The organism is Priestia aryabhattai B8W22, from assembly GCF_000956595.1.
Classification (GTDB): domain Bacteria; phylum Bacillota; class Bacilli; order Bacillales; family Bacillaceae_H; genus Priestia; species Priestia aryabhattai.
Genome location: NZ_JYOO01000009.1, coordinates 1 through 57,671 on the forward strand (window position 1 = coordinate 1; position 57,671 = coordinate 57,671).

The window sequence follows — 57,671 nt, forward strand, 5'->3', positions numbered from 1 at the left end:
CTTTTTTTAGATAATATTCTCTTTTCCAGAAGGGGAGGAAGTCGATTCTCTCTCCCAACATTCAATATTTTGATTGTTTTCTAACGCATCTTTATAAAAGACTGGATTTTTTCCTGCCTTTTTCTGCTGAGTATAGTCATGCAAGGCAGAAAACGCCACTTTCGATAATAGAAAAATAGCAATTAAGTTCACCACTACCATCATCCCCATAAATAAGTCTGCCAAATTCCATACAAGCTGAAGCTGAGCGACCGATCCAAAAATAACCATCGCTAAAACACCTATACGATAAGACCAAAGCCACATCTTATTTGAATTTAAAAATTCAATATTCGTTTCTCCATAATAGTAATTGCCAATTAACGTACTAAAAGCAAATAGAAATACCATAATAGCTAAAAACCCTGACGCCCAAGAACCGATATGTGTACTAAGAGAAGCTTGCGTTAATTCAATGCCGCTTAGTCCCTGCTTATAGGCGGGGGATAAGAGAACGATAAATGCTGTGCTTGTACAAATCACGAGTGTGTCCGTCAAGACACCAAATGCTTGGATAAGACCTTGTTTCACTGGGTGACTCGTCACGGCAGTTGCCGCCGCGTTGGGAGCACTTCCCATCCCTGCTTCATTGGAAAACAGTCCGCGCTTTACTCCGTTGATTAACGTTGCACCAATTGATCCCCCAAGCGCCTGTTCAAATCCAAATGCATTTTTCACAATTAGAGATAGAACCGCAGGCATTTGATCAATATTTTTAAAGATAATGAACAGAGCCATTCCAATGTATAAAACGGCTAATACAACAACGATGTATTCCGATATCTTGGCGATGCGTTTGATCCCGCCAAAAATAATTACCGCAAATATAACTGTCATAACAATCCCAATCAATAAGCGGCTCGTTCCGAAAGAGTTCTCAAATGCCAGCGTAATCGTATTAGACTGCACAGCGTTAAACACCAGGCCAAATGATAGTGTAATGAGTACAGCAAATAGTCGCCCATCCATCTTTTATTAACCCTTTTTCCATATAATAAGCGGGTCCTCCTCGAAATCCGTTTGACCCTTTTACTTTATAGATTTGAGCGAGTGTACTTTCTACAAAACTTGATACTGAGCCGATAATGGCAATAATCCACATCCAAAATACAGCACCCGGACCACCAAGAGCAATAGCAATCGCTATGCCGGTAATATTTCCTGTTCCTACTCGAGCTGCCATGCTTATGCAGAAAGCTTGAAACGGGGAGACTCCCCCATCTTTAGCCGCTCGTCCTTCTTTCAAAACAAGTACCATTTCTTTCAACATGCGAAACTGCAAAAAACGGGAGCGAACCGTAAAATAAATACCGATTGATACAAGTAAAATAATTAATAAATTCGACCAAAAAAAATCATTGATGACACTAATTACACTTTCGATTGCTTGTTGCACGCCTATCACCTCATTAAAAAATTTGGTAGAACAAATGCAAAACATGAAAGTTTTTTCTCTTGGTGTTTATATTATTGAAGCGAGTGAAGAGTACGTAAATAGACTAAAAAATACTCAAATCCCATTCTTTTGCGATTTTTTTTAGCAGCGTAACGCCTTTTACGCTATTTCCATACTCATCAATAGCTGGACTGTAAATTCCGATACCGCATCCGTCAGGAAATGGAGACTGCTTTTTCGTATTAGGTGGCACCAATGACATGATTCCTCCTGATACACCGCTTTTAGCTGGCATACCAACAAATGCCGCAAACTTTCCTGAGGCATTATACATACCGCACGTAAGCATGAGCGCTTTTGTTAATTTAGCTACTTCTTTTGGAATTACTTGTTTGTGAAACACTGGATGATATCCGTCTAATGACAGAATTAATCCGATCAGCGCAATATCTTCAGTCGTTACTTCAATTGAGCACTGCTTTAAGTAAACCTCTAGAACTTCTTCTACTTCTCCTTGTAAGTAGTTTGTTTCTTTTAAATAGTAGGCAAGCGCACGATTTCGATGAGACGTTTGCCATTCTGATTCAAAGACGGTTTCATTAATGAGCGGTGTTTTCCCGGTAAGCATTGTTATCACATCAAACAAATAGCTTAATTTTTCTTTTGCCGTCTCCCCAGATAAAAGAGATGAAACCGTTAAAGCACCGGCGTTAATCATAGGATTGAACGGCTTTCCTGGTTTATGCATTTCCAGTCTTATAATAGAATTAAATGCATCTCCAGTCGGCTCTACATCCACTCTCTCTAGTACATAAGGAATGCCGCAGCATAAGCAAGCTGCTATAAAGCTAATGACTTTAGAAATACTTTGAAGAGTAAATACCGCTTCATAATCCCCAGACTGGATAACTGTTCCGTCAGCACCAATCAAACAAATACCTAATTGAGACGAGTCCATATCTTTCAGAGCGGGGATATAATCAGCCGTTTTTCCTTCTGACGAAAATTCTTTTATTTGTTGCACCCACTCATGTAACCGATCTTTTGCAGTGAGCTGTAAGTGAGACATTTCCTGTTCTATTTCTCTTTTCATTAAAATCACCTCATCACTTCATTAACTTTTTATTTTAAAGCGCTTTCATAAAGCGCGATTTCATTTTCATTTTTAATGTACAATGCAACCTACGAGAGCATACAAAAACCTACAAAATTTTTTGGAATTATATTTTTATCTTTGGCACTCTTCTCCATTGTGCTGGACGCTGTCACAATGTATACTAATTCACGAATCACTTCAGGAGGTGTAATTATCTGAATTTTAAATCTTTCATTCGAAAAGATCCGTACATTTTATTGCTCATGCTCATTACTGTTCCGCTGGCAGGAGAGCTAAAATTTTATCCGTTAAATGAAACATTTCGAATTACATTTGGAGCTCCTACATTTTTCTTTTTCCTATTGCTTTTAAAACGAAAAACCGTTTTATCCGGCGGCTTGTTAACTGCTTTAAGCGTCGTTCTCTTTCGCATCATGCTCGATTATATCACTCTCGATCATTTTCAATTTGCGGCTTCTGCACATACGCATTACCCTACGTTTTTCTTTTACTTTACGTATGCACTTTTATTTTTTATTTTTAAAGTAAGCCGCATGAACTATAGTGCTATTGTGATTGGATTGATTGGACTCATCATTGAAATAGCTGCTGATATAGTCGAACTAACTGCGCAGTATATCGTTTTGCACACAACCATTCATGTTGATTCATTATCCGATATGGCCGTTATTGCTTTTGCTCACAGCTTCATTGTGCTTAGCTTTTTTAATATGATGACAATTTATGAATCACAGTCACGAGAACGTCAAATTCGCAAACAAAATGAGCACATGCTAATGCTTATTACAAGCCTTTATGAAGAAACTGTTCATTTAAAAAAGACCCTTCATAATACAGAAGTGATTACAAAAGCTTCGTACGATTTATACCGTGTATTAAATCAGCAGGAAAAAGATCATTCTGTGCTAAATCAATCGCTCAGCAAAAAAGCGCTTCGGATTGCAGGAGATATTCACGAAGTAAAAAAAGACAATCAGCGTATTTTTGCGGGCTTATCTAAAACAATTTCAAATGAAAGCTTTCAAAATTATATGAAAACAGAGGAATTAATCGAGCTGATCGTACGCATCAACAAAAAATATGCCGATTCTCTTCACAAACAAATTAGCTTTTTTTCTTCTGTCACCGGGGAACATTTCAGCTACCACGTTTACACTATTTTATCGATCATTAATAATTTGGTAGCAAACGCAGTGGAGGCGATTAAAAATGAGGGAATGATTGTTTTATCCGTACATAGACAAGCTGAACATGTAGAATTTCATGTACAAGATGATGGTCCTGGCGTGCCTTTGAAGTACGAAAAAGCTATTTTCGAACCTGGCTTCACCTCAAAATATGATCAATTTGGAAACCCCTCTACTGGAATTGGCCTTTCTTACGTAAGAGATATTGTGCAAGAACTTGGAGGTACGATTGAAGCTAAATATGGAGATAACGGGATGATTTTTATCATTCAAATACCTCTTTGTAGTCTAATTCAGAAAGGATGAGTTTATGCGATTTTGTATTACAGATGATGATTCAGCCATTCGTTCAACGCTCAGTCAGCTGATTGAAGATGAGGATTTAGGAGAAGTTGTAGAAGAAGTCGTAGACGGAAGCTTTTTAGATGCCTCTACGTTAAATTTAAAGCAAATTGATATTTTATTTATTGATTTACTTATGCCAGGACGAGACGGAATCGAAACGATCCGTCATTTAAAAGATTCATTTAAAGGAAAAATGATTATGATTTCACAGGTAGAGTCCAAAGAATTGATAGGAGAAGCCTATTCATTAGGAATTGAATACTATATTACAAAACCAATTAATCGAATTGAAATTTTAACGGTTATTCGAAAAGTAATTGAACGAATCTCTCTTGAGAAATCAATCGATGATATTAAAACCTCCTTGAATAGTTTAGCGACAGCTCATCACGCTTCCCCTTCAAGTCAGCCGATAACGAAACAAGCTCATCTATACGATGTAGGGAAATTCTTATTAGCCGAATTAGGTATTGTAGGAGAAAATGGTGCAAAAGATTTACTGGATATTTTACAGTTTCTGTACACTTATGACCAAAGAGAAAGTGTGGAAAAACATTTCCCTTCTCTAAAAAATATTTTTGTGAATGTCGCTGAGAAAAAATTGGGCGCTCACGCGTCTTCCATTGAAATTAATCGTGAAACCAAGGCTTGTGAACAGCGAATAAGACGAGCAGTTACTCACTCACTGAATCACTTTGCTTCTATTGGATTAACAGATTTTTCAAATCCAAAGTTTGAAAATTACGCTTCTAAGTTTTTTGACTTTACAGCCGTTCGCAAAAAAATGAAAGAATTGCAGGGAGATTCTAAAATTTTGCCGATTCGCATTAACACCAAAAAGTTTATTCAAATATTCTTTTTGGAAGCCAAGCGTTTGTTAAATCAGGAAAAAAGCTGGTATTGACAGAAAAGACGGAAAAGGTGCAGATCCCTCTTTCCGTCTTTTATATTAATTGATTCAGTTTCACTAAGGCAGGCCCATATATAGTACGCAGAAGCAGCGTCTCTTCGCCTTTTGCATATTCCGTTAGAGAAAAGGCTCCTTTTTCTGTTTCTACCTGTACATCTACAGAAACTGAGCACCTCTTTAGCTCACTGACTATCATTTCCGCTTGTTTCACCGACAAATATGAAGAAAGGCGAATAAGTACATCTAAATCACTGGTTGTCGTGACAACTTCTTCACCGCTTGCAAGCTCAAACCCCACACTGCCGGTTGGTCCCCACGCAAATTCCCCAAAAATAATAGCCACCTCTTCTAAAGCGCGTATAGCTGGCATGTTTCTGGACTGGCCGTTTTGAAAAAGTGAAACGAGATTTTCCGGCCTAATTGTTTGTTTAATGGCCTCCTCAGATAAAAAAGCACCAAAACGCTGATTTCTTCGTTCTCCTCTTACTCCAACAGGTATCAGTTTATCTCGGTAAACAGCACGCCTTACAACTACAAACGGAGCTTTCGCTAAAGAATGCTCCACCCACTCGGGGATAGGTGTATAACTGATAAGCTTTGCTTCCTCTTTTAACTGAAGCAAATCATGAGCTATATATTCCATTGTTTTTCCAACTCACCTCTTACTAATAAAGAAGCTTTTCGCCCTGCTTTTCTTGCTTGCTCACTGTGCAGCCGGCTGCTTAAATCGTATACACCTTCACGGCGTACATCTTCTACTGCTCCAGTCAAAATATCTTGAATCGTTTGAACGTCGCGCTCTGTGGGCTGCTCTGCTTGAATACCGCTAATCAGCTCATATAAAGCACCAAGTGAAGCAAATGACTCAATATCATAGGCCATGGAAGGGACTTTCTTTGAAGCTTCTTCAAGTTCTTTGATGCTTCTTTTGGTAATGCGTGCAGCCGACTGTTTGGACATGGCGTGAACATTCACTCCTTCATCTTTCAAAGCCAATATCCGATTTGATTGGTATCCATGAGCCAAAAACGCTCCTGAAATTGCTTTTCCGACAATTAACGTAATAACCGGATGACCTGCTAAGCGCGCTGCTGCATAAGCATCAGCCGCAGCACCGCAAGCATAGTGAATACCTAGAAGTTCTTCATGATATCCATAGGCTTGACTCGGCACATCCACAATGGCAATTATAGGACGCGGAGATTGATTTCGATCTTCTTTTATGACTTCACGAACGTGCTTGGCAATTGCCCATCCTTCATCTAGTCCTACTTCGCCTTTTCGTGCACGTAAGAAACGATTATAAGGATTAGGCACAACCGATATATATCGGACCTTTTCTCTTCCTAGTAGTGCGTCTTTATAAAGAACGGAAGGAATTTCAAAATCTGCTTCTTCATCATTTATTAAAGCGTTAATCCACACGCGACCGCGGCTGTTGGGCATGCTACCTGGAACTTCGTTCAACGAGTAAGAGACTGTTAAAGGGATATGTTCATTTTTTGTTACTTTATACAATTCTTGAAATTGATCAGGAGCCATTTTTTCTGAAGGATCAACCTTACTAAGCAAATGTCTGTAAAAATCTACTTGTTCTGTTTTACTAGCTACTTTTTCTTTTTTGTGAAACGTCTCTTGAACCGCCCGTTGAATAGCAGTAACATCATCCTGTGCTAAGGCATCTGCAAACCCCGTTTCATAGCGTTGAATACCGCCAATCGTTTTCCAGATTAAGCTTCGGTCTCTTGCATCAAACTCTTCAACTCCCGCTTCTTGTTCAATCACTTCGGGGCCGTTAAGACCAAACCTTGCTTCTTTTGTCATAATGAGATAACTAAAGAGTGAAGCAGTGATAGACATCCCTCCAAAGCAGCCTACATTTCCTGAAATAACGCCGACAACAGGCGTATGCTCACGCAGAGCAACTACAGCTGAGCCAATTTCAGATATCGACAAAAGTCCATAATTCGCTTCTTGCAGCCTTACCCCTCCTGTATCGAATAGAAAAACAGGTCTAACAGGAACACCTTTTTTGTGATTATTAAGAGCTAATTCTAAAGCTCCTGCAATTTTAGCTCCCGATACTTCACCGATGCCTCCTCCTTGAAACCCTCCTTCTATTGAAATGACAACTGCTGGCTCCCCTGCTATCAGCCCACTTGCTATAATGACGCCATCATCGCTTTGAGGAACAATATCTTGCTTAGGTAAATGAGGCGATTCGATCCCGTCAAAAGGGCCGAGCAGCTCACGGAATGTGCCTTGATCTAAAATTGCCTGCGCTCGTTCTCTTCCATTTAACTCAATAAAGCTTTGATTATTTACTCCCATTTTCACTCACCTCCAAAGCTTGTGCAAGACGCAAAGCGACTACACCAGGCGTAGCACCAAAATCATTAATTACAATTTTCGCTTGAATTGTATGAACACTAAAGAACCGGTCTAATACAGCTTTCCAGGTTTCACTAAACCCTTCACTTCCTGTTCGTACTGATACGTGAGCCTGTTCTTCATCAGAAGGAACCATTAAAATTTCTAAATCCCCTGAACCAACAACGCCTACATGTGCGCGCTGAGTTAACTTTCGATCGGCTTTGTATTTAAACACTAACGTTTCCATTGGCCACTCCTCCCTGCAGACGTTTACGATTTTTTAAAAAGAGATATTCGATCTAAAAATAATACAGCAGCCAGCAAATCTGCACTTCCACCTGGAGAAGCGTTAGATGATAGAAGAATAGTATCTAACGCTTCTAGCCGCTGTTTTCCTATTGGTGTAGATACCCCTCCAGCTTCTAATACATTGGATGCCGCCATTTTAACCTCCTCTAACACAACCGGACCCGCACGATGCAAAATACACGTATCATCAAGATTGGCTATTAGTGTTACTAAAGTATCAATCCTCGCTGATGTTTCATGTATGCCTAGCTTGCGAGCCTTATGTAAAGCAGGCAAGCCTATATGAATCACGCGTGGAAATCCTTGCTTCGCCTCTCCAGCCGCTCCTTTTGCGCCATACTGTTTTTTCACACGGAGTCCATTAGATGAATGCAGAGGACAAAAACGATCTGCATAACGAGCAATTTGTCCTGCAGTTTCTGTAATGGATGCAGGTGATGCTTGAATGCCGCAAACCGCTGTTGCAGAAGCAAGTAGACCTAATGCCCAAATAGCTCCTTTGTGTGTATTAACACCATCCGTAGCCGTGTACATAATTTGTTCGCCTTCGCGTCCAATTCGAGCAATTTCTTCCCTTAGTAACTGACTTGGCTGCTTTCCTTGACTATATAATGCAATCTGTGAAAAGGTCGGTTGTAAAGCATAAGCAGAAGTTAACAGCGTTTCAATATTCATATCTTGATGAGATCCAGTTGTTGCTGCATCTACAAGTCCAGGCTTAGGTGTAAGCACCGCCTCATCAACCAGAGCAGTAACTGCCATTTTAGCTATTAGACATGAGTAAAACACAGCTGGTCTTGGCTCTTCTTGAATACTCTGAATACGCATATTCCTTACCAGCTCCTAAATTTAGCAGGGGGATTGTACAAGCCACCTGACCATTCTACTAAATCTTCTACACTTCTCGCCGCCAATAATGAACGCTTTGCTTCCGTACGGCGAATCTGTAAATCTTCCGGAAAAGCCACTAGGCCATCTCTGCGCATTCTTTCTACTTTATTTTGGTTATGCCGTAACCCTATAGGCGTTACCCCTGCTACGGCTTCAAGCGCTGCTTTTCTTTCTTCCAAGCTTTGTGCTTTATATAAATAAGCAATTCCTTCTTCGGTCACGACATGTGTCACATCATCCCCGTAAATCATAACAGGAGCGGTAGCTAAATTTGCCTGTTTAGCTACATTTATTGCATCCAAAGATTCAACAAAAACAGGCTCATTTCCCGATTGAAAGGTTTCAACCATTTGAACAACTAGCTTTCTGCCTCTTGCTAGTTCGTGCTGCTCGTTTATCATATCCAACCAAGCAGGCGTAGAATGTCGGCGGCCTCTAGGATCATGCCCTATGTTAGGCGCTCCGCCAAATCCTGACAAACGTCCGGATGTGACGGTAGAAGAATTTCCTTCTCCATCTATTTGCAAAGTTGATCCTACAAAAGCATCTACCGCATATTGACCAGCCACTTGACACATCGCACGGTTTGAACGCAGACTGCCGTCGCGTCCTGTAAAAAACACATCTGGACGCGCTGCTGTGTATTGTTCCATTCCTACTTCTCCGCCAAAGCAGTGTACGCTCTCAATCCATCCGCTTTCAATCGCCGGAATTAACGTAGGGTGAGGGTTCAGAGCCCAGTTCTTGCATATTTTTCCTTTCAGTCCTAACTTTTCTCCATAAGTAGGCAGCAAAAGCTCAATTGCAGCTGTATTAAAGCCAATTCCATGATTTAATGATTGTACGCTGTGGCGCTCATAGATACCTCGAATCGTCATCATAGCCATTAAAATTTGGAGCTCTGTAATATGACGAGGATCTCGCGTAAATAAAGCTTCCAATTGATAAGGCTGATCCGCCACGACGACACAATCAATCCAAGAAGCCGGAATATCAACTCGCGGAAGTTCTTCAACAAGTTCATTTACCTGCACAATGACAATTCCGTCTTTAAACGCTGTTGCTTCAATAATCGTCGGCGTTTCTTCCGTATTTGCTCCTGTATATAAGTTACCTTGTGCATCCGCTTTATCGGCAGCCACTAATGCAATATTGGGAATTAAATCAATGAAAAGACGTCCGTAAAGCTCTAGATATGTATGAATTTCCCCCATTTTCAACGTGCCATCTTCAATCATTTGAGATACGCGAAGACTTTGAGCACCTGCGTACGAAAAATCAATTTTTTCAGCAATTCCTTTCTCGAATATGTCGAGATGTTCCGGCCGTGAAATACTAGACATAATCATATGAAGGCCGTTTATTTTATCAGCGCTTACTTCATTCAGCGCCTTTGATAAAAAAGATGCTTGCTTTTGATTGTCTCCTTCAAGCACTACTTTATCTCCGGGTGATATAAGCAATTCTAACGCTTCAATAATGTGTGCATTAACCAATAACTTTCCTTTAAGAAGATGGTCTATTTTCGCAAGGCGGGCTGCTTTTTGATTTCGGCGAGTTGTCCATGATTTTGAAGTTTTTTTTATGCCACTCATGTTCTAGCTCCTTTCTTCTATTCCTAAATTAAGGCGCTTACATTTTTTCTTTTTCCATTAGAATTAACACAGATTTCATGGTAGATTCGGCTGCAGAAATAGCCCTTGCTTCCGGAAAGCTCTTAGCAGTCAAATCCGTTAGTACTCTTCCGGGAGCCATTTCAATGTATAATCTTGTACCCATTTCATACATAACTTCCGTAGCATCATGCCAACGAACGGGCAGGGCAACACTCGCTGCCAGATCTTCCTTAATATCAGCAGCTTTCCATAATTTCCGAGCTTTACAATTACCTATAAAAGGAACGACCGGGGCTTTTCCTTTCACTTCCGTTATTATTTTTCGTAATTCGCTCGAAACTCCTTCCATAAGAGGACAGTGAGAAGGCACCGTTACATGAAGCATTTTAGTTTTTCTAGCCCCTTTTTTAGATGCTTTTTCAAGAACTTTCTCAATTGCTTTTAAGGTGCCAGAAATCGTTATTTGATCAGGAGCATTTAGATTCGCTACGTAAACAGGAGCTGCATCAGTTGATATTTCATGTACAATAGAGAGAAGCTGATGTTCGCGCAGTCCCATTACAACCCCCATACCATAACCATCAGGATAAGCATTTTCCATCAGTTCCCCTCTTTTTTTCACAAGAAGAAGAGCTTCTTTAAAAGATAACACTTCAGATGTAACTGCTGCTCCAAACGCCCCTATTGAATGCCCTCCTACCACGTCTGGCGAGTATCCTTTGTTTTTAAAAGACCTAGCCGTAGCCACCCCTGCAATAAAAAGACATATTTGAACGTTTTTATTATATTTTAATCTTTCTGACGAATCTAACGATAACACGTCTTGATTTAAAGCCTCACTTGCTTCTTCAAACGTAGTGGCTAATCCCCATTTATTTTTTATATCATGAAGCATACCAGCATATTGTGCGCCTTGTCCTGGAAATAAAAATGCAACACTCATCGTATTTCTCCTTTCGACTTTATATCATCCAAGGAGATAATGGATAATTTTATTATAAAGAACATAGGATCAATAACTCTAATACATATTTCTTATATATCCTATAACTTAAAATCTATATAAAAAGAGATTGAGACATAATGAATCAATGGAATCTAAAGATGAACTAATTGGATAAAGGAGCTTATATGGCCCGCTTGTTCCATCGCGGTTGATTTCCATGCAAGACTTTGCTTTCCGCGGGCGGCCGGTGAGCCTGTCGCTAAGCTCCTGCGGGGTCTCACCTATTCCGCTTTTCCCGCAGAAGTCTTCGTCTTGTCCTCCAATCAACCGCTAGAAGCAACTACATACATAAAATCTACGTTCATCCTACCCATAAAAAAATCCGAACGAGTTAGATTCTCCATTAAGAATCTCGATTCATCGTTCGGATTTCCCTTTAACTAAACTACTTTTGTCCCAGCCTCTTTTTGTTTGCTACATATGAGACGGCAAACGCGGAAGCACTTCTTCTCCTTTTATAGCTAAGAGATCATCGCAAAAGGCGATGATCTCTTGTTTTATTTTGCTTTTGCTTCTATTGAGCGGCTCCATGCGGTTAATAAGACCGCTCCTAAAACCATCACTCCCCCAATCCAAGGAGTATGAACAAGACCAATGGAATCAACAATCAGGCCGCCTACAAAAGAACCAATAGCAATTCCAACATTAAATGCAGCAATATTAAGCGCAGAGGCTACGTTCACTGCTGAAGGGACATACTTTTCAGCTAAGTTCACGACCAGCACTTGCAGTCCAGGTACGTTCATAAATGCCAATAAGCCCATGGCAAAAATCGTAATTGTTCCCGCTACTTTAAACGATGCAGTAAACGATAAAATAACTAAGATAACTGCTTGAATTAAAAACATCCAAAATAATGCTTTTAACGGGTTTTTATTCGCAGCTTTTCCTCCGACCGTATTTCCGATGGCTACTGCTACACCATATACCAGTAGCAAGATACTAACCGCGCTTGGTGCGTACCCTGTTAGCTTTTCAAGAATAGGTGCTAAATACGTATAAGCTACAAACGTCCCGCCATATCCTAAGGCGGTAATAGCAAACGATAGTAAAAGCGGCCCGTTTTTCAAAATTTCCAATTGATCACTAAATTTTGCCGGCGGCGCTTCTTTTAAGTCTTTAGGCACTAAAAGAGCACTTGCAATAATGGCAATAACTCCAAGTAACGCTACTCCCCAAAATGTTGCTCTCCAGCCGAAAGCTTGTCCGATAAATGTACCAAGCGGAACACCAGTAACAGTTGCTACTGTCAAACCTGTAAACATTAAAGCAATGGCACTTGCCCGCTTATCTTCCGGCACCAAATCAGCAGCAATAGTCGCACCGATAGAAAAGAAAATACCGTGTGAAAATGCAGTGATAATTCGTGCTATAAGCAGCAGTCCAAAGCTTGTTGACAAAGCTGCTACTGAGTTTCCTACGATAAAAATAACCATTAATAGCATCAGCAATGATTTTCTGCTCATTTTACTTGTTAAAGCTGTTAATACGGGAGCTCCAAATGCAACTCCCATTGCGTATCCTGAAATTAATAACCCTGCTAGTGTAATGGAAATATTTAAATCATCTGCAAGCGATGATAATAAACCTACTGGAACAAACTCAGTTGTCCCGATTCCAAAGGCGCTAATAGCTAGCGCTAATAGCGGCAAAGCACCGCTTTTTTTACTTTGTTGTGTTTGTGAAAGTGTATTCACTTCTTAACGCCTCCTGTTCGTTATAATAATTTTTCTATAATAGCTTCTCTTACAGCTGATTAGCGCAGGTACCCTTCATATATTCGCTAACCGGCCATCAACAATTGTTATTATGAGCGATGTAAAACCAAAGAAAAAGTACGCACTTTCAAGTGATATAGGTACCTGGAGGTTACAATAAGCGTAAATACTAAAGTCATGAACTATTGGGTATTCTAAAAAAATGCTTACACCTAGAAAATTTTGCTCTATAGTGGTATGATAAACATCAGAAAAAATGCGAAACCATGCATTTAACCGTTATCTCTAGAACAAGGAGAGTTGTTAACGTGAAAAAATATAATATTCCAGTGGAAGCGGCACTAGAAGTCATTGGAGGCAAGTGGAAAGTCGTTATTCTTTGCCACTTAATTAAAGGGACAAAGCGCCCTGGGGAATTAAAAAGGATTATGCCGCGCGTTACACAAAAAGTATTAACGCAGCAGCTTCGCGAACTTGAAGCAGACGGCATCATTGTTAGAAAAATGTACAATGAAATGCCGCCTCGAGTAGAATATTCTTTAACAGATTACGGATGGTCTTTAAAAAGCATTCTTGATTCATTATGCTCTTGGGGAGAACATCATATTGAAAAAACGTATCCTGATAAAGAAGCTGTACTTATGCAGCCTGTAGAAGAAGTCACTGTTTCTAATTAAAAAAAGCTGACTAGATAGTCAGCTTTTTCATTGCCTTACTTTCTTTGTTTTTTCAGACGATGTACGTATTCAGGAGGAGCTCATATGACAGAACAACTTAAAAAGAAAATTAGTCTTCAAGATGCTATCAAACAGCAGCTTGCTAATAAGAAAAATCAATCTTCAAGTAAAGCTCAAAATAGCAGCACGAATCAAGCAACCAAAAAACTGACGAGTCAACAAACAAAAAAAACGAATAATCAGCGAAAGAGAACAGGTGTATAATGAACGGACAAAATAGAAAAGACGTAGCCCCTGGAATTGAAGTCGACATTGTTTTAAAAGCAGATCAGCGTTCTGGGAAACTTACACATGGAACGGTCAAAGACATTCTGACCAATTCAAGCTTTCACCCACACGGCATCAAAGTCCGTTTAACAGATGGACAAGTCGGACGCATAAAAGAAATTTATCCAAATTAAAAAAGCATGTATTCTACATGCTTTTTTAATTTACACTTCAAATAAATCTACTTATCATTTCCTACTTTTGTTAAAATAAAGAAGCACTGTCGTCCCCTTTCTTTCCCTTGAGAATTCACGCAAGGAAGAAAAAGGTGGTGGATAGTCTGAGACAAATCCTCAAGTCATTTTTCCTAGATGCTGAGAATGTTCAGCTCCTAACGGCTTACGTAGAGCTTTTAGGAGCCATAGTCGCTCTTATTTTGCTATTTTTCCAGTAGTAAAATAAGTAATCACCGATAAGTATCGTCTAAAAGGTTCTTCATCCATAAGGCCCGTGTGCTGATTGTCTTTAGGGAATGGTGTTTGGCGGCACTTCCCTATAGTAAAAAGACCGCTTCCTTGCAGAAATGGACAAGGTGTAATCAACTACGGTCGATTATGGGTGCGGGACCTTTTTCTTTATTAGTCTATGTCTTTTTTTCACTTCCCATACACAAAAATAAAAAAACCTCCGAGTTGGCGGTCTCGAAGGTTTTTTCTAGTGAATCGTTTTCGACAAATCCTCATCCGGGCTAACAAGGTTCAGATCTAATAAGGTTATGTGATGAATTTCTTCACCTTACAAGTTAAACTTGTCAAAGCTAAAAATTCATTCGCTTGTTAAGAATAACTGAACGTGCGCTCCGAATTATCATTTTTCCTAGCCTTAGTATATCATATTTGTTGAAAATAGGTAAAAAAAGTGTTCGACAAAGCTTGTCAGCAGCTCTTCACCTATTTCATATTTTTCAAAACAAAAACATTTTACAAATATGAAGGAATTTCATACTATTAGATAAAAGATAGAAGATAGAAGTATTCTGACTTGGAGAGGATTTCAAATGAAGCAACCTCAGTTAGAAAAAGAAATTCGAGCCTTACAATCAGATATTTACCAATTAGCTAAGAAAACAAGTAGCTATTCTCACGGTGAGATTTTAAAATTAAGTCAAAAGCTAGATCAAAAAATTATTAGTTACCAAAAGCTTTTTAACCATACCAAATAAGAGCCGCGTAGGACTTTCACTTGCTATCCCTCAAGTACCATAAACCTACAAATAAAACAGATATGTTTTATTCGAAATAGGTACATCTCTGCTTCCCTAATTAATAGGGAAGTTTTTTATTTAGAAAATTAAAACCTTCTCTTTCCTTTGGTTAGTTGTCATACAAATTGGGTATTCAATCAGTAGGCCTTAAAACCTATCTAAGAAATATAAAGGAGAGAATGCATGATGAGTAATGGTGATACTACCGACACAAAAAAAGGCGCCGATTTACTAGTAGAAAGTTTGGCAAGTCAGAATGTGCCTTATATATTTGGCATTCCAGGAGCCAAAATTGATGGCGTATTTGATGTTTTGAAAGAAAAAGGACCAGAAGTAATTGTGTGCCGCCATGAACAAAATGCTGCGTTTATGGCAGCTGCTATGGGAAGATTGACAGGTACGCCGGGCGTTTGCCTTGTCACATCAGGTCCAGGTGCTGCTAATTTAGCCACTGGCCTTGTCACTGCTACTTCTGAAGGTGATCCAGTGGTAGCCCTAGCAGGAGCCGTTCCAAGAGCAGATCGATTAAAAAAGACGCATCAATCAATGGATAATGAAGGACTATTTAAATCTATAGCCAAATTCAGCGTTGAGGTAGAAGACGCTGCAAACGTTCCGGAAGTGATAACAGACGCCTTTCGCGAAGCTGTTTCTTCTCCTTCAGGAGCATCTTTTGTCAGCTTGCCGCAGGATGTAATGGATAGCGAAACATCAGCTTCCACTCTACCGGTTTTAAAAGCTCCTAGGATTGGCGCTGCTAATTTAGACGCTGTTGCCCAAGCTATACACACTATTCGCACAGCAAAGCTACCTGTTTTGCTTTTAGGTATGAGAGCAAGTAAATCTAAAGCAGTGGAATCAATCCGTCAGCTTGTAGCAGAACATGCCCTTCCTGTTGTAGAAACGTTCCAAGGTGCGGGAGCTGTTTCACGAGAGCTTGAAACTCATTTTTTTGGACGAGTAGGTCTTTTTCGCAATCAGCCTGGAGACGTCTTATTAAAGCATGCTGACGTCGTCTTAACAATTGGATATGACCCAGTTGAATACCCTCCTTCTCTCTGGAACTCAGAAAGTCAAAGAAGTATTATTCATTTAGATGATTTACAAGCACAAGCTGACCATCATTACCAGCCAGAAATTGAGTTAGTAGGAGATATTCCAAGCACAATTGACATACTAGCGGATAAACTTCCACATTTAATACGTTCAAAAGAAAGTGCTTCTTTTTTAAAAACGCTAAAAAGCAAACTAGAACAACCTGACGATCAGTACGAGTTTTCTAATGACACTCACCTTCATCCCCTACAGTTAATTGAAACTCTGCAGGACTTTGTTGAAGATGATACTACCATCACATGTGACGTTGGTTCGCATTACATATGGATGGCTCGTTATTTTCGTTCCTATGAACCTCAGCATTTACTATTCAGCAATGGCATGCAGACGCTAGGTGTTGCTTTACCTTGGGCTATTTCAGCTGCGCTCGTTCGCCCCCATAAAAAAGTTCTGTCCATGTCTGGAGACGGCGGTTTTTTATTTTCAGCTATGGAACTCGAGACAGCCGTTCGGTTAAACTTACCGATTGTTCACATTATCTGGAACGACCAATCCTACGATATGGTTGGCTTTCAACAGCAGATTAAATATGGCCGAAAATCTGCAGTAGAGTTTGGCAGTGTAGACTTTGTTACACTTGCTGAAAGTTTTGGTGCCAAAGGATTTAGAGTTAACTCTCCAGAAGAATTTTCGGACACTCTAGCAAACGCTTTTCACGAACAAGGCCCCGTTATCATTGATGTTCCTGTAGATTATAAAGATAATGAAAAATTAAATACACACCTACTGCCAGATCAAATTAACTGAAAGGACTGAGTAAAGAATGAGCAATAAAGAAAAATTAACGATTCACCAAACTTCCACTATGATTGCTTTATTAGACGGCGTGTTTGACGGTGTTGTCACATACAAGGAATTAGCTAAAAAAGGTGATTTCGGCATCGGTACGTTTAATCAATTGGACGGTGAAATGATTGCCTTTGACGGAGAATTTTATCATATTGCTGATGGGAAAGCCGCACCTATTAGTGAAGATGTAAAAACACCATTTGCCATTATGACAACCTTTTATGAAGATATCTCTTACCGTGTAGAAAAGGAAATGAATCGTGAACAACTAGAAACCTTAATGAACGAGCTTATTCCAAGCCCGAATCTATTCTATGCAGTTCGCATTGACGGGAAGTTTAAAGAAGTAAAAACCCGCACGGTTGCAAAGCAAGAGAAACCCTACCCCTCTATGGTAGATGCGGCGGCTGATCAGCCTACATTTACATCTTCAGATGTAAATGGAACACTAGCAGGTTTTTACACGCCAGAATATTCTTCAGGCATCGGTGTTCCCGGCTACCACCTGCACTTTATTGATGAATATAAAAACGAAGGGGGCCATGTTTTAGACGTCTCAGTTCAGGATGTTACCATTCAAATTTGCAAAAAAACGAAATTAAATCTCAATTTATCGGAAACAAGTGAATTTTTAGATGCTAATTTAGAAGACCATGATGTAGAAGAAGAAATTGCGACGGCTGAATAAACAACGATACTTTTACTGATAAAAACTCTCAGCGCTGCGCATGACGATGAGAGTTTTTTATTTAATCGAGTTCAGGCTGCTTTTCTAGCACAACACAGAAACCTTCCGCCTATAAGTAAAAGGAGCCCGTGTCTTTTAAAATATAGAAAAATGGTATTTCAGTCTCTTTTAGACATCTAGCCATTCGATCCTTAAAGTTATCTAATTTAATTATGTTTTTTGCTTCTTCTAATGTAAAATATCCCACATCCTGCGTTTCATTAGAGACAGAAATTTCCCCGCTAATCGCTTTTCCTTTTAATAAAATAACAGTAGTAGACCTTTTAACATCTTGTTCTACTCCAAGAAAGTTGGTCACTTCAATAACAATTCCAGATTCCTCTTTAACTTCTCGTATACCCGCCTCTTTTATCGATTCACCTGCTTCTACAAAGCCTCCAGGAAATTCCCATCCCCGTCTATAGTTTTTGACTAGAAGTACGTGATGATCTTGATTGATTACCATAACTGCTACAGCTAATTTTTGATTCAACTCTTTCTCACTCTCCTTTTAAAGCTTTAAGATATTGTTCAAGAAGGTGAAGAAATCTTTCTATATCTCTATATGTGATATCACCAATATTTGCTATTCGAAACGTTTCTAATTTATTAACTTTACCAGGATAAATGGTAAATCCTTGTTTATAAAAAAAATCATGCATAATATCAAAATTATATTTTTTATCGGAAGGCTCGATGATAGAAGTAATAATTTTAGAATGATGTGTTTCCGGAACCAAATAAGTTAACCCAAGCCGAGTAATTCCATCAGTTAAAGTAGTCCATGATTTTGAGTAGCGTTCATATCGTTTCTCAATTCCTTCCCACTGAGTTTCTATAATTGCCTGCTTTAAGGCATACATAGTCTGAACAGGAGGAGTAAAACGCATTTGTTTATTCATTTGGAAATAGCGGTACTGATCATATAAATGAAGATAAAGGTTACGAGGCTTCATTTGCTCCGTTTTTTCTAACCGGTCTTTATTTGCTATAACAAACGACACCCCTGCCATTCCTTGAAGGTTCTTATTTGCACTTGCGGCCAGATAGCTTATATTCATTTTTTTCATGTCAATCGGAACAGCTGCATACGAACTCATTGCATCCACAATCATCTCGATATTTTTCACTGCACAAAATTCTCCAATTTGTTCAATATCATTAAGAAGCCCTGTTGACGTTTCACAGTGAACAAGTGCCAGATAAGAAACGTTCGTTGAAATCTTTTTTATGAAAATTTCTAAGTCGTTCATATCAATAGCCTGCTCGGCGGAGCTTTTATATTCTGCATAATTCAGCCCATAAATCTCAGCGATTTTACACATTCTCTCACCGTATGGACCGTTATTGATAATAACCACAGTACCGTTATCAATTACTGAACTTAAAATCGATTCCACTGCCGCTGTTCCAGATCCGCCGAATAATACCGTAGTATACTTCTCTGGATTCCCAACAAATTTTGTTAGTTCAGCAGAGATAAATTCCATCGTCTCCCCAAATTCTTTTTCTCTCGGGCAAATGTCCTCCACTATTTGAGCATATTTGACGGTGTCTGTGGTAGTTGCCGGTCCCGGGTTTAGAAGTATATTTCTCTTAACAGCGTGTGGAATACCTTCTCGAGCTTTAATAACCGGATAAACAATAGTAGTTGCTCTTGCCCAGTGATCTTCATCATCCACTTCACACCATGCCAAATTGTCCAGTTTATGAATATACACATTTGTTTTTTCAGAAATTTTAACGAGGCCATATTCATAATCAATCGTTTGATTAAACTGAAATAGCGTATTTGCTTCATCACAAAGTTTCTGAAATGTAGCATAAGAGAGTTTGGTTAAACCAACTAGTTCTGCATAGATACTATTCAACTCTTCTTTTTGTTTTGACATATTCTTAAGGCTATTATTTTCATCGGCTTCGATATACACTTCATCACCAGCACCGTTCAATTTACTCGCTAGTATGACATCTGATCTCGAATGGTTTACTAATGTTTTCAATGCACTCTTTTCATAAATTACATCTGATTCCAATAGTAAAAAATCTTCTTTAATATAATTTTTAAATTGATACAGCGTAAACAGACTTCCTGTTGTTTCGTATCTAGAATTATAAACACATTTTATTTGAGGGTATCTAACCATTAACTTTTCATATTCTTCTTTCATATAACCTGTTCCAATAAAAATCGTCTCAACTCCCGCTTCTATTAACTTCGAAATGGAATGTTCAATAATCGATTTTTCATCAATCATCAAAAAACCTTTAGGGCGATTTCCAGCTCTTTTACGAATCCTGCTCCCCATCCCTGCAGCTAGAATAACAGCTGTTTTAATCATCTAAAAACACCTGCAGTCTTTCTCTGACTTCATAAGGCTTCATTTCAGGACGCCCCAGGTTCTTTTTAGATCCTTTCGCTATTTTAAGATATAAAAACGTTAATTTTTTATCGTTTTTCCACTGTTTTATATGCGTCTCTAACTCATTTAAGTTATGAACATGAATGGAATTTTGATACCCACAGGAAGAAGCAATATCTACAAAATTAATGTTATGAGAGACCGTATGTTGTCCCCCTGTAGAATCATGGGTTTGATTGTCTAAAAGAATGTGTAATAAATTTGCCGGACAATAGTAGCCGTTGGTTGCTAGATTTCCCATGCGCATAAGCAAAGCTCCGTCTCCATCAATCGTAATGATGTTCTTTTCATTTCTGCTTAAAGCTAAGCCCAAACCAATGGAACTAACGCACCCCATAGATCCAACCATATAAAAATTATTTCTTGCGTCTTCTATTTCGTAAAGCTCTCTTCCAGTTTTCCCTGTAGCGGCCACCTGAATGGTATCATTGTCCTTTAGTGAATTAACTACTTGTAATGCCTCATACCTTGAAGGTAACTCGTCGGTTGTTATCTGTTCACTTTTCATTTTAGGAGTAACGTTATTCATTGATTTTTCTAAAAGCTTAACTGGCTCAAACGTTCCTTTTTTCACAATAAAGAAGTAGCTTTCATTATTTTCAACAGCTTGATTAGCCCGCTGCAATTGTTTTTTGACTTCCACAAAATCAGAAGATAAATATTCCCATTTTATTTTCATCGTATTTAGCAGGGCAGGAGTAATTTCTCCCATTAATTCATGCTGCGGTTCATCCGGAAATCCAGGTTCTCCGCGAAAACTGACAAATCCAAGAATAGGAATTTTAAACGGATGAATAAGAGAGGTTAAAGGGGAAACAGCATTTGCTAATCCGGAGTTCTGCATTAAAACAACCGCTTTGTTACCAGCGATTGATGCACCAGCAGCAATCGCTACCGCTTCTCCTTCGTTTGCTGCTGCTACATATTCACATTCGTTGATAGCGTAGTTAATAAGATGTTTAAGATAGGAACAAGGAACCCCGCTATAAAATTGAAAACCTAGTTTTTTTAATTGAGTTCCAAATACGGACGTACTAATCATTTTTCCCACCATCTTTTTGAATCTTTGTATACGTTTCCGTATCTATCCATGACCCCATCGTATATTTAACAGCAACCGGATGAATTAGATTAATATAATTAAAGAAATCAGAGAACGTGAGCTGAGCGAAATCTTTTCTTTGTGCCAGTTCTTCTAAAGCTCTTTTTACAATCTCAGTGCCTTTTCCGGAAACTTTCCAAAGACCAATGAATTCACCATGAATGTTTTTAGAGTTTGGATTGCACGACATTTGAATCAAGTCTACTGTTTTGGAATACAGCTGTTTGGAATAGGGAAGTTTAGCGGTTACATAAGATGTTTGATTTCCTTTTAACTCGTAATCAGCTCCTGCTACGATAGTGATATCGCCACTTTCATGAATTAACTCCTCAAAAATATGTGTTTTATACACGATGTTACTATCGCTTATTAAAGTAGCCGTTCCTAGCTTATCCCTCGCAGCATAAAGATGATATAATTCTCCTTTATGAGGAAACTCCTTGTCTTCCATAGCTTTGTTACGATCTACTTTTATACTATTTGTCACGCCGACTTTTTTTAACTGATTTATCTGCTCAGTTATTAAAGCGTCATTTGCTGATTCTTTTACCAAAATCATAGCGTTCGTGCTATGATTGGCAGAGCTTAAATAAAGTTTCTCTGCCATATCGAGCTCTTCAGCTTTTTGAAGGCGAAAAACTTCCTCAAGCGGAGAGACATTTTTTTCTACGTTAATCAAACTTTTATCGGAATAAATCTGAGCAGACGTTTTCTGCATAGCTGTAATGGAAGATCTTAAGTTATGGTTAGCCCAAATGCTCAAGCTAATTCCTAAATCACTAAATTTATCAGTTGGAACCGAATAGTATTTGGTTGGAACAATAATAACTGGAAGCCTGTTTCCCCACTCTTTCATAAAAGCTTCGATCTCTGTCATATCTGACCTTTTACTATGAATCAAAACGGCGTCGGTTCCCGCTTGGCGATAAGCTTCTGCACGCTTTAAAGCTTCTTTCAGCCCCCACCCTGCAATAAAAGCTTCTACGCGCGATACCACCACAAAATCTTCATCTTTTTGACTATCTTTCATTGCTTTAATTTTGCCGCAAAATTCATTAATATCTGCAAGCGGCTGTGCTTCACCTTTAATAAATGAGTTTGTTTTTGGAAACAATTTATCTTCAATACACACGCCTGGAATGTCTCGCTGCTCCAATTTCTTAACCAATCTTCTTGCATTATTAAAATTCCCATAGCCTGTATCGCCATCAAGAAGAATTGGAACGGATGTTGCGTCACTCATAAACTCTAAGACGTCTAATACCTGTGTCCATGAAGCCTCGTTATTATCTCTTACACCCAGTGCTGCAGATAAGGACAGGCCACTGGCCCATATCCCTTTGAATCCGGCTTCTTCTACAATCCTTGCAGATAGCGCACTGTGAGCTTCCATAATAAACTCTAGCTGTTTACTTTCTATCAACTCTCTTAGCTGTTTAGTCTTCTTCATTTCTATCCTCCTTTTACTCTTCGTTATCTGGAATGAGTTTATTTCTTAATTGTTTAAAAGTAGGTTTTTTCATAACACGATGCGTTACTTTTAATAGAAGTATTGTATTTTCATTTAAATAAGGAGCTAAAACATCGTATACTTCGTCGCCGGTATTACAGAAATAGACTTTATTAGGATCCATTCCATATTTTAAAGCTCCTGTTCCGATAGCTTTTGCCTCATCTCCTACTACAACCAGAATGTCAATTTTTGATTCCGCTGCTTTTTTTCCCATCTCTTCGTATTGTTTAATTGCATGAGGCCCTTCTCCCAGCTGAGGCATGTAGCCTAATAAAGCGATAGACCGTTTCTCTTTTGACATATCACCAAGAACTTTAAGAGCTGTAGCCATCGATAAAGGTGAAGAGTTCCATGTATCATTAATTACCGTACATTCATTCATTCCTCTTTTAAATTCCAAATGTTCTTCTACTTGTTCAAATAAGCTAAGTCTTTGTATGGCAACGGAAATATCAACGCCTACATAAAATACAGCAGCAATGGCAGCAAGTGCATTATAAACATTATGTTCACCATATCCAGGGATAAAGGCATTGTACTCTTTGTTTTTGTGCTTTAAAGTAAAGGCCATTCCTCCATTAGCATATTTAATATTCTTTGCTTGAAATTGGGAACCATCATTTTTACCTACATATACAACGCCTTTAAAAGGACTCACATCAACCACTTTCTTAATATTTTCGTCATCTGCGTTTAAAATCAAAATGCCGCTATTTGGATCTAAGCCTTCGACAATTTCAGCTTTTGCTTTCATATATTCTTCAGGTGTTTCACAATCAGCGAGATGGTGCACGCCTATATTTAATAGAATTCGTATTTGCGGCTGAAAGTAGCGGCACGCAACTTTTAGATAACCTGGATAAGCGACCGGCATCTCAAAAACAGCTACCTCCGTCGTATCATCAATACCTGTTAAATAACGTAGATTTACAGACATAGAATTCATACTCATCCACGTAGCTTTCACTTTATAATCTTCAATTAATATTTGTCGGATCATCTCTTTCGTGGTCGTTTTCCCACAAGTTCCTGTAACACCAATAACAGGAAGATCAAAGAGCCCTCGGTAGTATTCAATAAATTTCCAATAAGCATCTTCTAATTGAGCTGTTTTAACAAGAATAATATTTTTCTCTAAGTTCGTGCACAGCTCGGGTTGGTCTGTTATAACGACAATTGAATGATTTTCTTTCCAATACTTCCCTCTAATCGGTTCTCTATCTAAATGAAAGATGAGTGTATGATCCTCTATATCTCTTTTAGCGTAGTTTATAGCATGTTTAATAACGGGATTTCCTGATCCATAACAAAGGTCTCCCCCCGTTTGTTTAAGGATTTCATTTAATGTGAAATTCTTCATGTTAAATCCTCCTTTTCTTCTTCGTAACCCGCCAGTGAAGATGCATAATTGAGTAGACGAATCCCCGCCAAAGTACGAAGCTTATAGGCTCTAATTTGTGAGAATAGACTATCTGGTTTTGCATTTATTTCGAGTAACTTTATGGAACCGTACTGATCTATACATAAATCTACTGCCAGCTCTCCAAAAGGACCCACTTTCTCCTCTACTGTTGCAACAATATTTTTAGATATTTTAGCTAATTGGTTTATAACGAACCTTCTGTCTGTTGGATCAGGGTATAAACTATTCAATATTTTACTGAGGCGCATATTCGTTTCAGAATCTTCCGTTAGCACATCTTCACCGGTGAGGCGCGCAACCATACCCGTTCGAAGCCAAATTTGTTTTTCATTTTTTTGCATATAAACCCGTATTTCTAAATTTTTATCTTTATGCTGCTTTCTGCGAATTCCTTCTTGAACAAGATAAGGATTGTTTTTCATCAAAGGGGAGAGCAAAGTAAATAGTTCTTCCATATTACTGAATTGATGAAGCTCTTTTTTATTAAGATCAAACCAAAAGATACCTGTTGGTCGGCGAACGATGCGCATGACTCCTTTACTTAAGGCTCCGCCAAGCGGTTTTAAATAAACTTCTCCGTAGCTATCAAGCATTTCTGCAATGTCAGCAGGTTTTTTTACTAGACGTGACTCCGGAAGAAACTCTTCGTATTCTTTCATAAGAAGTTGATATGTTGCCCACTTATCTCCCGTAAGCTGAAACAAATTTGAAGAATTAATAAAAGGAATTTTATAAATCGCCTGAAGTTTTGCTCTTACTTCATCTATTAAAATATTTTTTCTACCATCTATGAAATAACGATCATAAATAACAGCAGGAAAAGGAAAAAGCCCTTCACCATTAATGGTTGTTCCTTTAACCAGTTTTTTCTCCCAATCAATATCTTCGGGTTCAAACACATATACAAGCATTCGCTTTTCATTTGCTAAGCGACATAAATGGTGGAAATAAGTTGTTTGTCTTTCAAAAGGACGATTAGCAAGAATGCCAATGATAGGACCTAAAGTTATGATGCCTTCTGAAGCTGATAGCTTGGGGCACCAATCTTTTGGGAGAGATAGTTTATGACGGAGAGATTTAGAGAGTTGAACCATATTTGAATGGCGAAATGAAAAAGGATAAGAATGAACAGTTGCGGTTGATATTGCCTTTCCTGCACTAACAATCGTAGACTGCCCCTCTGTGAGGCCGTATTTTAAACGGAGCTTTTTGGGGATTTGGATAATATATCCGCGATCATAGATTTCTTCAGAAATCTTTACATTCCAATTTCCTCGAATATCGTTTGATTCATCACAAGGAATTTCTTTTTCGATCATTTCAAATAGAAAAGATAGTTCATTTTGATAGTGTGGATAGCTAGATGTTTTCATAAGATTCGCCTTGATATCTTTCCACATCCGCTTAAGAAAGATTTTATTCCCTTGATAGTAGGCACGCTGCGTAAGTGGATGAAATAAAAATTCGCTTTTTAATTCATGATGATGGGTAGCAACTAGCTGAGCAAGAGCTAAAGTAGAGAGAGTAATTCTAGGGTCGATAATCCAAGAACTTAACGTTAAATACTCAAATCCATACGGTTTTTCACGATAGCGTCCAATACCTCCATGGTTCGTTTTCCTTCTAAGTTTAGCAGTCTTAGATTCTTCTATCAGCGCTACTGGAATAGCAAGGTAGTGGTCAAGAGCTCTTAATAAAGATAAAGAAAGCGGGATGCCAAAATGGATATGCCCTCCACATTGATACCCTGAAAACGGCATGCTTCCTGCCCGAAAATGAACGTTTTTATATGGTACCTGTGCAGATGCTTTTTCTATTAATTTTTGGATATTCTCAAATAGCTCTGTTGATGAATTCGCTTTTTCAGGCCTAACTTCTACTAATGCATACTCGCCGCTATCTTGCTCTATTTGTCTTTCATCACAACCTACCGGACCTTCAACAGAAAAGAAAGTAGAAGCTGGTAGAAGCTCTCCATCGCAACTTAACATAAACTCAACATCAGCACCCATGCTAAAAGGAACAGCAGGCTTTAGCGGTTTTTCTATCCAATCGCTTTCTGATGAGTTAATATCTGTGACGATACACTCTCCATTTTCTAATACACCCATTTTAACAAAGCCGCTTTTAGCTCCTGTTACGTAGAGCGCTCGAATGGCTACGTTCATCAGCATTTCCGGTACATCCATGCTGTTTATCTGTTCTAATTTCCAACCGAAGGCTTGCGTTCGAATGGGTATTTCATTAAATACAACATGTTCACTGGTCACTACTTGTACTGTTTTTACGCTTAGTCCTTCTACTTCTAGACAATATTCTTTGTCTATTGCATATATTTTCGTAAAATAATCATATCCTTCATATATTGCTTGGTCCTTTGTATTGACGATAACAATATCTCTTCCGCTATGGTGACCATATTTCCTCCCTATCACTGGATATGAACAGGTTTTTGGGTCAACTAATTCAACAGACGGTATATTATTCAGATTAAGAGTTTGCAACGTCATTTCTTTATCAGATAATATCCCTAACTCTTCTCTCATTGGATCCATTTTAAAGCCTCCTAATTAGAACTTTCTATCGTATTTTGCTACTTTAATGCCCTATAACAATAATCAGCTACTCATATAGTATGTAACTATACAAAATACTCCTGTACATTTATCTATTTATTTCCACCGTCTCTAAAAACTTTTTATGTATTTATTTAACACGCGTAATAATTCACCGATTTTATTTTCACTGCATTTATTATAGAAAGAATAGATTTCAAACGATATAAAAGGGGAAATAGTCAATGACATTAAAATTCATTCATGGAAACTACTTAAAATACAACAAAGGAACTGGTTTTATAAGCTGTCATGTGGATGCACTTCATGCCGAACCACCCGCTGCTGATTTATTTACGGACAAAGTCGTAGAGAATTTAGTCAAGAAAACAGGATGTGCAGGAATCGTTAGTACGGTTTCCAGAACCGTAGCAGATTTAAATAGAAACCTAAATAAAGCGAACTATGAGGGGATACAAGAGTATAGAAGTACAATCCAAGAAATTGTTAAATTTTTAAAGATAATAGATAGTAATAATTGCCTTTTAACACCCTATTTGCATTTATCTTTTCATGGAATGAAGGATACACATTACGGACCTTATGCAATTGAAGTCGGGACTTTATATGGACAATCTTGCTCAAAGGAAGTTAAAGATTGGTTTCAACAGAAGCTAACTAAAAAATCTGAAGATTCGTTCCCGAAAATCCATGTAATATTTGATAATAAATTTGTGGGAAACGAATCAATTGCCTTTCACAGACAAGGTGACAATAGCGGTTATCTAGGTTACAGTCATAATTTTAATACGTTTCAAATTGAATTATCCCGGACTCTGCGTAGCAAACACAGAACTGCTATAACAAATATATTTTCCGAGATTATTGATGACTTTCAACAAACATTCGTCGCTACTTAGTTTTTAGGAATCCTTTCCGTCTACTATTTCTTTTATATATTTAGGTAAAACAAATGATGCACGGAAAATTTCAGGATCAACATATTGAGTATGTGTATGCTGTAACTTCGCCAAATCGGCCTGAAGAGGATCCATTTTTTTAGAAGCAATCGTAAAACTCCAAATGCCGCAAGGGAAAAGGGGTATAGTCACTAGATATGTGCGGACAATGGGAAATAGCTCCTTTAAATTTTTAACGGTGCCTTGTAACGTAGAAGTATTGTAGTAAGGAGACCCTGATTGAAAAACAACCACGCCATCATCTTTAAGGCTGTTGTAGACATATTGATAAAAATCAGGTTGAAATAGTTTTTTTCCCGGCCCAACAGGGTCAGGTCGATCAATTATGAGAACATCATAAACTCCCTTCTGCTCTTGAATCCAATCTATTCCATCGCGATGTATCATATTGAGCCTGGTTTCACCATCATAACAAGAAGCCGGAGTTAGCCATGTGCGGCAGATTTCTGTAACTTTTGGGTCAATTTCAACTACATCAATTTGTTGAATTCCGTCATACTTCATTGCCTCCCGTGCAGGACCACAGTCTCCTCCGCCAATCATCGCAACTTTTTGGGGATTTGAATGCGTTATAATTGGCACATGGCTAATCATTTCATTATAAATAAACCCTTCTCCTGTTGAAATTTGTGGAGTACCATCTAGCACCAGCATCTTCCCATACCATTTTGTATCCACAATACTGATTTGCTGATAGGAAGATTGCTCATAGTGAAGCAGACTTTTTACTTTATACCCCATTTTCACTCTAGCCTGTCCAACGTAACTCCAGATCCAGAGAACTCCATTATCATCCTTTTTATAACCTGAAAGAGGATGCTTTTCTGTCACTTTTTCCACCTTCTATTTCAAAAATTTGTGTTCTATATAAAATATGAATTATTTTTCATTTCGATATAATTCGATAGCACAAATTTATAGGTGCTTACTCTATTAATCTCTTCTAATTTCAATTTTTCTTCCATTCTTCCCACAATATTTCTACTTGCTGTTCTTTCAAAGCTTTTTAATTGTTTCTTCATCAGCACTTAGATGGAGTACAACTCTAAGTTATCTCTCCACTCTTATCTGCGTCCGTTCTTCAGCAAAAGTACGGAAGAAAACCTAACACAGAATGATACATAAGAAAGAAAGCGTAGTATCATAATTACCATATTGCAACAGCTTTACGCTGTATATAAAAAAGGAGGTTTTTAAGCAATGTTTTCTAAACGGCCCTTATCTGTACTTCTTATCTCTACTTTATCTATGATTATTGCTTTTTCAGTATGGTCTGTCTTCGCACCTATCGCCGCAGATATTCAAGTGATGTATTCATTAACCAATGCTGAAAAAAGTATCTTAATTGCCACTCCCGTCTTATTAGGTTCCCTCATGCGGATTCCGATGGGGATTTTAACAGATCGCTTTGGCGGAAGAAAAGTGTATTCGTTGACAATGCTTGCTCTTTTACTCCCTACCATTTGTGCAGGCTTTACCCATTCTTACTCCATGCTGCTCTTTTGGGCATTTTTTATCGGCATGGCTGGAACAACATTTGCTATTTCCATTACATATGTCTCTAAATGGTATTCACCTCAAAAGCAAGGTTTTATTTTAGGAATTGCCGGCATGGGCAACTTAGGATCAGCGGTAGCAAGCTTTAGTATTCCACTTATCTTTTCTTCTTTTGGCTTGCCTTGGGTATTTTGGAGTTTAGCAATTGCGGTAGCCTTAATGGCTCTTTTATTATGGGTAGGAACTTCAGACCACCCTTCTGCTGCTTCCCCCAAAACGCTGCAGGAATCTTTATCGGTATTAAAATTTAAAGAAACGTGGTTTTTATCCGTTTTCTATTTTTTAACATTTGGTGGATTTGTCACGTTCAGCATCTATCTCCCTACCATTTTGCATGATCAATTTAATGCTTCAACTGTAGACAGCGGGCTGAAAACAGCTGTTTTTGTTGTACTAGCGACGTTTGTACGGCCTCTTGGAGGATATTTATCAGATGTATTCGGAGCAAAAAAAGTACTCACCTTCGTCTTTAGCGGAATGCTACTAATAGGGGTATTTATTGCCTTTACCATTACGGCCTTCTCCCTATTTAGCGTAGGTTGTTTACTTGCAGCCATTACTCTTGGTATCGGAAATGGAGCTGTTTTTAAAATGGTTCCATCTGTTTCAACAGGAAATATTGGAGCTGTTACCGGCATCGTAGGAGCATTCGGAGGAGTAGGCGGTTTTTTCCCTCCCATTGTGCTAGGCTTTATAAAAGATACAAGCGGAGATTACGTGGTCGGCTTTTCCTTACTAGCGCTTTTTGCCCTATTCTGTCTCTTACTGAATTATTCTGGATTCAAAAAACAAGATGTACGTATTAACCAAAAGCACCTTGCCTGATTCCATGTAAAAAGCCTCTTTTTCAAGAGGCTTTTTGCATCAGCATTTTTAATAGCTGCTTCTTTTTACAGAAGGGCTAATATTCACAGCACTTACTTTAAAGCCTGGCATCTTACAGGCGGGATCTAATTTCTCAGAGACAAGATTATTAACATTTTGAGAATCCGCCCAGTGAAAAGGAACAAATACGGTATCTGGCCGAATTCCCTCTGAAAATTTGCTTCTCACTACAATCCTTCCATATGAAGATTCAATTTGTACTAATTCTTGATTCGAAATTTCATATTTTTTCGCTGTTAAAGGATGGATTTCCATAAAAGATTCGAAATTTCTAGCAGATAAAGACGCACTTTTTCGCGTTTGCACACCCGTTAAATAGTGTGACATTACTCTCCCTGTTGTTAAATAGAGAGGATATTTTTTCGTTATTTTCGCTTTAGGAACAATAGCTTGATTCGAGACAGGGACCATCATCGCTTTTCCATCACTATGAGCAAAACGCGTTTCAAACAGGCGCTCGGTTCCTTTATCTGTTAAGCTTCTGCATGGCCATAAAATTCCTTTTTCCTCTCGTAATCGTTCGTACGTAATACCGGAGTAATCCGCGATCCCTCCTTTACTTGCTATTCGCAGTTCATTAAATATTTCTTCAGCTGATGAAAACGAAAAATGTTCCTCTTTCCCTAAAACTTTAGCAATTTCACATAGTATTTCCCAGTCGTGTTTGATTTCGCCGCGGCACGGAAAGCTAGCTTCGCGCAGTGTAACTCTTCCCTCTACATTTGTCATCGTTCCTTCATCTTCCAAATAAGAGGATGCTGGTAAGATCAAGTTTGCTAATTTTGCTGTTTCTGATTCAAACATATCTGCTACCACTAGAAATTCAAGCTTTTCAAAAGCCTTCTTAACAAAATTAGCGTTTGGATTTGAAACTGTTGGATTTGAACACATCAGAAACAGCCCTTTAATTTCACCTTCATGAATTTTTTCAATCATTTCATATGCGGAAACACCTTTTCTTGGAAGGTCTTTCTCCTGTATGTTCCACACATCTGCTATATACATCCGATGCTCGTGATTTTCGATTGAACGGTAGCCTGGAAGCTGATCCGCTTTTTGACCGTGTTCTCGGGCTCCTTGCCCATTTCCTTGACCAGTAATGGCTCCATATCCGCAGCGGGGTTTACCGATTTTCCCAACAGAAAGTAGAATATTCAAAAAGTTCTGCACAGCAGCACTCCCGTCTGTTTGCTGCTCTACCCCTCTAGCAGTAAAAATCATTCCTGTTTCTCTTTGACCAAACATACGGGCAGCTTGATACATTTCCTCAAGCGGCACTCCCGTTATTTCTTCAATAACACTAAATTCTAGCGACGCCACATATTGCATTACCTCTTCAAATCCATTAACACGTTTTTGTAAAAATCGTTCATCTAGATAATTTTCTTCGATAATGACCTTCAAGATTCCATTGGCTAATGCCGCGTCGCTCCCCGGTTTAAGCTTCAGGTGTAAATCAGCTATTTTAGTTGTACCTGTCTCTCTTGGATCAATAGCAATAATAAAAGCTCCGTTTTCTTTTGCTTTTTCAAAATAAGGCATAATCGTTGGCTGACATTCCGCAATATTTGTTCCAGCTAACATAATACATTCAGTAAATGGAATCTCTTGTAAGCTATTCGTAAATCCTCGGTCCATGCCAAATGTTTTACTAGCAGCAGAAGCAGCAGCTGACATACATAAACGTCCATTATAATCAATATACTTTGTTTTTAACGCAACTCGAGCAAATTTCCCTAATAAATAAGCTTCTTCATTTGTAATAGAGGCACTTCCATACACACCTAGCGCATCTGCTCCATTCTTCTCTTGAATTTCTGTAACGTGCTCTTTAATATAGTCAAGAGCTTCCCTCCAAGAAATCTTTACAAACTCTCCGTTTACTTTTAATAAAGGATATTGAATCCGCTCTTTATGCAAAGGATGCTGATGCGCATTCATTCCTTTGATACATAATCTTCCTTGAGAAGTAGGATTGTCTCTTCCAATTGTTTTATACGTTTTTCTTTTTACATGTGTTTGTTCAACTAACTGCATTTTGCACTGCATGCTGCAGTAAGGACACTGCGTATTATAGATACGCTCGGTTTCAACTTGCTTTTGCTGCTCACGAAAATATTTCAACAGCATCTCAGTCATCGTAGGTCACCCTTCTTTCCTATAATAAATATGTGATTGCACGAGAGCGTTCTGAGCTGAGCTGCTTCATTAAATACTCTCGATTGTCTGCCTCAAACAAAACTTCTCTGACATGAACAATTCCTACTCGCTCGATCCAGCTGCCGACAGCTTCTAAATAGTTGCCCGTTTCACGGTAATATTGAATCAAAGAACAGCTGATTTCTATCGCTTCTTCGTTCGTTTCGGCCACATAAAACAGCTCCCCGCTTCTGGCTTCTGTGCTGCTTCCGCCAGCATATATTTCCCAACCTCTGTCTATTCTTCTTAATCCTATATCACTTGTTGTTACATCCTCTGTAATGTGAAAACAAGAAGCAATACTGATTTTGATATCGCATGGGGTCTTTACGTATTCAAGCTGTTTGTCTAATTCATTTGATAAAGCAAGAGCAGGTTCATACTGACAAATACACGTTCCTTTTCCGATATAAACAGATACATTTTTAACTGTACGTTCATATAGCTGCTGAAGTCCTCTATCTATTTCCTCACTTATCAACGGAAGATATTCTTTTTTCACTCCAATAAGTTGAATGCGCTGATCACTTGTTAAACGAATATTCGAGATGTTGTACCTTTCAGCCACATTTGCTATGTTCCTTAATTCCTGTACATTTGTCAGACCACCGTGAATTTGCGGTACCACTGCATAAGTCCCGTCGTGAAGCAAAACGGCCTGTTCATTCTCCGTAGTAAATAAAGAATGTCGATTGTTTTCATAATGAGGATTCATCATATCTAAATAGTAATGAAGACCGCCTTCACATAACGAGCAGCCTTTCATGTCTTTAAACTTTAACATTTCTCTTACTTGCTGAACCGTTTCAAATTGATATTGCTGCATTTCTTTTACCAGCTCATCTTCTGATAAATGTGTACATGTACAAAAGGTTCTTTGTTCAATGATTTCATCAAATTCATCGCTTTGAATATACGTTAAAAGGTCTGTTACAAGGGGTTTGCATCCTCCGCATGAACCAGAAGCTTTCGTGCAATTTTTTATTTCATCTACTGTCGTTAAATCATTTTTCTGTACTGCTTCAATAATAGCTCCCTTGGTTACACCGTTACAGTTACATACGATATCTGTAAGTGGCATAGAAGCTGCTGCATGTTCTTTTTCATGTTGAGAAGGAAATAATTGTACTTTTTCCGCTTGCGACAAATCCTTTTTTTCACTAATCATTTGTGATAGCTTTATAGCCTCACTGGTATCCCCAAAAAGAACAGCTCCCACTATTTTTCCTTCGCGAAAAACTACTTTTTTGTATATACCATCTAACATATTCGAAATCGTAATAGCTTTTGCACCTTGATTTTCCTTAAACTCTCCGACCGAGTAAACGTCTATTCCTGATATTTTTAACTGAGTGGAAAGAACGGACCCGCCATAACCTTCGTTTTTTATTTGGCAAAGGTGTCGCGCTAAGACTTTTCCTTGTTCGTAAAGAGGAGCAACAAGGCCGTAGGTCATTTCTCGATGTTCAGCGCATTCACCTACTGCATAGATATCCGGGATGCTCGTTTCTAAATAATCATTTACGATAATTGCTCTATTTGTTTCTATTCCGCTTTTTTTAGCTAGATTAACATTAGGCCTCACTCCTGTAGCCATTACAACTAAATCAGCTGCAATTTTGCTGTTATCATTAAATCGGACGCCTTCTACTCGGTTTTCCCCTATAATCTCATCCGTATGTTTGTTTAATAGAAAACTCATGCCTTGCTTTTCCAATTCTTCTCTTAACATAGCAGATGCTGCTCTGTCTAACTGTCGCTCCATTAAAAAACCCGAATGATGAATAACTTGAACATCCATTCCTAAATTTAATAGCCCTCTAGCAGCTTCCAGCCCTAACAGACCCCCTCCAATAACCGCTGATTTTTTATACTGTTTAGAAATTTCAATCATTTTCTGACAGTCTTCGATGGTACGAAAACCGAGGACACCTTCTTTTTCAACCCCTTTAACGGGGAGCATATACGGGCTCGAACCGGTAGCAATAATAAGCTTGTCGTACATCGTCTCTCTGTTTTTATCTGTTTTTATTATTTTTCTCTCGGTGTCTATGTGCGTAACACTTTCTCCTTTAAATAACGTGATATGATTTTCCTTATACCATGCCAAAGAATGAATATTGATATCTTCAAGCTTTGTACTGCCTTGTAAAACGGTTGATAATAAAATTCGATTATAGTTAACGTGAGGCTCACTTCCAAAAACAGTAATATCAAAACAATCTGGAGAATGAATAAGAATTTCTTCAATACAGCGCATTCCCGCCATTCCGTTTCCGATTAATATCAGCTTTTGTTTCGTCATATAAAAACCTCCAACACATAGATTCAGACCGTAAAATATACATTTTTTATTATTTCATAAACTTCTCTAAAAGAAATGAACCTTGTTATAACTTCTAACATTAAAATCTGTTTAAAGCGTATGAATACGCCGATACCTTTCGCTGAAAGCAGGCTTTTATATAGAAGATTAATATGCTTTAAAAAGGGGTAGAAAAAAGGATGCTGTGCTTGCATTACCTTTCTCTAGGCTTTATAAGCAATCTATATAAAATTTTGTTATCTTCTTTTTGCCTACTATTTATTTATTTTGAAATCAATTATGATAAAAGAAAGATTCCGAATTGGAGGTTTAAAATATGTCAATAACCGTTCACGCCACTCAGTGGATTCATTTTCAAATTAAATTGTATAACCTTCATTCCAAAACTAGATCGCTTAAAGATCAAAAACTAGAATTACCTCTACCAGAATTCCATCAAAACCTGATCATATTTACATCAGCAACTCGTCATGGCCTTACGTTTGGATATCAAACAATTCAATGGGATACACCCTATACTTCTTCTCCGATTTACATAGAGCATCAGTCTATTCCATGGTCCACTTTAGAACAACGTTCCCTCAAGCACATAACCGAACATATTACAGCTATTTTCTTAGAGACAATGTTTTATAGACAAAGTCAATTCAAACAATGTCAATTTTGTTTTGAATTTATCATTCCTGAGAGTCTTTTTGACCATACAACCTGTCAAAACTGCGCATCACGACATTTTGGAGTGGTGTATTAACAAACAAAAGCCTGAAGATGTCAGAAAACCTCTGACTTCTTCAGGCTTTTGTTACATGACTAACTGAACAAAAAGTGGAATAACGGCAACTGTGACGACACCTACAATAACGACGGCAATACTTGCCATGGCTGCCTCTACTTCTCCCATTTCAATCCCTACGGCTACCCCTAGCGCATGCCCGGAAGTGCCAAGCGCTAATCCTTTTGAAATTGGATTTTTCACTTTGAATACTTTCAAAAATAAAGCACCTAGTGCATATACGATGACTGCATTAAAAATGACGGCAAAAGAAGTAATAGCAGGAATCCCTCCAATATCTTGAGACAATGGCAGTGCAATCGCTGTTGTAGCTGCTTGTGGAAGCATTGATTTCATTACGACTTCATCCATATGAATGCCTTTAGCAATCGCAAAAATAATCGCTACCGAACAAACTGATCCTACCGCAATAGAAGAAAGAATTTGCCACCAGTACTTTTTTAATTTATCGGCTTGCTTATATAAAGGGATGGCAAAAGCAATTGTTGCCGGTTCTAAAAAGAAGCTGATAATTTTTCCGCCGCTACTATATTCCTCATAAGAAAAGTGACCAAGTTTCAAAAAAGCAATCCCGAGTACCATTGCCACAAATAAAGGGGTAAATAAGAAAAACCCTTTTGACTTTTTAAATAAATACGTTCCAATACCGTACGCAGCTAAAGAAACCACGATTCCAAAATACGGATTCATCTTTCCAACCACCTTGTCTCTTTGTAATTGATATTAAGCAATGCCTTGTTTTTTCGTTTTTTCACTCATATCTACATCTTTTATTTCTTCTTGTACCTTATTATTTTTTGTCATGCTAAGTATAAGCTGTGAAAATAAGCCCGTAACGCCTAACAAAATAATCGTTGCCACGATGATAACTAAACAAATTTGAATGCCGTACTGCTGCATAACACCTAATGAGTTCATAACAGAAATACCTGCTGGTACAAATAAAAATCCGATCAAAGAAGTTAAAGCCGTTCCCAGTGATTCAACTTGCTCTAGTTTAATAATCTTCAAGCAGAGTGCAAGAAATAACAGCACAAGTCCAATGACTGAAGCTGGCATCGGAAAAGGCAAATGCTCTGCAATAAAATCTGAAATCAACATAATTACGGAAAAAATAAATGCTTGTGTTAAAAAGCCATACACTTTTTTAGCACTCATTTCTTTCACCTCTCTCTGTTTGTTGACTTCATTATATAAAATGAAAATCGATAAGAAAGCGTTTTCAAATTAAAGAGTCAAATATTTGTGCTCACTTACAAAAATCGAGCCTTGAAATACAAAAAACAGCTTGCCAAAATGCATACGCAAGCTGTTTCTTACTTAAATTCCTAAACGTTTCTTCAATTCTTTAGCATATGTACGGCTGACAGGAACTCGCTCATCGTTTTTCATCACTAAATTATACGTAGAATTAAACCATGGCTGTACTTCGGAAATATGATGTACGTTAACGATATACCCCCGGTGCACACGAATAAACGACTGAGAAGGAAGCTTTTTTTCCAGCACAGCCAGCGTATCTGCAGTATGATAGGATTCTGCTATTGTCTGAACGGTGACTTCTCCTTCTATCAATCCTGCAAATAAAATATCCTCTATATTCACTAACACAATCGAATCATCTACAGAAATTGCTAACTTTCCAGTTTGTGAAGAAGACTCTCCTATCGCTTCTTCTTCTTTGACAGGATGATGATGGATACGCATTTTTTTATACTTATGAATGGCCTGCACCACTCTTTCTTCATCGAAAGGCTTCAAAATATAGTCAATTGCATCTACTTCAAAGGCTTGTAAAGCGTACTGATCGTACGCAGTTGCAAATATAATAGCTGGCGGGTTTTTCATTTTTTTAAGCCTTTTAGCAATATCAAAACCGCTGTCATCTGACAATTGTATATCTAAAAATAATAAATCCGGCTTTTCATCCATCATTTTATCCAACGCCTCTTCGATACTTTCAGCTTCTTCAATGAAGTCTACTTCTTTCGTTCGATGCAATAAATATTTTAATTCATCTCGCGCTAACATTTCATCATCTACTATTAGTACTCGCAGCATATTACATACCCTCGCTTTTTAATTCAATTGGTATAACAAACGAAACCGCTGTTCCTTCTGTTACGTCAAACTCCAGTGTTGTCTCTTTTCCAAACAATCCGTGCAAACGTTGTTTAATATTGTAAAGAGCCGTCCCCGTTCCTTTTTCTGAAAAAACGGGCTGATTGCCAAGCAGTTGCAATCGTTTTGCGTCTATACCTTGTCCATTGTCTTTTACCTTTACGTATACATATTTATCTTTTGTCTCAATATAAACTTCTACACGACAGTGCTTTTGTTTACGCGGAAACGCGTGCCGAATGGCATTTTCCACAAGCACTTGAAGAATAAATGGCGGAAGCAAGACATCATCTAGCCCTTCTTCAATATACATGTCAATTTCGTATTTATTAGGGAACCTGGCTTGTTCAAGCGATAAGTACGCGTGAACATGATCAAGCTCTTTTGATAACGGAATCAACAGCTGCCTTGCACCTTGCAAATTGGAACGAAAATAAATGCTTAGCTGCAAAAGCAGCTTTCTGGCTTTTTCCACGTCTTGTCTGCACAGCGCCGATATCGTATTAATGGCATTAAATAAAAAGTGGGGATTCACCTGTGCCTGTAAAGCTTTAATCTCCGCATCTTTTAGCAATTTACTTCGAAGCTCTGCTTCGCCGAGCTCTAGCTGAGTTGAAAAAAGTTTAGCCAATCCTTCTGCCAGCTCTTCCTCCACCCGGCTTAACCCGCTCGCATCTTTAAAATACATTTTTAGTGTTCCAATGGTAGTACCGTGAGAAGTAAGAGGCATCACAATGGCGGCATGAAGCGGGCAGTCTTTATGCTGACAATCAATTTGTTCTCTCGATTTTGCTTTCATAATTTTTCCTGTCTTCAGCACTTCGTGAGACAGCCCGGTAATTAAACTATGCGAAGGAACGTGGTGATCAATTCCTTCCCCTACATGAGCTAAAATTTTGTGCGTATCAGTTAGCGAAACAGCATCCGTACCTGTGAAGCGATGAATAATATTTGCAACATTTTCACATGATTCACTAGTGAGACCCTGACGAAAATGTGGAAGAGTTTGATCCGCGATTAATAATACTTTGTGTGTCTGAAGCGCTCTCATTTGTTCCTCTTGCCGTAAAATGGACTGAATAATAGATAAGAAAATATAGCTCCCCGTGCCATTTACAATAATCATTGGAATAGCAATAATACTCACTAGCGTCCATGCCGAATCAAACGGTTTAGCAAATAATAAAATAATCAGCATCTGAAGCGTTTCCATCGCTATGCCTACAAGTGCAGCAAAGCGCGGTGTAATCGTTCGATGTTTTTTCCGGTAGGCATAGCCGATATATCCAGTTAACACCCCTGCTAAAACGGATGAAACTGCACAGCTAAATGCTGTACTCCCTCCTAACATAAAGCGATGAACACCGGCAAGTAGTCCTACTCCTAAACCAACAAAAGGACCGCCAAGCAGACCGCCCATTTCTACACCCATAATTCGCGTATTTGCAATCGAGCTTGATGGATCTACTTTTAATAATAGGTCTTCATTTCGAATAATCGTTCCTTGAATTTCGATTCCCGTGTAGTTGCTAATAATGCTAAAAAGAGAAAAAATAAAAATAAGTACAGCTTTTCCTTTATACCCTTGCTGTTTGCGGAGAAATTGCCGAAAAACTTTTGTATGTGCCAGCAAAAAACCTAAAATGACAATAACTCCGACTCGTTCTACCATCATAATTAATAAGTGAATCATTTTTAGCCACCCTTTGCTGTCTGTTTCTATTTTATATTGTTACACTGATGGTGGCAGAAATCTAGCTTTACACATATAAAAAAGCTGTTCGAATACGTACTGTATTCGAACAGCTTGACTTTAAGCTTGAACCGTTTTAAAAAATTGAGGCAAGTAATCTTCATGAGCTTCTAGCATCTCATCGACAATTTGCTTAGCTAGTTTATCAGAAGCCACAAGAGGATTAATAGTTAAGGCTAAAATAGCTTTGTCATAATCTCCGGTCACTGCTGCTTCAGCTGCAATCCGCTCAAATGACTTAATTGTTTGAACAAGACCTCTGACAGGTACAGGAAGGTCGCCCACTGAAATTGGCTTTGGACCATCTTTTGTAATGATACAGCTTACTTCTACGGCAGAATCAGCTGGAATGCTTGCTATAGCACCATTATTAATAGTATTTACAGGCTGAATATCGCCTTTATCCGTATAAATGGATGTAATCAATCGAACCGCTGCATCACTATAATAAGCGCCGCCGCGCTGTTCTAATTGAGGCGGTTTAATGTCTAGGTTAGGATCTTTGTACAGTTCAAACAGCTCTTTTTCCAACTGTTTGACCACTTCTGCTCTCGTTTCACCTTTTTCATAATTAACAAGCTCTTTTTCTACCATTTCACGCGTTTTATAATAGTACATGTGATATGGACAAGTCAAAGCATTCAGCGATTTAGTAAATTCTGGCTCCCACCCAAGGCCTGCTACGTTTTTTACAAAGCTGCTGTTAGTTGGATCACTTAGTAAATCAATAACTTGATCTTTAACACTTACGCCATCTACATATACATCTAATCCGTAGACCATGTGATTTAAACCAGCAAAATCAATTCGAATGCGAGAGTGGTCTACATCAAGCAGCTTAGCAATCCCCATTTCCATTCCGATTGGTACATTACAAAGTCCTACAATCTTTTTAATGTTACTATAGCGGAGCACAGCTTCTGTTACCATGCCTGCAGGATTTGTGAAGTTAATCAGCCAAGCTTCTGGACATAACTCTTCAATGTCACGGCAGATATCTAAAATAACGGGAATCGTGCGAAGTCCTTTAAATAATCCGCCCGGTCCATTTGTTTCTTGACCAAGCACCCCGTATTTAAGCGGTATTCTTTCATCTTTCGCTCGTGCATCTAACAAACCAACGCGAAATTGAGTCGTTACGAAATCCGCATCTTTTAATGCTTCTCTTCGATCTAACGTTAAATGAACGTCAATTGGCAAACCTGATTTTTTCACCATTCGCTTCGCTAAATTCCCAACAATCTCTAATTTTTCTTTTCCTTCTTCCACGTCTACTAGCCACAGTTCTCGAACTGGAAGTTCATCATATCGTTTAATAAATCCTTCTATCAGTTCCGGCGTATAGCTTGAACCTCCGCCAATCGTTACAATCTTAATACCTTTTGTCATAGTGTAATCCCCCCGGAAATTTTGATTGCTTCATATAAATCTACAAATTCAGTAGCCATTTCTTTTACCGTCATCGCATTCATTAAATGATCTTGAGCATGAATCATGAGCAGGGAAATTTCTGTGCTTTCCCCTCTAATTTCACCTTGAATTAACGACGTTTGAATATGATGAGCAGCATTTAATTCTTCCGCAGCTTGTGTAAGCTTTTCACGCGCTTCTGAAAAATTTCCGCTTTTGGCAGCCGCTATCGCTTCCATTGCTGAACTTCTGCCGTTTCCACCGTGTAAGATTAGTTTAAAAATATATTCTTGAATGCTTTCCATCCTTTATCCCTCCTCACACAATATCTTTCTTTGTATCACTTGGTACCCCTTCAGCTGCAGGCTGTATACCGTTTTCTTCAGTGAATTTTTGTTTATCCCACATTCTAAAGAAAGGATAATAAATGCAAACAGAGATTCCAATGTTAATAGCTTGCATAACTGCACCCGATAATTTCCCTCCTGTTGCCAAATATCCGGAAATAATCGGAGGCATAGTCCAAGGAACCGCAATACCTGCTGGTTTTGCTACCAGTCCTGTCGACATTGCAATATAGGTTGCTACTACCGTCACAAGAGGGGTAATAATAAACGGAATAAGCATCATTGGATTCATCACCATCGGAAGTCCAAAGATGATTGGCTCATTGATATTAAAAAGAGCTGGCCCTATTCCTAATTTACCAAGCTGCTTCATTTGTTGACTGCGCGCTTTTAAAATCATGGCAACGACTAGAGCTAGTGTCGCTCCGCTGCCTCCGATATTAATCCAAATATCAAAGAACTGCTGTGTAAAAATATTGGGTAATGCTTCATGGTTAGCAAATGCAATTCGATTTTCATCCATAGCTCCATACCAAATGGGAGCCATAATTCCACCGACAATATTCGCTCCATGAAGTCCACAAGACCACATGAGCATAATAACAAGCTCGGCAACTAGCGTACCGCCTAAACTGCCGCCTAGCACGCCTAAAGGCTTTCCAAGCAATTCTCCAACAATATTATGCAGACTTCCAAAATGCGTCTGTTCTACTAACAAACGTAAGATCCAAATAAATGCGATTACCGTGAAGCCAGGAATAAGAGCGGCAAACGATTTTCCAACAGCGGGTGGAACTCCATCAGGCATCTTAATAACAATATCTTTTTGAATAAACCATCTGTAAATTTCTGTAGAGAGAATCGCGACAATCATTGCCACAAAGAGCCCTTTACTTCCCATTAAAGCGGTTGGAATTCCGCCGTCTACTAAAATAGCTTCTTTGGCTCCGCTAGGGAGAAAGGACACTTTATACGGAGTGGCGAGTAAAAAAGCTGCAAGTGAAATTGCCCCTGCGGACAAAGCATCCACCCCGTATTTTTCAGCTAACCGATAGGCTATTCCGAAACAAGCAAGCAGGGCCATAATATCGAATGTAGCTCCAACTGGATAGGCCATTTTCGTTGCCCATTCTTTTCCAAAAATCCCTGCCATAAAGTCGTTGTAACCTGGTATTGGTAAATTCGATAGTATTAAAAATACTGAACCGATAATAATGAGAGGCATTGTCAGAACAATACCGTCTCGAAGTGCTTGTAAATGGCGTTGACCCGCCATTTTTCCGGCAATAGGCATTACTTTGCTTTCAAGCATACTATTAAATTTGCTCATGTAGTCCACACTCCTATTTTGAAACTAGTTGAGCTGCAAATTTTAATACTTGTTCTCCATTGCACGTTCCGTAGTGAACAGGATTTATAACGTCAACTGGCACACCTTTTTCTTCACCTAGCTTCTTAAGCTGCGGCAGCAAGTAGCGCACTTGAGGTCCTAATAAAAGTACATCTGCTTGATCAATATGGTTGCGGACAGAGTCACCAGGAACCGCCCAAATTTTATACTCCGTACTTTGGTCCTGAGCGCTTTTTTCCATTTTTGTTACTAGTAAACTTGTAGACATTCCAGCTGCACAACATAATAGAATATTCATTGGTCATTCCCCCGTTTTTTTATTTTGTCATCTGTTTTGTTGATAGTTTTATCTTAAAATAAAAGCGCTTACATTTATACACAACCTTTTTCCGTTAGTAACGGAAAAATTATGTTTGAACATTCAGACAAAAAAGAAGCCCTCTCTTGGACTTCTTTTTTATCTAATATTTTTCATAAATACCTCTATAAACTCCTCATAATCCTTGCACTTTACTAAGCGCTGCACGACCTGCTTATCATCTACGACGCGGACTAACAAACTGTACATCTTCTGCAAATCGCCTTGATTATTTGCTTTTACACTTAAAAGACAAATAAATTGGACAAGGTTTCCTTCCCACATAATCGGTTTTTTTAACGTGCAAATGGCCCAAAACGTCGTATCCGTTTGAGGAACCATAGGATGAGGAATGGCAACGAGATTGCCAAAACTTGTTGGTGATGCAGCTTCTCTTTCAAAAACAGATTCTATAAATTGAAAAGGAACTAGTCCTAGATGAGTTAATTTCTCTCCTAAAAAATGAAGCACTTCTTCTCTTGTTTGAAATTCTTGCTGTAAATATACTAATTCTTTTTTCGTGTATTCTAACGAAGACTGCGGTTTATTCTTCATTAAACATTCAATTTTTTTAAAATCATTGTTTCCTAGAATTGTGCTTACTTGTACTACAGGAACAGGAAGATCATCTGGAATTGGAATGGTACTAACAATAAAATCTAAAGAGTGCAGCGACATTTGGTGGAGCTTATAATACTGAGTTGTTCCTAAAATAGTAAGATTTAATCCAAACGTAGCCTGCAGCTTATATGATAATAGCTTGGCACTCCCTACTCCCGATGCGCATACAATCAAACAGCGCTTAGGCTGATTGATAATTTTCCGACGTTCAATGGCCCCTCCAATATGTAAAGCTAAATAGCCAATTTCCGTTTCATGCATGTCAATTTCAAGGCGATTTTTCAAAACCTTTCCAGCAATAATCCCAGCTTCAAAAGCGAGAGGGTAATGACTCTTAATTCCTTCAAGCATCGGGTTTCGCAGATTCATTCCATATTTATAGCGGTTGATAGCCGGTTTCAAATGTAAACTCATGCCAAGAATCAGCTCTGAATCTTCACTAATTCCTAAATGAAGCTCTTTTTCAATTGCTTCTAATATAGCTGCAGTTAATTCATAGATATTTGTGTCAATAAACTGCTTCACTTCTTTTTCTTCATGATTGCTATTGTTGAGCATTTTTGTACCTAACAAATGAATGGCGATATATGCCGTTTCTGACTTCGGAAAACGAATCTTGAATGCCTTTTCAATTTCCCTCACAATTTCAGCTGCCACTTCATATTCTTTATGCTCCATAATCTCAAGCAGATCTTCTGAATACAAAGAGATAAAATTTTCTTCTTGTATTCGCTTACAAGCTATCGCTAAATGAATGATTAAATTGTTTAATCCAATGTCTGAAACCATAATATTGTATCTTTTTATTTGATTTAAAATGTGGGCTTTAATCGTTAAGATTGATTCTTGGGGCAGGATAGATATTTTATTGTATACCATATCTATTTCTTTATCTTTTCGGTTGAATATGTACTCAGACATACAGAATCTCATTTTCATTTCGTCCCCTTTAGCTTTCAAGCCATAGTTAGGACGTTTTTCTAAAAGAATATCATATTTACACAGCTGTTTTTTAACATCTCTTAAATCGTTTTGAACCGTTGACTTGCTAATATACAACTCGTCTGCTAAATCTTCGAGCTTCAAATATTCGTCTGCTAGCAGCAATCTTTTAATTAAATAATGCACGCGGTCATCAGGAACGGTTGGAATAGAAGTTGCATCAAATAATTGATTAGCCGAAAGTTCTTTTAATAGGTGATGGAACTGTTTTTCATCTAAAACGCTAAGTTCATATCCTGTCCCACGAGCTGATTTAATTTTAGCTCCGTACTGAGACAAAATGTCATCTAGCTGTTTTATATCCGTTCGAATAGTTCGAGAAGATACTTGATTTACTGTTGCTAAATATTCACTCGTAACGGTTGATAATGTAGACTGTACGGACATTAGTTCTCTTAATATGACGATCATTCTTGAATTAAGCATGTTTGCTTCTCTCCATTCTCAGAAGATTTCTCCCTTATAAAACAAATGAAAAGGGCTGGTTATTTTAAACAAAAACAAAAAATACCTAAACAGCAACAAACAGAAACTACCTTTTTCTGTCCTTGCAGCTTAGGTTTTGCCTGCTTCATCAGTAACAACCCTAAAACAATAGGAATAAATGTCTTTATTTGTAATCTATCATTCTTTCTCTTTTTTTTCAATTTCAACTAAAGCATTAGGCTTAGTGGCATTAATGAAATTTATGTGGTCTGTTTATACCGGTGTAGCCCCAATTCAAACGTACGGATTAAAAAGTCTAGAGTCTCATCAGCGCTTAATGACATTCCAAATCCCCCTTTCTGCTCCAAAGAAGAAAACCCATGTAAAATACTGCGAAGACTTCTAACAGCATGAAGGGCTTCATTTTCTGGAAGATGATACGGTTTCAACACCTCCAGCACTAAAAATACGATGTTATCAGATGCTTTTTGTACTTCTTTATCCTGTATCCTTGGTGCTACCGTTGCCGTTGCTTCGTATATTCCGGGAGATTTTCTTACAAATGAAACGTACGCTTTACTTAGCCGAGAAACAGCTTCTTCTCTAGAAGCATGTTCAACAGCACTTTTTAAAAGATAATATAGCTGCTGCAGTCCACTTAAAGCCAGTTCTTTGCGCAGCTCTTCTAACCCTTTTATATGGTTATATAAAGACGGTGGACGAACATTTAGTTCTTTGGCTAATGTAGCAATTGTAACAGCATAAAATCCTTCCCGATTGGCCAAACTTTCACCTGTTTGAATCACCTTTTTGAAATCTAGTCCTTGTCGCGGCGACATCCCTTCATCTCCTTTTTTCTATTTTTACTTTTGCTTGTTGTATTGCTTTTTCCATCAATTTTAGCGGCTGAGAAAGAATTTTTCCGTGTCCAACAGCAAGAAGTGACGGGTTTAGTTCATATAGCTTTTCTGCACTTTTAAGCGCTAGCTCTTTGCTCCACGTTCCAAAGGCAGGAAACGGAAACAGCGGTTTTAACTGACCTGATACCGCAACTCCTCCTCGCACTTGGAAAGAATCTCCGGCAATTAATGCGTTCGTTCTCTCGTCTAAAAAAGACATAGACCCAGGTGTATGTCCAGGTGTAAAAATAGGAGCAAGTGAGCCTATATAAGACTCTTCTTCGATGAAATGATCAATTTTAGTTGAAATCTTTCCTAGTTTTGGTATTCCTCCACGGATTGGGTTTTGAGGTTCTTCAGAATCGAGTGTGAAATCTCCTGAAAATAATCGATAATCCCTTTGCGACATATAAACAGAAGCATTCGGCAAACTTTTCTTCAACGTATCAATCGCTCCGATGTGATCTTCATGAGTATGTGTAAAAACAATTCGAGTAATCGGTTTTCCAATTTGAACTGCAGCTTTCAAAATACCTGACGCGCTGTAAGGAAGAGCTGCATCAATTAACGTAAGACTGTCTTTCTCTTCGACTAAATAACAATTCACTGGAAAAAAGCGAGGCAAAAACGTCAATTGATACAACATTTTCTCACGAACTATTCTCATTTCCTCATCCCCTATTATCAAAATAAAAACTAATGGTATTAGTTTTTATTTTAACTAATACCATTAGTTTTATCAATCATATATTGAAAAAACAGTAAAAAAGATAGATGCACCAGCATCTATCTATCAAAATTAAACGTCTTTTCTTTCCCCTGTAGCAGCTACCACAATCGCACTGCCTTTCTTTAACTCTTCTTCATATTTTTTTGTTTCGTCTTTTGATAAACCTAGCGAAGCCATTTTTGTTCGAAGCTCATCTTCTCTTGTTAAAAATAAACTCGCTGCTGAATGTAAAGGACCTTCTTCAGACAGTCGAATAATATTTGTGTCCGTTACTTCTGTTAAATTTTTAGAATTTTCCTTGTCATAGGTAAACACGTATACTTCATTTTTCTCAAAACCTTTATCTGCAAATTGATTAACTGCTTCGTTAATATTCGCTCCTTTTTCTACTACTTCAACATGTTTCATTATTTATAACCTCCTGTTTCTATAGCACATCTTTCTTTTATACTTAGCAAAAGAATAAACTTCTTACTACTATATATACCCGTTTTCAGAAAGGGAAACCCGCATTTAGCGCTTTACAGAGAGTTTGAAAATTATTCTACGTTATCCTTCACTTAGATATATACCTCTTTTGATTAACGGATCTAAAACGATCCTTCAGCTAATTTTCAGCCAACATTCATAAGAAATTCATCTGCATTGCTTATCATGAGAAAGAAAAAAGACGCTAATCAGGTACTTTACACGCATAATGAATGTCTGTGTCAGAGTAAGCCGGATATGAATGCAGCAATTCATATTCGGTTTTTTACATGAAAGAACTTCTAACAACATCCTGTCCTTGCACCTTATAACATACTATAATTCTCCATATTAACTAAAAATTCAGGTTATATAGGAGGTCACAAATGAACAGCCATCCACAGCCACAGTTAAAAAAAGAGTTAAAAATCCGGCACATTACCATGATTTCTCTTGGAGGAATTATTGGGGCTGGATTGTTTATCGGAAGCGGATCACTCATTAACACCGCTGGCCCGGGCTCTATCTTTTCGTACGCATTTGCTGGTTTGCTCGTTATTTTAGTCATGCGAATGCTTGGCGAAATGTCTACTGCAAATCCTTCCAGCGGTTCGTTTTCCACTTATGCAAAAGAGGCATTAGGCCCGTGGGCCGGCTACACGATTGGCTGGCTCTACTGGTTTTTCTGGGTTATCGTTATTGCTGTTGAAGCCATTGCGGGTGCAAATATTATTCAATACTGGTTCCCGTCTTTGCCGTCTTGGGGAGTCAGCCTGGCTCTTACTTTTTTATTAACGATGACCAATCTGTACTCTGTTAAATCTTTCGGTGAATTTGAATATTGGTTTTCACTCATTAAAGTTGTTAGCATCGTTCTTTTTTTACTTTTAGGTATAGCTATTATTTGCGGATTTATTCCAGGAATCGATTCTCCCGGCACTTCCAACCTTTTGCACAAAGGCGGCTTTTTACCGAATGGAATTAGTTCTGTATTTTTAGGCATTGCCCTTGTCATGTTCTCCTTTATGGGAACAGAAATTGTCGCAACGGCGGCAGGTGAATCTTCTCAGCCTGAAAAAGCCATTACCATCGCGACCAATACCGTTATTTATCGCATTTTGTTTTTCTATTTAGGATCTATTTTTATTTTAGTAACCGTGCTTCCATGGAATTCATCAAGCCTAATGAAAAGTCCATTTGTATCTATTCTTGAATTAGTGAATATACCGGCCGCAGCTCAAATTATGAACTTTATTATTTTAACAGCTGTTCTTTCCTGTCTGAATTCTGGTCTATATACAAGTTCTCGTATGTTGTTTTCCATGTCTCAAAATGGTGATGCGCCAAAAAGCTTTTCAAAATTAAATAAAAAGGGCGTACCGGTTAGCGCGATATTAGCTTGTACAGTTATCTCGTACATCAGCGTCATCTTTAACTACATTTCACCGGACAAAATCTTTCTATTCTTGGTAAATGCATCAGGTGGCGTAGCACTTCTTGTCTATCTGGTTATTGCATTTTCACAGATTAAAATGAGAAAAAAATATGAAAAAGAAAATCCTGAAGCATTAAAAATTAAAATGTGGTTATTTCCTTACTTAACTTACGCTACAATCCTTGCCATCACTAGTATTTTTATTGCCATGGCATTTATTGATTCATTACGTTCCCAGTTCTTCTTAACTCTTTTAATTGCTGTACTCGTCGTAGGTTCTTTTTTCTTTCAGCGTACCAAAATGACGAGCGGCTTAGCAACAAAAGAAAATACATCAAAATAAAAGAGGTTGAGACATAACGAAATGAATCCAACCTAAAGATGAACAAATGAGATAGATGAGCTGGACTGCTTATTACACCGCAGTTGATTTCCGTGCAAGGCTTCGCTTTCCGCGGGCGGCCGCTGAGCCTCCTCGTCGCTTGTGCTCCTGCGGGGTCTCATCTGTTCCGCTGTTCCCGCAGGAGTCTTCGCCTTGCCCTCCAATCACCTGCTAGAAGGAACGAAACAGATGAAACTATATTCACCATCAAAAAAACGAACCACGAATCAAACATATTGATTAATGGTTCGTTTTTCACTTGAACTAAAATACTTTTGTTCCAGCCTCTTTTTATTTAACGAGATAAATCTCCTACAATTTTTGTTCCGTGTAATTCAGCTGCTTTTGTTTCTGTCATAACTTGACCCGCATTTCCTTCATGAATTCCTCCGCCGGGCAAAATAATAATACGGTCACCGGCGTATGCAATCAGTTCTCGAATCACCTGCAAGTTTTGAAGAGCAGATCTTTTCCCTCCCTTAGTTAAAATACGGTCTGCTCCCAGTTCACTAAGTACATCAATGGCTTTATATTTATCATGAAGTTCATCAAATGCCATATGAAACGTAACGCTTAAAGGACGAGCTTCTGTTATTAAATCTTTAGTGCGCCCGTAATCAATTTCACTTTCTTCTGTTAAAATACCAAATACTACTCCATTTATTCCAAGGTCTTTACATGCTTTAACGTCTTTTTTCATAATTTGAAATTCTGCCTCGGAATATACAAAGTTGCCGCTTCTTGGGCGAATAATCACATTGATATCTGTATCAAGATGTTCGCTTGCATATTGAATGGTGCCGTAACTTGGCGTAGTGCCTCCTTGACTAAGATTGTCACATAATTCAATGCGGTCTGCTCCTAGCTTTTCGGCTTTTTTTGCCTGCTCATATCCCTCTACACACGCTTCTTTTATGTACTTCATACTCTCAACTCCTTTATTGGCTGTATAAATAAAGCCCATCTTTAAAAAGATGGACTTCTTCCTGCTATTTAATCGCTTTATGAACTTTTAAATTCTTTCCTTTAATTGTTTTGTTTTTCATTGCTTGTAATACTTTGGGACCTTTTCCATTCAAAATCTCCACATACGAGACATTTTCTTGAATCGTAATAATTCCAATATCGTCTGCGGTTACTCCGTCTAATTTCGCAATTGTTCCTACAAAATCAACCGCTCTAATTTTCTTTTTCTTTCCTCCGTTAAAATACAGCTTCATAATGTCTTTATTTAATGACTCGCTTTTATCTTTTTTAACTTCTGGACGCTCATTGATTTTTTCAGTAAAAGCGGATGCTGCCTGCTGTACTTCTTCTTTGGAAGGAGGAGTGGATGTTGGAATTGAAAAACCGATATATTCTTCAATTTCCGATAGCATTCTCTCTTCATAAGGCGTTACAAATGTGATAGCTTTCCCTTTTTTACCCGCACGTCCCGTTCTTCCTGTACGGTGAACGTAGCTTTCTTTTTCTAGCGGAAGGTCGTAGTTAATAACGTGCGTGATATTATCAATATCAATTCCTCTCGCAGCTACATCTGTCGCCACTAAATAGCGGAATTTCCCTTTTTTGAAATCATTCATAACGTCAAAACGGTCTTCTTGCACCATTGCCCCGTGAATTTTATCACAAGGATATCCAAGATCATCTAAATCATCTAACAGCGTATTTACCTGCTCTTGCGTGCGGCAAAAAATGATGCAGCTGTCCGGGTTTTCTACTGTAGTTACGGCTTTCAGCAGTTCAAATTTACGTTCATTTTCTACTGTTATAACAGAATGGTCAATCGTGCTTGTTGTTAATCCGTTCGCTTTGATTTCAACATCAACTGGCTTCTTCATATATTTGCGAGACAGCTCTTCAATATCTTCAGGAAGCGTAGCTGAGAAAAGCATCGTTACACGCTCACTAGGAAGACGTTGAATAATTGCTTCTACTTGGTCAATAAAGCCCATATTCAGCATTTCATCGGCTTCATCGATAACCAAATAACGAATTTTCTCTAATGCAAGCGTTTCTTTTTCTATATGATCAAGCACTCGTCCAGGCGTACCTACAACGATATGTGTTTTTTGCTTTAACTCTACTTTTTGCTTAGCAAATGGTGATTTACCGTACACAGCAGCTGCTTTAATTCGCTTAAAACGGCCGATATTGGTAATGTCTTCTTTTACCTGTGCAGCCAGCTCTCGTGTAGGTGTTAACACTAACGCCTGTGGTTTATTTTCTTCCCAATTAACTAATTCACACAGTGGAATACCAAAGGAAGCCGTTTTTCCACTCCCTGTTTGAGACTTCACGACCACATCTCTTTCTTCTAGCGCGATGGGAAGCACCTTGCTTTGTACTTCCGTAGGATTATTGTATTGCAGGCTAGAAAGTGCCTTAACTACCTTATCGCTAAGACCATATTGACTAAAACTTCTTTGATTCATTTTGTACCCTCATTTATTTTAAATTAGTGATTATCTTTATCATGACCTGATGCACTATGTTTCATTATACTTTAATTCTTCTATACGCGCTCAAAATTTCAAATCACACAAGCCGCTTTTGGATATACACTCATTTTTGAATTCAAACTTATTTTCAGTTCATACACCTGTAATATAAAAAGTCAGTAAACTAACAAATAGTAAGGTAATAGTGAGAACTATCACTGGCTTGTTTTGAATATGTAGCATAATCCGTATAATCTATCCACTTGTATCTTTCTAATTTCCTTTCTAGCTTTTCACTAATTTCATCTTCAATCTCATGCATGAAAGCAACCGTTTCGTAAATGGTCATCCCAAATCGATTAGCTGCTTGGTGATGAGGAGAGTGTTCTTTGAGAAGTGTCAAAAACTGCGCTTTTGTTTCGGCCTGCTGTGCTAAACGATCTTCGACTCCTTCAATGAATTGATATAACATTCGTTTATTACTAGGAAGAGAAGCAATAATATCTCTTGCAAAAACCTCCATCATCTTTTCATTCATGGTCACTCCACCCTTCACCTTTATAACCAATCATCTTTTTATTCATTTTAAACGTAATGATTACGATTTACAATATAAAATTCTTTTTATATCTTGCACCTTCACTAAATAAAGAGAAAAGCCGCTCTCTTATTAATAAGAAAACGGCTTTGGTATGAGCGATGAGGGATTCGAACCCCCGACCCCATCCCTGTCAAGGATGTATTCTCCCACTGAACTAATCGCTCGTGATATGTATTGACTATATTATAGAAAGAGTTATCCAATTTTGTCAACTATTTTTCCACAGTTCCCAAGTTGGAAGAATCATCTTTACTTTTGATAAAATAAAAACATGCCGTAAAGGAGCGTGACGGGATGAAAGCGCATGCTGAATTTTATTTTGATTTTGTCTGTCCACTATGTTTTCTAGCCGCTAAGCCTTTAAGAGAAGTCAGTAAAGAACAAAAAGCTGAGATTGAATGGAAGCCTTTTGAACTTTGTCCTGAGCCAACCCAACAGATGGAGCAAGTAGAAGATTTTTTAGAGAGACCTTGGAATCGATCGATAGCTCCCTTAGCACAACAGCTACACGTAGAAATGAAGATGCCGGACATGTCCGCAGTCCCGCGCACTCATTTAGCGCATGAAGGTTTTCATTTTGCTAAAAAACATGGTCAAGAAAGTACCTATGTAGATGCTGTTTTTAAAGCTTATTGGGAAGATGAAAAAGATATTAGCCAGATTGAAGTCTTAGCAGAAATCGCTGATTCTCTGCATTTAGATAAAGAGATATTTACGCGTATCTTAAAAGACCGGACGTTTGAACAAGTTCATAAAGATAGCTTAGCTTATGCCTATGAAGACGCTCATGTAACGGAGGTACCAACTTTAAAAATTGGCAGCCGCGTACTGCAAGGGTTTGCTTCCAAAGAAACAGTCAAAAAAGCGCTGTTGCATGAACATTCTGCTAAGCTTGAAGACCGAGAGAAATGATTTACTAAGAGGTGCATTTGATGAATATTACTTATTATTTTAGTCGGTTTTTAGCTAAGAAACCGGATAGCCCAACGTATGAAAGCTTAGCTGCTTTACAGAACAAGCACATGCTTCATGTTCCTTTTGAGAACTTAGACGTTTTGTCTCAAACCCCTATTATCATTGATTTAGAACGGATTTTTCAAAAAGTAGTTGTGAATTTGCGTGGAGGATTTTGCTATGAATTAAACGGCCTATTTGGCTGGCTGTTAAAAGAAAGCGGATATGAAGTCTCTTACGTTTCAGCTACCGTCAAAAAACCCGACGGAACGTGGACAATTGAAGGGAGTCACGCTACAAACCTTGTGACGGTTGAAAATCAGTCTTACATCGTAGACGTTGGATTTGGAGATTCTGTTCGCAAGCCAATGCCTTTAAATGGCGAAGTAGTAAGAGATGTAAGCGGCTCTTATCGTATGACAAACGTTGCTGAGCATATGTATGATTTGCAGCGATGGGAAGATGATGTATGGAAAACGCTGTACCGTGTGTCTACGCTTTCTAAGAAACTGACTGACTTTACTCCTATGTGTGAGTTCAATCAAACGTCAGCCGATTCTCCGTTTGTACACAATCGTCTTGTTACTATCGCAACATCTACAGGGCGCATTACCCTCTCTGGTGAAACGCTAACTGTAACAGATGGTGGGAAAAAGACGAAAAGGAACGTTTCAGAAGAAGAAATACCTGATATTTTACAAAATCATTTTTATATTATTAAAGGATTTTATTAATATGTCCTTACACAAAAAAACCGGCCTCTTATGGGGCCGGTTTTTGTATAGGGCTAATCATCCTGTTTTCTACAGGCGACTTTAAAATAATTGAGGTATTCACATTTCCATAAGGAATCAGTTCATCCACGAGCATTCTAAGTCCATCCATTCCAGACACGGCTGCTTTGATAAAGTAAGAAACCGGCCCCGTTACGCGATGACATTCAAGCACGTCTTCATTTTGCTCAATAAAGTCTTCAAATTCCTCTGGTTTTCTTTTTAATTCGCTTACTTGAATAAACAGCTGTGTATCTCTTCCTAAAGCTTTCGGAGACACCGTAGCGCTGAAACGCTGAATCACTCCTCGTTCCTGAAGACGCTGCAGCCTTTCTGATACGCTTGGACGGCTAAGAGCAAGCTTTTTTGATAAATCACTAATCGTCATACGCCCGTCTCTTTGCAAAATAAACAATAATTGTGCATCGATTTGATCCATACAAACCCTTCCTTTCAAAATGAATATAATAAATAAAATCTTTATTCAAGTTGATAACAGAACAAGTATTATTTCCTTCATTTATACATGTGTTTTCTTTATTTAATATCCTATCATTAAAGTAGATAATTGAAAATGAAAATTCCGAAAAAACAAACAAAGGGGTTTATTTATGAAAAAAGTTTTATGGATTATTCTTGGATGTACGATTGCAAGTATTGGTGTTCTTATCTTGCGGCACTCTCACGTCGTGACGGGGGGAACAGCTGGTCTGTCTCTTAGCTTGTCATATGCCCTTCCTTTATCGTTTGCGGTGATCTTTTTTCTCATTAATATTCCGTTTTATCTCTTTTCCTTCTTTCAAATGGGATGGAAATTTACCGTCACAACTATAGGATCAGTGTCTTTGCTATCACTTCTCACTTCACTCGATCACTTGCTTCCTGCTTTTACACTTCCTAGCCTGATGGGTGCTGTTACGGGTGGACTAATTGCCGGTCTTGGCTTATCCATTTTATTTATGAACGGAGCTTCTCTCGGCGGTGCTAATATTCTCGCGTTATTCGCGCAGCGAAAATTCGGTTGGGATCCTGGAAAAGTGAATTTTTCATTTGATTTCCTTGTCGTGCTGTCGAGCATGTATTCAATTGGATTTTCAAAAGGAATTTTCTCTGTTATGTCCATTGCGATTACAGGGTTTGTCATAAGCTATTTCAAGCAAAAAATTGCTTTACACAATCAACCGACACCCACTGCTGCCACACAGCCTTTAGATAATGTGCTTTCTAAATAAAAAACACGATTTAGCTGTGACTAAATCGTGTTTTTCGTTTAAAGCTTTTCTACTTTTATAAAATCAAATTGGGCTTCATATCCTTCTCCTTGAGGACTACAAGCGTAAACTCCAACTTGAACAGGTTCTTTGGATGAGTGCAATAAGTGAGCGAGTCGGAGCTGAGTCCAGGAATCTCCATCACTTGAATAACAAACGGTGTAATCATCGTTTTTGCGCTGAATTTTAAAATAAAGCGCTGATTTGTTTTGAGTAAAATTTTGGCTGGACCAATCTGAGAAGCCCTGGTTGGTTACGACTGCTCCTAATTGGTTAGGTCCATCGGGATTGTATTCAACTGACGTTTTGATCCACGTATCTTTTGATACACGAATCATGAGACCTGCTTGATCGTAGCGATTAACTGGATATGTATGCACCTTGGTCATGATTTCAAAGTCGCCTTCTACTTCACGGTAAAGAAAGTGTCCATTGTCCGCTTCAAAGCCATAATGAGTCCGCTGCCAAAAATCTGTTTTAGCGTCCGTTTTAATCACTAATCGATTCGTTTCCGTATCAATTTGAAATTGAGCTGGTGGACAATACCAAGAAACGTCTGAATCTAATTTTCCTTCTGAAAAGTTTGTGAAAAATACTAGTTGATTACTCACTCTCTGTCATTCCCTTCTTAGAAGCTATTGTTCTTCTATTTCTATTTTGCCATAATTTAACGAATAAATAAAATATTTTGATTATTTTTCTAGTAAATTCTTTTCTTTCATAAAAAAATAAGACTCTTTTACATAGAGTAAAAGAGTCTTATTTTTAGATTATTGCATTTAGAATAAGTGCTCCTGCAAAAGCAATAAAGGATAGAAGCGTTTCCAAAACAGTCCATGTTTTGAACGTTTCTTTTACTGTTAATCCTAAATACTCCTTCACCATCCAGAATCCAGCATCATTAACGTGAGAGAACATTAGTGAACCCGCGCCCGTAACGATAACCAGAAGTTCTAAGTTAACACCAGACATGTGCTCAATGATTGGTGAAACAATACCCGCTGCTGTTGTTAATGCAACTGTTGCTGAACCTGTAGCAATACGGATTAATCCAGCAATTAAAAATGCAAGTACCAGTGGTGATAGAGATAGATGTTCAGACATTTGACCAATCGTTGTACCTACTCCGCTATCGATTAATACTTGTTTGAAGCCACCGCCTGCACCAATAATTAAGACAATAGATCCTACAGGAAGCAAACATTCTTCCGTTAGTTTTTTAATCACATCTTTTGTCATACCTTGACGTTTTCCAAGCAGGTAAAACGCTGCAAAACAAGAAATTAATAGTGCAATCAATGGACTTCCTATTAGTTCTATAAATTTCACTAGGCCACTTGGCAATCCGTTAATAACAGGTGCTATAGCTGCTAAGACCATTAATAGAACGGGCAGTAAAATGACAAAGAACGAAACGCCTGTACCAGGAAGATCTTTTGATGTTGTCGTGATACGAATTAGATCAGGCTCTCCTTCTGGAACCACTCGTTTGTGAACCCATTTTGCAAAAACTGGTCCAGCAATAACTGCGGCTGGAATTGAAATGATTAACGCGTATAAAAGCACTTTCCCCGTATTTGCTCCGTAAATACTAATAGCTGCCATCGCTCCTGGATGAGGAGGAACGAGACCGTGAACAATTGATAATCCTGCAATAACTGGCAGAGCAATCAATAATATATTTTGTTTTGTTGTTTTATGAATCGAAATAACTAAAGGCAGTAAGATTAAAATTCCTACTTCGAAGAAAACAGGAATACCAATAATGAAACCTGCTACTAGCATTGCCCACGGCAATCTTTTCACACCGAATATTCTTACGAAATAATCCGCTACTTGCATGCCAGCACCTGAATCAGCCATCAGCTTACCTAAAATTGTTCCCAGTGCTAAAATTCCTACTAAGTGGCCTAAAACACCGCCCACTCCCGTTTCGTAAGCGGCAACAATTTTATCCATTGATAACCCAGAAGCAATTGCTAAAAACAAACTCGCAACCGTTAAACTGATAAACGCATGCCATTTAAAAACTGAAACACCTACAATAACAATAACAATTGCGACAACTGTAATAGCTAATAAGTATGCATCCATCTTGCTTTCCACCTTCCCCTTAAGTAAACGCTTTCTTTATGTAGCAAAAAAAGCTCTAAACCTGTTAATTTTTTAAAAAATAAGTTTTAATTATCGAAATCGTTTACATTAATTACATCAGAAAACGATTTCATCTTTTTATTACTTAAATTATATGAAAAAAAAATTCTTAAATCAATAAAAAACTAAAAAAAATTTTATCAATTTTCTTCCATGCAGTTTTAAAACATAAAAAAATCCAATCATGTTAATGATTGGATTAACCTTATTTATTTGGTGATGGTTGGATCAGCCGTTTGACTGTCAATAATCGGTTTTTCGCTTGTTTTTAACGTTATTTCTTCATATTCCCCCGGCGCTAATACACTTTTATCTCCTCTCATGAGATACGTGTAAGCGATGATAGAAATGAATAAACCAAATGTCCAGGCATTATCCCATAAAAAGCGCAGTCCAGGAATTAGTAAACCTAAAACGGGTATGGCTACGCCAATTACTAATGCATAAATACCGTTTTTATTAAAACCTGTTGAATAACTATAGCGACCGTTTACCTCGTATAAATCCTTTAATGCCATCTGTCTCCTTCTTACAAGCCAGTAGTCAGCAATGGCGATGCCGTCTATAGGACCAAGCAGCGCCCCATATGTTCCAAGCCAGCCGAAGATATAGTTCCCGAAATTAGACATGATGTACCATGGCTGAAGCAAAATAGCAAAGATACCGGTAAC

Annotated in this window: 53 protein-coding genes, 1 tRNA gene and 1 pseudogene (1 of these 55 running past the window's edge); 15 read left to right on the forward strand and 40 right to left on the reverse strand. The window is 38.2% G+C overall.

All coding sequences use genetic code 11. The annotated features are described in order from the left end of the window. Positions 1-6: 6 nt before the first annotated feature. Together N178_RS08845 and N178_RS08850 are read right to left on the reverse strand one after the other, a co-directional pair. Positions 7-1,480, reverse strand: a pseudogene (locus N178_RS08845) (alanine/glycine:cation symporter family protein). Positions 1,481-1,538: 58 nt separating this feature from the next. Next, the gene (locus N178_RS08850; protein WP_045291829.1) at positions 1,539-2,528 is read right to left on the reverse strand and encodes a glutaminase; all 990 of its coding nucleotides are present in this window, start codon (positions 2,526-2,528) and stop codon (positions 1,539-1,541) included. 266 nt (positions 2,529-2,794) lie between these two features. Between N178_RS08850 and N178_RS08855 the strand changes: the two genes are divergently transcribed. Then, positions 2,795-4,045 (forward strand): ATP-binding protein, encoded by a 1,251-nt coding sequence (locus tag N178_RS08855; protein WP_045291951.1) that lies wholly within the window; start codon positions 2,795-2,797, stop codon positions 4,043-4,045. Positions 4,046-4,049: 4 nt separating this feature from the next. Continuing rightward, positions 4,050-4,988 carry a response regulator gene (locus tag N178_RS08860; protein WP_045291830.1) on the forward strand — a complete coding sequence of 313 codons (939 nt, stop codon included), beginning with the start codon at positions 4,050-4,052 and terminating at the stop codon, positions 4,986-4,988. A 40-nt stretch (positions 4,989-5,028) separates the two neighbouring features. Here the strand turns inward: N178_RS08860 and N178_RS08865 are convergent, their stop codons facing one another. The 8 genes from N178_RS08865 to N178_RS08895 all read right to left on the reverse strand — a co-directional run bounded on the left by N178_RS08865 (position 5,029) and on the right by N178_RS08895 (position 12,886). Next, positions 5,029-5,637, reverse strand: coding sequence for a malonate decarboxylase holo-ACP synthase (locus N178_RS08865; RefSeq protein WP_045291831.1), 609 nt, complete (start codon positions 5,635-5,637; stop codon positions 5,029-5,031). Then, positions 5,625-7,325, reverse strand: a complete 1,701-nt coding sequence (gene mdcD / locus N178_RS08870; protein ID WP_045291832.1) for a biotin-independent malonate decarboxylase subunit beta — start codon at positions 7,323-7,325, stop codon at positions 5,625-5,627. Before mdcD ends, N178_RS08865 begins: the two co-directional genes overlap by 13 nt. Next, the gene (locus N178_RS08875; protein WP_045291833.1) at positions 7,312-7,614 is read right to left on the reverse strand and encodes a malonate decarboxylase subunit delta; all 303 of its coding nucleotides are present in this window, start codon (positions 7,612-7,614) and stop codon (positions 7,312-7,314) included. Before N178_RS08875 ends, mdcD begins: the two co-directional genes overlap by 14 nt. A gap of 23 nt (positions 7,615-7,637) precedes the next feature. Further along, the gene (locus N178_RS08880) at positions 7,638-8,504 is read right to left on the reverse strand and encodes a triphosphoribosyl-dephospho-CoA synthase (protein ID WP_045291835.1); all 867 of its coding nucleotides are present in this window, start codon (positions 8,502-8,504) and stop codon (positions 7,638-7,640) included. 5 nt (positions 8,505-8,509) lie between these two features. Then, the gene (gene mdcA, locus N178_RS08885; protein WP_045291836.1) at positions 8,510-10,162 is read right to left on the reverse strand and encodes a malonate decarboxylase subunit alpha; all 1,653 of its coding nucleotides are present in this window, start codon (positions 10,160-10,162) and stop codon (positions 8,510-8,512) included. A gap of 37 nt (positions 10,163-10,199) precedes the next feature. Beyond that, entirely contained in the window at positions 10,200-11,126 is a 927-nt protein-coding gene (locus N178_RS08890; protein ID WP_045291837.1) for an ACP S-malonyltransferase, read from the reverse strand. A 108-nt stretch (positions 11,127-11,234) separates the two neighbouring features. Continuing rightward, positions 11,235-11,456, reverse strand: a complete 222-nt coding sequence (locus tag N178_RS26985; protein WP_169746661.1) for a hypothetical protein — start codon at positions 11,454-11,456, stop codon at positions 11,235-11,237. 230 nt (positions 11,457-11,686) lie between these two features. After that, entirely contained in the window at positions 11,687-12,886 is a 1,200-nt protein-coding gene (locus N178_RS08895) for an MFS transporter (RefSeq protein ID WP_045291838.1), read from the reverse strand. Between the two features lie 329 nt (positions 12,887-13,215). Here N178_RS08895 and N178_RS08900 point away from each other — a divergent pair, with 329 nt between their 5' ends. From N178_RS08900 to budA, 6 genes are all read left to right on the forward strand, one after another. Next, positions 13,216-13,584: a winged helix-turn-helix transcriptional regulator gene (locus N178_RS08900; protein WP_013055500.1), complete on the forward strand. Its 369-nt coding sequence runs from the start codon at positions 13,216-13,218 to the stop codon at positions 13,582-13,584. Positions 13,585-13,668: 84 nt separating this feature from the next. After that, complete coding sequence (locus N178_RS08905; protein WP_013055499.1) at positions 13,669-13,848, forward strand: hypothetical protein; 180 nt, start codon at positions 13,669-13,671, stop codon at positions 13,846-13,848. Beyond that, a complete protein-coding gene (locus N178_RS08910) occupies positions 13,848-14,045 on the forward strand; it encodes a YwbE family protein (protein ID WP_013055498.1) in 198 nt (65 codons plus the stop codon). The genes N178_RS08905 and N178_RS08910 overlap by 1 nt, the downstream gene beginning before the upstream one ends. A gap of 863 nt (positions 14,046-14,908) precedes the next feature. After that, positions 14,909-15,073 carry an aspartyl-phosphate phosphatase Spo0E family protein gene (locus N178_RS25845; protein ID WP_074679143.1) on the forward strand — a complete coding sequence of 55 codons (165 nt, stop codon included), beginning with the start codon at positions 14,909-14,911 and terminating at the stop codon, positions 15,071-15,073. A gap of 225 nt (positions 15,074-15,298) precedes the next feature. Continuing rightward, positions 15,299-16,978 carry an acetolactate synthase AlsS gene (gene alsS, locus N178_RS08915; RefSeq protein ID WP_080890166.1) on the forward strand — a complete coding sequence of 560 codons (1,680 nt, stop codon included), beginning with the start codon at positions 15,299-15,301 and terminating at the stop codon, positions 16,976-16,978. Between the two features lie 16 nt (positions 16,979-16,994). Further along, positions 16,995-17,708 (forward strand): acetolactate decarboxylase, encoded by a 714-nt coding sequence (gene budA, locus N178_RS08920; protein WP_045291840.1) that lies wholly within the window; start codon positions 16,995-16,997, stop codon positions 17,706-17,708. Positions 17,709-17,817: 109 nt separating this feature from the next. Here budA and N178_RS08925 read toward each other — a convergent pair whose 3' ends face one another. From N178_RS08925 to N178_RS08950, 6 genes are read right to left on the reverse strand one after another with little or no spacing between them, the layout of a single operon-like run. Then, on the reverse strand, positions 17,818-18,240 hold the full coding sequence (locus N178_RS08925) for an NUDIX hydrolase (RefSeq protein WP_045291841.1): 423 nt from the start codon (positions 18,238-18,240) through the stop codon (positions 17,818-17,820). A gap of 7 nt (positions 18,241-18,247) precedes the next feature. Then, the gene (locus tag N178_RS08930) at positions 18,248-20,089 is read right to left on the reverse strand and encodes a 2-aminoethylphosphonate aminotransferase (protein ID WP_045291842.1); all 1,842 of its coding nucleotides are present in this window, start codon (positions 20,087-20,089) and stop codon (positions 18,248-18,250) included. Continuing rightward, positions 20,082-21,212 (reverse strand): phosphonopyruvate decarboxylase, encoded by a 1,131-nt coding sequence (gene aepY, locus N178_RS08935; protein ID WP_045291843.1) that lies wholly within the window; start codon positions 21,210-21,212, stop codon positions 20,082-20,084. The genes N178_RS08930 and aepY overlap by 8 nt, the downstream gene beginning before the upstream one ends. Further along, positions 21,205-22,722, reverse strand: a complete 1,518-nt coding sequence (gene aepX / locus N178_RS08940; RefSeq protein WP_045291844.1) for a phosphoenolpyruvate mutase — start codon at positions 22,720-22,722, stop codon at positions 21,205-21,207. Before aepX ends, aepY begins: the two co-directional genes overlap by 8 nt. 13 nt (positions 22,723-22,735) lie before the next feature. Beyond that, positions 22,736-24,145 carry a Mur ligase family protein gene (locus N178_RS08945; RefSeq protein WP_045291845.1) on the reverse strand — a complete coding sequence of 470 codons (1,410 nt, stop codon included), beginning with the start codon at positions 24,143-24,145 and terminating at the stop codon, positions 22,736-22,738. Beyond that, positions 24,142-26,763, reverse strand: coding sequence for a putative amidoligase domain-containing protein (locus N178_RS08950; RefSeq protein WP_045291846.1), 2,622 nt, complete (start codon positions 26,761-26,763; stop codon positions 24,142-24,144). The genes N178_RS08945 and N178_RS08950 overlap by 4 nt, the downstream gene beginning before the upstream one ends. 245 nt (positions 26,764-27,008) lie before the next feature. Here N178_RS08950 and N178_RS08955 point away from each other — a divergent pair, with 245 nt between their 5' ends. After that, positions 27,009-27,683 carry a hypothetical protein gene (locus N178_RS08955; protein ID WP_045291847.1) on the forward strand — a complete coding sequence of 225 codons (675 nt, stop codon included), beginning with the start codon at positions 27,009-27,011 and terminating at the stop codon, positions 27,681-27,683. A gap of 3 nt (positions 27,684-27,686) precedes the next feature. On the opposite strand, the gene speE is transcribed toward N178_RS08955, so the two are convergent. Beyond that, on the reverse strand, positions 27,687-28,574 hold the full coding sequence (gene speE / locus N178_RS08960; protein ID WP_045291849.1) for a polyamine aminopropyltransferase: 888 nt from the start codon (positions 28,572-28,574) through the stop codon (positions 27,687-27,689). Positions 28,575-28,943: 369 nt separating this feature from the next. On the opposite strand from speE, the gene N178_RS08965 reads away from it, so the two are divergent. Continuing rightward, the gene (locus tag N178_RS08965) at positions 28,944-30,125 is read left to right on the forward strand and encodes an MFS transporter (protein WP_045291850.1); all 1,182 of its coding nucleotides are present in this window, start codon (positions 28,944-28,946) and stop codon (positions 30,123-30,125) included. A 48-nt stretch (positions 30,126-30,173) separates the two neighbouring features. Here N178_RS08965 and nasC read toward each other — a convergent pair whose 3' ends face one another. Both nasC and nirB read right to left on the reverse strand, forming a co-directional pair. Next, the gene (gene nasC / locus N178_RS08970; RefSeq protein WP_045291851.1) at positions 30,174-32,324 is read right to left on the reverse strand and encodes an assimilatory nitrate reductase catalytic subunit NasC; all 2,151 of its coding nucleotides are present in this window, start codon (positions 32,322-32,324) and stop codon (positions 30,174-30,176) included. A 19-nt stretch (positions 32,325-32,343) separates the two neighbouring features. Then, positions 32,344-34,689 (reverse strand): nitrite reductase large subunit NirB, encoded by a 2,346-nt coding sequence (gene nirB / locus N178_RS08975; protein WP_045291852.1) that lies wholly within the window; start codon positions 34,687-34,689, stop codon positions 32,344-32,346. Between the two features lie 337 nt (positions 34,690-35,026). On the opposite strand from nirB, the gene N178_RS08985 reads away from it, so the two are divergent. Continuing rightward, positions 35,027-35,461 carry a hypothetical protein gene (locus N178_RS08985; protein ID WP_045291855.1) on the forward strand — a complete coding sequence of 145 codons (435 nt, stop codon included), beginning with the start codon at positions 35,027-35,029 and terminating at the stop codon, positions 35,459-35,461. Positions 35,462-35,512: 51 nt separating this feature from the next. Here N178_RS08985 and lrgB read toward each other — a convergent pair whose 3' ends face one another. The 12 genes from lrgB to N178_RS09045 all read right to left on the reverse strand — a co-directional run bounded on the left by lrgB (position 35,513) and on the right by N178_RS09045 (position 46,929). Beyond that, the gene (lrgB, locus tag N178_RS08990) at positions 35,513-36,193 is read right to left on the reverse strand and encodes an antiholin-like protein LrgB (protein ID WP_028412309.1); all 681 of its coding nucleotides are present in this window, start codon (positions 36,191-36,193) and stop codon (positions 35,513-35,515) included. A 33-nt stretch (positions 36,194-36,226) separates the two neighbouring features. Beyond that, positions 36,227-36,661 (reverse strand): antiholin-like murein hydrolase modulator LrgA, encoded by a 435-nt coding sequence (gene lrgA / locus N178_RS08995; RefSeq protein ID WP_045291856.1) that lies wholly within the window; start codon positions 36,659-36,661, stop codon positions 36,227-36,229. A 162-nt stretch (positions 36,662-36,823) separates the two neighbouring features. Beyond that, complete coding sequence (locus N178_RS09000; RefSeq protein WP_045291857.1) at positions 36,824-37,564, reverse strand: LytR/AlgR family response regulator transcription factor; 741 nt, start codon at positions 37,562-37,564, stop codon at positions 36,824-36,826. Between the two features lies 1 nt (position 37,565). After that, positions 37,566-39,317 (reverse strand): sensor histidine kinase, encoded by a 1,752-nt coding sequence (locus N178_RS09005; RefSeq protein ID WP_045291858.1) that lies wholly within the window; start codon positions 39,315-39,317, stop codon positions 37,566-37,568. A gap of 120 nt (positions 39,318-39,437) precedes the next feature. Next, complete coding sequence (locus N178_RS09010) at positions 39,438-40,766, reverse strand: 6-phospho-beta-glucosidase (RefSeq protein ID WP_045291859.1); 1,329 nt, start codon at positions 40,764-40,766, stop codon at positions 39,438-39,440. Next, the gene (locus tag N178_RS09015) at positions 40,763-41,092 is read right to left on the reverse strand and encodes a PTS lactose/cellobiose transporter subunit IIA (protein ID WP_013081807.1); all 330 of its coding nucleotides are present in this window, start codon (positions 41,090-41,092) and stop codon (positions 40,763-40,765) included. Before N178_RS09015 ends, N178_RS09010 begins: the two co-directional genes overlap by 4 nt. Before the next feature lie 13 nt (positions 41,093-41,105). Continuing rightward, entirely contained in the window at positions 41,106-42,464 is a 1,359-nt protein-coding gene (gene celB / locus N178_RS09020) for a PTS cellobiose transporter subunit IIC (protein WP_013081806.1), read from the reverse strand. A gap of 13 nt (positions 42,465-42,477) precedes the next feature. Continuing rightward, positions 42,478-42,783, reverse strand: a complete 306-nt coding sequence (locus tag N178_RS09025) for a PTS sugar transporter subunit IIB (protein ID WP_028412318.1) — start codon at positions 42,781-42,783, stop codon at positions 42,478-42,480. A 159-nt stretch (positions 42,784-42,942) separates the two neighbouring features. Beyond that, positions 42,943-44,892 carry a BglG family transcription antiterminator gene (locus N178_RS09030; protein ID WP_045291860.1) on the reverse strand — a complete coding sequence of 650 codons (1,950 nt, stop codon included), beginning with the start codon at positions 44,890-44,892 and terminating at the stop codon, positions 42,943-42,945. A gap of 260 nt (positions 44,893-45,152) precedes the next feature. Then, complete coding sequence (locus N178_RS09035; RefSeq protein WP_045291861.1) at positions 45,153-45,731, reverse strand: TetR/AcrR family transcriptional regulator; 579 nt, start codon at positions 45,729-45,731, stop codon at positions 45,153-45,155. A gap of 4 nt (positions 45,732-45,735) precedes the next feature. Beyond that, positions 45,736-46,458, reverse strand: coding sequence for an MBL fold metallo-hydrolase (locus tag N178_RS09040; protein ID WP_045291862.1), 723 nt, complete (start codon positions 46,456-46,458; stop codon positions 45,736-45,738). A gap of 132 nt (positions 46,459-46,590) precedes the next feature. Beyond that, positions 46,591-46,929, reverse strand: a complete 339-nt coding sequence (locus N178_RS09045) for a YflT domain-containing protein (RefSeq protein ID WP_045291863.1) — start codon at positions 46,927-46,929, stop codon at positions 46,591-46,593. 446 nt (positions 46,930-47,375) lie between these two features. Here N178_RS09045 and N178_RS09050 point away from each other — a divergent pair, with 446 nt between their 5' ends. Further along, positions 47,376-48,767 (forward strand): amino acid permease, encoded by a 1,392-nt coding sequence (locus N178_RS09050; protein WP_045291864.1) that lies wholly within the window; start codon positions 47,376-47,378, stop codon positions 48,765-48,767. Positions 48,768-48,839: 72 nt separating this feature from the next. Here the strand turns inward: N178_RS09050 and N178_RS27800 are convergent, their stop codons facing one another. The 5 genes from N178_RS27800 to N178_RS09070 all read right to left on the reverse strand — a co-directional run bounded on the left by N178_RS27800 (position 48,840) and on the right by N178_RS09070 (position 52,012). After that, positions 48,840-48,974: a hypothetical protein gene (locus N178_RS27800; protein ID WP_014461531.1), complete on the reverse strand. Its 135-nt coding sequence runs from the start codon at positions 48,972-48,974 to the stop codon at positions 48,840-48,842. A gap of 127 nt (positions 48,975-49,101) precedes the next feature. Then, positions 49,102-49,731, reverse strand: coding sequence for a copper homeostasis protein CutC (locus N178_RS09055; RefSeq protein ID WP_045291865.1), 630 nt, complete (start codon positions 49,729-49,731; stop codon positions 49,102-49,104). A 64-nt stretch (positions 49,732-49,795) separates the two neighbouring features. Then, a complete protein-coding gene (locus N178_RS09060; RefSeq protein WP_045291867.1) occupies positions 49,796-51,241 on the reverse strand; it encodes a DEAD/DEAH box helicase in 1,446 nt (481 codons plus the stop codon). Positions 51,242-51,431: 190 nt separating this feature from the next. Beyond that, positions 51,432-51,785 (reverse strand): hypothetical protein, encoded by a 354-nt coding sequence (locus tag N178_RS09065; RefSeq protein ID WP_045291868.1) that lies wholly within the window; start codon positions 51,783-51,785, stop codon positions 51,432-51,434. A gap of 155 nt (positions 51,786-51,940) precedes the next feature. Beyond that, positions 51,941-52,012 (reverse strand) — tRNA-Val (locus N178_RS09070). Between the two features lie 130 nt (positions 52,013-52,142). Between N178_RS09070 and N178_RS09075 the strand changes: the two genes are divergently transcribed. Then, a complete protein-coding gene (locus tag N178_RS09075; protein ID WP_045291870.1) occupies positions 52,143-52,760 on the forward strand; it encodes a DsbA family oxidoreductase in 618 nt (205 codons plus the stop codon). A gap of 20 nt (positions 52,761-52,780) precedes the next feature. Next, a complete protein-coding gene (locus N178_RS09080) occupies positions 52,781-53,536 on the forward strand; it encodes an arylamine N-acetyltransferase family protein (protein WP_045291871.1) in 756 nt (251 codons plus the stop codon). Between the two features lie 28 nt (positions 53,537-53,564). Here N178_RS09080 and N178_RS09085 read toward each other — a convergent pair whose 3' ends face one another. Next, positions 53,565-54,014, reverse strand: a complete 450-nt coding sequence (locus tag N178_RS09085; protein ID WP_045291872.1) for an Lrp/AsnC family transcriptional regulator — start codon at positions 54,012-54,014, stop codon at positions 53,565-53,567. Between the two features lie 172 nt (positions 54,015-54,186). On the opposite strand from N178_RS09085, the gene N178_RS09090 reads away from it, so the two are divergent. Further along, a complete protein-coding gene (locus tag N178_RS09090; protein WP_045291873.1) occupies positions 54,187-54,807 on the forward strand; it encodes a YitT family protein in 621 nt (206 codons plus the stop codon). Positions 54,808-54,845: 38 nt separating this feature from the next. On the opposite strand, the gene N178_RS09095 is transcribed toward N178_RS09090, so the two are convergent. The 3 genes from N178_RS09095 to N178_RS09105 form a co-directional block, all read right to left on the reverse strand. Continuing rightward, positions 54,846-55,457 (reverse strand): DUF1349 domain-containing protein, encoded by a 612-nt coding sequence (locus N178_RS09095; RefSeq protein ID WP_045291875.1) that lies wholly within the window; start codon positions 55,455-55,457, stop codon positions 54,846-54,848. A 154-nt stretch (positions 55,458-55,611) separates the two neighbouring features. After that, positions 55,612-56,940 carry a GntT/GntP/DsdX family permease gene (locus tag N178_RS09100; RefSeq protein ID WP_045291876.1) on the reverse strand — a complete coding sequence of 443 codons (1,329 nt, stop codon included), beginning with the start codon at positions 56,938-56,940 and terminating at the stop codon, positions 55,612-55,614. Positions 56,941-57,209: 269 nt separating this feature from the next. Then, positions 57,210-57,671, reverse strand: the 3' portion of a protein-coding gene (locus N178_RS09105; RefSeq protein WP_028412331.1) for an NCS1 family nucleobase:cation symporter-1. It continues 1,065 nt past the right edge of the window; the window shows 462 of its 1,527 coding nt (coding positions 1,066-1,527); its start codon lies off the right edge, out of view; its stop codon occupies positions 57,210-57,212.

What these genes read in the sequence shown, in the direction of transcription:
- N178_RS08850 (WP_045291829.1), bottom strand. Translation starts at nt 2,528, where the DNA reads ATGAAAAGAGAAATAGAACAGGAAATGTCTCACTTACAGCTCACTGCA.
- N178_RS08855 (WP_045291951.1), top strand. Translation starts at nt 2,795, where the DNA reads ATGCTCATTACTGTTCCGCTGGCAGGAGAGCTAAAATTTTATCCGTTA.
- N178_RS08860 (WP_045291830.1), top strand. Translation starts at nt 4,050, where the DNA reads ATGCGATTTTGTATTACAGATGATGATTCAGCCATTCGTTCAACGCTC.
- N178_RS08865 (WP_045291831.1), bottom strand. Translation starts at nt 5,637, where the DNA reads ATGGAATATATAGCTCATGATTTGCTTCAGTTAAAAGAGGAAGCAAAG.
- mdcD (WP_045291832.1), bottom strand. Translation starts at nt 7,325, where the DNA reads ATGGGAGTAAATAATCAAAGCTTTATTGAGTTAAATGGAAGAGAACGA.
- N178_RS08875 (WP_045291833.1), bottom strand. Translation starts at nt 7,614, where the DNA reads ATGGAAACGTTAGTGTTTAAATACAAAGCCGATCGAAAGTTAACTCAG.
- N178_RS08880 (WP_045291835.1), bottom strand. Translation starts at nt 8,504, where the DNA reads ATGCGTATTCAGAGTATTCAAGAAGAGCCAAGACCAGCTGTGTTTTAC.
- mdcA (WP_045291836.1), bottom strand. Translation starts at nt 10,162, where the DNA reads ATGAGTGGCATAAAAAAAACTTCAAAATCATGGACAACTCGCCGAAAT.
- N178_RS08890 (WP_045291837.1), bottom strand. Translation starts at nt 11,126, where the DNA reads ATGAGTGTTGCATTTTTATTTCCAGGACAAGGCGCACAATATGCTGGT.
- N178_RS08905 (WP_013055499.1), top strand. Translation starts at nt 13,669, where the DNA reads ATGACAGAACAACTTAAAAAGAAAATTAGTCTTCAAGATGCTATCAAA.
- N178_RS08910 (WP_013055498.1), top strand. Translation starts at nt 13,848, where the DNA reads ATGAACGGACAAAATAGAAAAGACGTAGCCCCTGGAATTGAAGTCGAC.
- N178_RS25845 (WP_074679143.1), top strand. Translation starts at nt 14,909, where the DNA reads ATGAAGCAACCTCAGTTAGAAAAAGAAATTCGAGCCTTACAATCAGAT.
- alsS (WP_080890166.1), top strand. Translation starts at nt 15,299, where the DNA reads ATGATGAGTAATGGTGATACTACCGACACAAAAAAAGGCGCCGATTTA.
- budA (WP_045291840.1), top strand. Translation starts at nt 16,995, where the DNA reads ATGAGCAATAAAGAAAAATTAACGATTCACCAAACTTCCACTATGATT.
- N178_RS08930 (WP_045291842.1), bottom strand. Translation starts at nt 20,089, where the DNA reads ATGATTAAAACAGCTGTTATTCTAGCTGCAGGGATGGGGAGCAGGATT.
- aepY (WP_045291843.1), bottom strand. Translation starts at nt 21,212, where the DNA reads ATGATTAGTACGTCCGTATTTGGAACTCAATTAAAAAAACTAGGTTTT.
- aepX (WP_045291844.1), bottom strand. Translation starts at nt 22,722, where the DNA reads ATGAAGAAGACTAAACAGCTAAGAGAGTTGATAGAAAGTAAACAGCTA.
- N178_RS08945 (WP_045291845.1), bottom strand. Translation starts at nt 24,145, where the DNA reads ATGAAGAATTTCACATTAAATGAAATCCTTAAACAAACGGGGGGAGAC.
- N178_RS08950 (WP_045291846.1), bottom strand. Translation starts at nt 26,763, where the DNA reads ATGGATCCAATGAGAGAAGAGTTAGGGATATTATCTGATAAAGAAATG.
- N178_RS08955 (WP_045291847.1), top strand. Translation starts at nt 27,009, where the DNA reads ATGACATTAAAATTCATTCATGGAAACTACTTAAAATACAACAAAGGA.
- N178_RS08965 (WP_045291850.1), top strand. Translation starts at nt 28,944, where the DNA reads ATGTTTTCTAAACGGCCCTTATCTGTACTTCTTATCTCTACTTTATCT.
- nasC (WP_045291851.1), bottom strand. Translation starts at nt 32,324, where the DNA reads ATGACTGAGATGCTGTTGAAATATTTTCGTGAGCAGCAAAAGCAAGTT.
- nirB (WP_045291852.1), bottom strand. Translation starts at nt 34,689, where the DNA reads ATGACGAAACAAAAGCTGATATTAATCGGAAACGGAATGGCGGGAATG.
- N178_RS08985 (WP_045291855.1), top strand. Translation starts at nt 35,027, where the DNA reads ATGTCAATAACCGTTCACGCCACTCAGTGGATTCATTTTCAAATTAAA.
- lrgB (WP_028412309.1), bottom strand. Translation starts at nt 36,193, where the DNA reads ATGAATCCGTATTTTGGAATCGTGGTTTCTTTAGCTGCGTACGGTATT.
- lrgA (WP_045291856.1), bottom strand. Translation starts at nt 36,661, where the DNA reads ATGAGTGCTAAAAAAGTGTATGGCTTTTTAACACAAGCATTTATTTTT.
- N178_RS09000 (WP_045291857.1), bottom strand. Translation starts at nt 37,564, where the DNA reads ATGCTGCGAGTACTAATAGTAGATGATGAAATGTTAGCGCGAGATGAA.
- N178_RS09005 (WP_045291858.1), bottom strand. Translation starts at nt 39,317, where the DNA reads ATGATTCACTTATTAATTATGATGGTAGAACGAGTCGGAGTTATTGTC.
- N178_RS09010 (WP_045291859.1), bottom strand. Translation starts at nt 40,766, where the DNA reads ATGACAAAAGGTATTAAGATTGTAACGATTGGCGGAGGTTCAAGCTAT.
- N178_RS09015 (WP_013081807.1), bottom strand. Translation starts at nt 41,092, where the DNA reads ATGGAAAGCATTCAAGAATATATTTTTAAACTAATCTTACACGGTGGA.
- celB (WP_013081806.1), bottom strand. Translation starts at nt 42,464, where the DNA reads ATGAGCAAATTTAATAGTATGCTTGAAAGCAAAGTAATGCCTATTGCC.
- N178_RS09025 (WP_028412318.1), bottom strand. Translation starts at nt 42,783, where the DNA reads ATGAATATTCTATTATGTTGTGCAGCTGGAATGTCTACAAGTTTACTA.
- N178_RS09030 (WP_045291860.1), bottom strand. Translation starts at nt 44,892, where the DNA reads ATGCTTAATTCAAGAATGATCGTCATATTAAGAGAACTAATGTCCGTA.
- N178_RS09035 (WP_045291861.1), bottom strand. Translation starts at nt 45,731, where the DNA reads ATGTCGCCGCGACAAGGACTAGATTTCAAAAAGGTGATTCAAACAGGT.
- N178_RS09040 (WP_045291862.1), bottom strand. Translation starts at nt 46,458, where the DNA reads ATGAGAATAGTTCGTGAGAAAATGTTGTATCAATTGACGTTTTTGCCT.
- N178_RS09045 (WP_045291863.1), bottom strand. Translation starts at nt 46,929, where the DNA reads ATGAAACATGTTGAAGTAGTAGAAAAAGGAGCGAATATTAACGAAGCA.
- N178_RS09050 (WP_045291864.1), top strand. Translation starts at nt 47,376, where the DNA reads ATGAACAGCCATCCACAGCCACAGTTAAAAAAAGAGTTAAAAATCCGG.
- N178_RS09055 (WP_045291865.1), bottom strand. Translation starts at nt 49,731, where the DNA reads ATGAAGTACATAAAAGAAGCGTGTGTAGAGGGATATGAGCAGGCAAAA.
- N178_RS09060 (WP_045291867.1), bottom strand. Translation starts at nt 51,241, where the DNA reads ATGAATCAAAGAAGTTTTAGTCAATATGGTCTTAGCGATAAGGTAGTT.
- N178_RS09065 (WP_045291868.1), bottom strand. Translation starts at nt 51,785, where the DNA reads ATGAATGAAAAGATGATGGAGGTTTTTGCAAGAGATATTATTGCTTCT.
- N178_RS09075 (WP_045291870.1), top strand. Translation starts at nt 52,143, where the DNA reads ATGAAAGCGCATGCTGAATTTTATTTTGATTTTGTCTGTCCACTATGT.
- N178_RS09080 (WP_045291871.1), top strand. Translation starts at nt 52,781, where the DNA reads ATGAATATTACTTATTATTTTAGTCGGTTTTTAGCTAAGAAACCGGAT.
- N178_RS09085 (WP_045291872.1), bottom strand. Translation starts at nt 54,014, where the DNA reads ATGGATCAAATCGATGCACAATTATTGTTTATTTTGCAAAGAGACGGG.
- N178_RS09090 (WP_045291873.1), top strand. Translation starts at nt 54,187, where the DNA reads ATGAAAAAAGTTTTATGGATTATTCTTGGATGTACGATTGCAAGTATT.
- N178_RS09100 (WP_045291876.1), bottom strand. Translation starts at nt 56,940, where the DNA reads ATGGATGCATACTTATTAGCTATTACAGTTGTCGCAATTGTTATTGTT.